The organism is Bifidobacterium vespertilionis (assembly GCF_008698145.1).
GTDB lineage: Bacteria > Actinomycetota > Actinomycetes > Actinomycetales > Bifidobacteriaceae > Bifidobacterium > Bifidobacterium vespertilionis.
In genome coordinates this window covers 1-57,671 of the sequence record NZ_RZNZ01000002.1, presented here as the reverse complement: position 1 = coordinate 57,671, position 57,671 = coordinate 1, and the positions used below count along the sequence as shown (strand labels likewise).

Annotated in this window: 43 protein-coding genes and 1 other RNA gene (1 of these 44 running past the window's edge); 13 read left to right on the top strand and 31 right to left on the bottom strand. The window is 65.6% G+C overall.

The features are described from left to right. A protein-coding gene (locus tag EMO90_RS01630) for a M13 family metallopeptidase (protein ID WP_150354061.1) crosses the window boundary here: on the top strand, positions 1–1,228 show its 3' portion. The gene continues 845 nt to the left of window position 1, outside the view; the window shows 1,228 of its 2,073 coding nt (coding positions 846–2,073); its start codon lies off the left edge, out of view; it ends in the stop codon at positions 1,226–1,228. Between the two features lie 278 nt (positions 1,229–1,506). Here EMO90_RS01630 and EMO90_RS01625 read toward each other — a convergent pair whose 3' ends face one another. Beyond that, positions 1,507–2,538: a single-stranded DNA-binding protein gene (locus EMO90_RS01625; RefSeq protein WP_150354062.1), complete on the bottom strand. Its 1,032-nt coding sequence runs from the start codon at positions 2,536–2,538 to the stop codon at positions 1,507–1,509. 408 nt (positions 2,539–2,946) lie between these two features. Here EMO90_RS01625 and EMO90_RS01620 point away from each other — a divergent pair, with 408 nt between their 5' ends. After that, the gene (locus EMO90_RS01620) at positions 2,947–3,894 is read left to right on the top strand and encodes a hypothetical protein (RefSeq protein WP_150354063.1); all 948 of its coding nucleotides are present in this window, start codon (positions 2,947–2,949) and stop codon (positions 3,892–3,894) included. 338 nt (positions 3,895–4,232) lie between these two features. On the opposite strand, the gene EMO90_RS01615 is transcribed toward EMO90_RS01620, so the two are convergent. Then, positions 4,233–6,053 carry a proline--tRNA ligase gene (locus tag EMO90_RS01615; protein WP_190972004.1) on the bottom strand — a complete coding sequence of 607 codons (1,821 nt, stop codon included), beginning with the start codon at positions 6,051–6,053 and terminating at the stop codon, positions 4,233–4,235. 143 nt (positions 6,054–6,196) lie between these two features. Here EMO90_RS01615 and ssrA point away from each other — a divergent pair. Continuing rightward, positions 6,197–6,593: a transfer-messenger RNA gene (gene ssrA, locus EMO90_RS01610) on the top strand. Between the two features lie 170 nt (positions 6,594–6,763). Here ssrA and EMO90_RS01605 read toward each other — a convergent pair. Next, entirely contained in the window at positions 6,764–7,105 is a 342-nt protein-coding gene (locus EMO90_RS01605; RefSeq protein ID WP_150354064.1) for a hypothetical protein, read from the bottom strand. Between the two features lie 798 nt (positions 7,106–7,903). On the opposite strand from EMO90_RS01605, the gene dtd reads away from it, so the two are divergent. Beyond that, the gene (gene dtd, locus EMO90_RS01600; RefSeq protein ID WP_150354065.1) at positions 7,904–8,389 is read left to right on the top strand and encodes a D-aminoacyl-tRNA deacylase; all 486 of its coding nucleotides are present in this window, start codon (positions 7,904–7,906) and stop codon (positions 8,387–8,389) included. A 17-nt stretch (positions 8,390–8,406) separates the two neighbouring features. Here the strand turns inward: dtd and EMO90_RS01595 are convergent, their stop codons facing one another. From EMO90_RS01595 to mraZ, 12 genes are all read right to left on the bottom strand, one after another. Then, complete coding sequence (locus EMO90_RS01595; protein WP_150354094.1) at positions 8,407–9,339, bottom strand: cell division protein FtsQ/DivIB; 933 nt, start codon at positions 9,337–9,339, stop codon at positions 8,407–8,409. A gap of 440 nt (positions 9,340–9,779) precedes the next feature. Continuing rightward, a complete protein-coding gene (gene murC / locus EMO90_RS01590) occupies positions 9,780–11,366 on the bottom strand; it encodes a UDP-N-acetylmuramate--L-alanine ligase (protein ID WP_190972008.1) in 1,587 nt (528 codons plus the stop codon). Between the two features lie 131 nt (positions 11,367–11,497). Continuing rightward, complete coding sequence (locus EMO90_RS01585) at positions 11,498–12,670, bottom strand: UDP-N-acetylglucosamine--N-acetylmuramyl-(pentapeptide) pyrophosphoryl-undecaprenol N-acetylglucosamine transferase (RefSeq protein WP_150354066.1); 1,173 nt, start codon at positions 12,668–12,670, stop codon at positions 11,498–11,500. A 46-nt stretch (positions 12,671–12,716) separates the two neighbouring features. Beyond that, positions 12,717–14,081: a peptidoglycan glycosyltransferase FtsW gene (locus tag EMO90_RS01580; protein ID WP_150354067.1), complete on the bottom strand. Its 1,365-nt coding sequence runs from the start codon at positions 14,079–14,081 to the stop codon at positions 12,717–12,719. After that, complete coding sequence (gene murD / locus EMO90_RS01575; protein ID WP_190972005.1) at positions 14,068–15,492, bottom strand: UDP-N-acetylmuramoyl-L-alanine--D-glutamate ligase; 1,425 nt, start codon at positions 15,490–15,492, stop codon at positions 14,068–14,070. The genes EMO90_RS01580 and murD overlap by 14 nt, the downstream gene beginning before the upstream one ends. Before the next feature lie 153 nt (positions 15,493–15,645). Next, entirely contained in the window at positions 15,646–16,746 is a 1,101-nt protein-coding gene (gene mraY / locus EMO90_RS01570) for a phospho-N-acetylmuramoyl-pentapeptide-transferase (RefSeq protein ID WP_150354097.1), read from the bottom strand. Between the two features lie 79 nt (positions 16,747–16,825). Further along, positions 16,826–18,310, bottom strand: coding sequence for a UDP-N-acetylmuramoyl-tripeptide--D-alanyl-D-alanine ligase (locus EMO90_RS01565; protein ID WP_150354098.1), 1,485 nt, complete (start codon positions 18,308–18,310; stop codon positions 16,826–16,828). A 122-nt stretch (positions 18,311–18,432) separates the two neighbouring features. Beyond that, positions 18,433–19,320 carry a UDP-N-acetylmuramyl peptide synthase gene (locus EMO90_RS01560; protein WP_150354068.1) on the bottom strand — a complete coding sequence of 296 codons (888 nt, stop codon included), beginning with the start codon at positions 19,318–19,320 and terminating at the stop codon, positions 18,433–18,435. A 58-nt stretch (positions 19,321–19,378) separates the two neighbouring features. Continuing rightward, positions 19,379–21,190, bottom strand: a complete 1,812-nt coding sequence (locus EMO90_RS01555; protein ID WP_395952603.1) for a peptidoglycan D,D-transpeptidase FtsI family protein — start codon at positions 21,188–21,190, stop codon at positions 19,379–19,381. Between the two features lie 5 nt (positions 21,191–21,195). Next, on the bottom strand, positions 21,196–21,882 hold the full coding sequence (locus tag EMO90_RS01550; protein ID WP_150354069.1) for a hypothetical protein: 687 nt from the start codon (positions 21,880–21,882) through the stop codon (positions 21,196–21,198). Continuing rightward, a complete protein-coding gene (gene rsmH / locus EMO90_RS01545) occupies positions 21,882–22,997 on the bottom strand; it encodes a 16S rRNA (cytosine(1402)-N(4))-methyltransferase RsmH (protein WP_223849749.1) in 1,116 nt (371 codons plus the stop codon). Before rsmH ends, EMO90_RS01550 begins: the two co-directional genes overlap by 1 nt. 14 nt (positions 22,998–23,011) lie before the next feature. Next, a complete protein-coding gene (gene mraZ, locus EMO90_RS01540; protein WP_223849750.1) occupies positions 23,012–23,488 on the bottom strand; it encodes a division/cell wall cluster transcriptional repressor MraZ in 477 nt (158 codons plus the stop codon). A gap of 747 nt (positions 23,489–24,235) precedes the next feature. Here mraZ and EMO90_RS01535 point away from each other — a divergent pair. Together EMO90_RS01535 and serA are read left to right on the top strand one after the other, a co-directional pair. Beyond that, positions 24,236–26,515: a HelD family protein gene (locus EMO90_RS01535; RefSeq protein ID WP_150354070.1), complete on the top strand. Its 2,280-nt coding sequence runs from the start codon at positions 24,236–24,238 to the stop codon at positions 26,513–26,515. A 10-nt stretch (positions 26,516–26,525) separates the two neighbouring features. Beyond that, a complete protein-coding gene (serA, locus tag EMO90_RS01530; RefSeq protein ID WP_150354071.1) occupies positions 26,526–27,725 on the top strand; it encodes a phosphoglycerate dehydrogenase in 1,200 nt (399 codons plus the stop codon). Positions 27,726–27,861: 136 nt separating this feature from the next. On the opposite strand, the gene nrdR is transcribed toward serA, so the two are convergent. Beyond that, a complete protein-coding gene (gene nrdR, locus EMO90_RS01525) occupies positions 27,862–28,305 on the bottom strand; it encodes a transcriptional regulator NrdR (protein WP_150354102.1) in 444 nt (147 codons plus the stop codon). Between the two features lie 67 nt (positions 28,306–28,372). Continuing rightward, on the bottom strand, positions 28,373–28,714 hold the full coding sequence (locus EMO90_RS01520) for a LysM peptidoglycan-binding domain-containing protein (RefSeq protein WP_223849751.1): 342 nt from the start codon (positions 28,712–28,714) through the stop codon (positions 28,373–28,375). A gap of 154 nt (positions 28,715–28,868) precedes the next feature. Here EMO90_RS01520 and lexA point away from each other — a divergent pair, with 154 nt between their 5' ends. Then, complete coding sequence (lexA, locus tag EMO90_RS01515) at positions 28,869–29,597, top strand: transcriptional repressor LexA (RefSeq protein WP_150354072.1); 729 nt, start codon at positions 28,869–28,871, stop codon at positions 29,595–29,597. Positions 29,598–29,902: 305 nt separating this feature from the next. Here the strand turns inward: lexA and EMO90_RS01510 are convergent, their stop codons facing one another. The 3 genes from EMO90_RS01510 to hflX form a co-directional block, all read right to left on the bottom strand. Further along, complete coding sequence (locus EMO90_RS01510; RefSeq protein WP_150354073.1) at positions 29,903–30,859, bottom strand: cation diffusion facilitator family transporter; 957 nt, start codon at positions 30,857–30,859, stop codon at positions 29,903–29,905. Between the two features lie 274 nt (positions 30,860–31,133). Then, on the bottom strand, positions 31,134–32,096 hold the full coding sequence (locus EMO90_RS01505; protein ID WP_150354074.1) for an L-lactate dehydrogenase: 963 nt from the start codon (positions 32,094–32,096) through the stop codon (positions 31,134–31,136). 243 nt (positions 32,097–32,339) lie between these two features. After that, a complete protein-coding gene (gene hflX, locus EMO90_RS01500; RefSeq protein ID WP_150354075.1) occupies positions 32,340–33,833 on the bottom strand; it encodes a GTPase HflX in 1,494 nt (497 codons plus the stop codon). A gap of 433 nt (positions 33,834–34,266) precedes the next feature. Here hflX and EMO90_RS01495 point away from each other — a divergent pair, with 433 nt between their 5' ends. From EMO90_RS01495 to EMO90_RS01485, 3 genes are all read left to right on the top strand, one after another. Beyond that, positions 34,267–34,830 (top strand): class I SAM-dependent methyltransferase, encoded by a 564-nt coding sequence (locus EMO90_RS01495; protein WP_223849754.1) that lies wholly within the window; start codon positions 34,267–34,269, stop codon positions 34,828–34,830. Between the two features lie 28 nt (positions 34,831–34,858). Beyond that, a complete protein-coding gene (locus EMO90_RS01490; RefSeq protein ID WP_150354077.1) occupies positions 34,859–38,968 on the top strand; it encodes a DUF3418 domain-containing protein in 4,110 nt (1,369 codons plus the stop codon). A 212-nt stretch (positions 38,969–39,180) separates the two neighbouring features. Next, a complete protein-coding gene (locus tag EMO90_RS01485; RefSeq protein ID WP_150354078.1) occupies positions 39,181–39,414 on the top strand; it encodes a DUF6199 family natural product biosynthesis protein in 234 nt (77 codons plus the stop codon). A 24-nt stretch (positions 39,415–39,438) separates the two neighbouring features. On the opposite strand, the gene EMO90_RS01480 is transcribed toward EMO90_RS01485, so the two are convergent. Then, positions 39,439–39,795, bottom strand: coding sequence for a DMT family transporter (locus EMO90_RS01480; protein WP_214383225.1), 357 nt, complete (start codon positions 39,793–39,795; stop codon positions 39,439–39,441). Positions 39,796–39,857: 62 nt separating this feature from the next. On the opposite strand from EMO90_RS01480, the gene EMO90_RS01475 reads away from it, so the two are divergent. Beyond that, positions 39,858–40,814 carry a hemagglutinin gene (locus tag EMO90_RS01475; protein ID WP_223849752.1) on the top strand — a complete coding sequence of 319 codons (957 nt, stop codon included), beginning with the start codon at positions 39,858–39,860 and terminating at the stop codon, positions 40,812–40,814. A 410-nt stretch (positions 40,815–41,224) separates the two neighbouring features. On the opposite strand, the gene EMO90_RS01470 is transcribed toward EMO90_RS01475, so the two are convergent. Beyond that, complete coding sequence (locus tag EMO90_RS01470) at positions 41,225–41,965, bottom strand: hypothetical protein (protein WP_150354079.1); 741 nt, start codon at positions 41,963–41,965, stop codon at positions 41,225–41,227. Positions 41,966–42,615: 650 nt separating this feature from the next. Between EMO90_RS01470 and EMO90_RS12075 the strand changes: the two genes are divergently transcribed. Further along, positions 42,616–43,881, top strand: a complete 1,266-nt coding sequence (locus EMO90_RS12075; protein ID WP_190973676.1) for a DUF5067 domain-containing protein — start codon at positions 42,616–42,618, stop codon at positions 43,879–43,881. A gap of 117 nt (positions 43,882–43,998) precedes the next feature. On the opposite strand, the gene glnA is transcribed toward EMO90_RS12075, so the two are convergent. Further along, positions 43,999–45,336 carry a type I glutamate--ammonia ligase gene (gene glnA / locus EMO90_RS01460; protein WP_150354081.1) on the bottom strand — a complete coding sequence of 446 codons (1,338 nt, stop codon included), beginning with the start codon at positions 45,334–45,336 and terminating at the stop codon, positions 43,999–44,001. A gap of 340 nt (positions 45,337–45,676) precedes the next feature. On the opposite strand from glnA, the gene EMO90_RS01455 reads away from it, so the two are divergent. Continuing rightward, on the top strand, positions 45,677–47,137 hold the full coding sequence (locus EMO90_RS01455; RefSeq protein ID WP_150354106.1) for a DUF2252 domain-containing protein: 1,461 nt from the start codon (positions 45,677–45,679) through the stop codon (positions 47,135–47,137). A gap of 630 nt (positions 47,138–47,767) precedes the next feature. Here the strand turns inward: EMO90_RS01455 and priA are convergent. From priA to dnaE, 8 genes are all read right to left on the bottom strand, one after another. Next, positions 47,768–48,493: a bifunctional 1-(5-phosphoribosyl)-5-((5-phosphoribosylamino)methylideneamino)imidazole-4-carboxamide isomerase/phosphoribosylanthranilate isomerase PriA gene (priA, locus tag EMO90_RS01450; RefSeq protein WP_150354082.1), complete on the bottom strand. Its 726-nt coding sequence runs from the start codon at positions 48,491–48,493 to the stop codon at positions 47,768–47,770. Positions 48,494–48,573: 80 nt separating this feature from the next. Further along, positions 48,574–49,221, bottom strand: a complete 648-nt coding sequence (gene hisH, locus EMO90_RS01445; RefSeq protein ID WP_150354083.1) for an imidazole glycerol phosphate synthase subunit HisH — start codon at positions 49,219–49,221, stop codon at positions 48,574–48,576. A gap of 55 nt (positions 49,222–49,276) precedes the next feature. Continuing rightward, entirely contained in the window at positions 49,277–50,005 is a 729-nt protein-coding gene (locus EMO90_RS01440; protein WP_150354084.1) for a hypothetical protein, read from the bottom strand. Then, entirely contained in the window at positions 50,005–50,607 is a 603-nt protein-coding gene (hisB, locus tag EMO90_RS01435; protein ID WP_150354085.1) for an imidazoleglycerol-phosphate dehydratase HisB, read from the bottom strand. Before hisB ends, EMO90_RS01440 begins: the two co-directional genes overlap by 1 nt. 66 nt (positions 50,608–50,673) lie before the next feature. After that, complete coding sequence (locus EMO90_RS01430) at positions 50,674–51,834, bottom strand: histidinol-phosphate transaminase (RefSeq protein WP_150354086.1); 1,161 nt, start codon at positions 51,832–51,834, stop codon at positions 50,674–50,676. Next, positions 51,831–53,228, bottom strand: coding sequence for a histidinol dehydrogenase (gene hisD / locus EMO90_RS01425; protein WP_190972007.1), 1,398 nt, complete (start codon positions 53,226–53,228; stop codon positions 51,831–51,833). The genes EMO90_RS01430 and hisD overlap by 4 nt, the downstream gene beginning before the upstream one ends. 151 nt (positions 53,229–53,379) lie before the next feature. Then, a complete protein-coding gene (locus EMO90_RS01420) occupies positions 53,380–53,778 on the bottom strand; it encodes a DUF4186 domain-containing protein (protein ID WP_190972009.1) in 399 nt (132 codons plus the stop codon). Between the two features lie 209 nt (positions 53,779–53,987). Beyond that, positions 53,988–57,542, bottom strand: a complete 3,555-nt coding sequence (dnaE, locus tag EMO90_RS01415) for a DNA polymerase III subunit alpha (protein WP_150354088.1) — start codon at positions 57,540–57,542, stop codon at positions 53,988–53,990. Positions 57,543–57,671: the final 129 nt, after the last annotated feature.

Below are 57,671 nucleotides of genomic sequence, written 5' to 3'. Positions count from 1 at the left end.
GAAGTCCGCCGATCTGGAGGATCTGAAGCTGTGGGCGCGCGTGCACGCGATCATCGGCGCCGCCTCCGGCCTGTCGAAGCAGTTCGACGAGACCAACTTCGATTTCTACGGCAAGGTGCTCTCCGGCGCCAAGGCCCAGCGCGACCGCTGGAAGCGCGCCGTGAGCCTGGTCAACGCCACCTGCGGCGAGGACGTGGGCCGCGAGTACGTGAAGCGTCACTTCCCGGAGAGCTCCAAGGAGCGCATGGAGCAGCTCGTCGCCAACCTGATCGACGCCTACCGCGTCTCCATCTCGAACTCCGACTGGCTGGGCGAGGCCACCAAGGCCAAGGCGCTGGAGAAGCTCTCCAAGTTCTCCCCGAAGATCGGCTACACCAACCACTGGCGCGACTACTCCGCCCTCGACGTGAGCGCCGATGCCCCCTACGCGGCCAACGCCAAGGCCTCCGCCCTGTACGAGACCGGCTACCAGCTCGCCAAGGTGGGCAAGCCGGTGGACAAGGACGAGTGGCTCATGAACCCGCAGACCGTGAACGCCTACTACGAGCCGACCATGAACGTGATCGTGTTCCCGGCGGCCATCCTGCAGCCCCCGTTCTTCAACCCGGAGGCGGACGACGCCGCGAACTACGGCGGCATCGGCGCGGTGATCGGCCACGAGATCGGCCACGGCTTCGACGACCAGGGCTCGCAGTACGACGGCGACGGCAAGCTCAACAACTGGTGGACCGACGAGGATCGCAAGAACTTCGAGGCCCGCACCCACGCGCTGATCGAGCAGTACAACGCCTTCGTGCCCGAGCAGCTCAAGGCCAAGTACGCGGACGATCCGAGCAAGGCCCCGCACGTCAACGGCGCGCTGACGATCGGCGAGAACATCGGCGATTTGGGCGGCGTGAACATCGCGCTCAAGGCCTACGCCTTCGCGATCGACCCGGCCAGCGCCGAATCCGGCAGCCCCGAGGCGATCCGCGCCGCGCTCGCCGAGGCGCCCGAGATGGACGGCTTCACCGGCCTGCAGCGCTTCTTCCTGAGCTACGCCTCGATCTGGCGCACAAAGAACCGCGACGAGCTGGCCGAGCAGTACCTGCAGATCGACCCGCACTCCCCCGCCGAGTGCCGCACCAACGGCATCGTGCGCAACGTGGACCTGTTCGCCGAGGCGTTCGATGTGAAGCCCGGCGACGGCATGTGGCTCGACCCGGCCGATCGCGTGCGCATCTGGTAGTCGCGCCGACGCATCGCTTGATGCAGTGCTGATGCATCGTTGACTCAGCACTGACGCGAGAAAGCCCCTCCGGGGCGCCGATCCCTTCTCATTTCGGCGTTTCGGAGGGGCTTTCGCGATGGTACACAATTCAGAGCGAAAGCGGGCGGGCGCCCGCGGGGCTTCCGGCGAGGGGCGGCGACCTCGGCGATCGACCGCCGCGGGGTTGATCGCCGGATCTGGTCCGCGGTCTGGTCTTGGTTTCGTTCCGCAGCCGACCTCGAGCCCGCCGCCCGCGCTCAGAATTCCTCATTCCCATTCTCCGTTTCGGTGCCGAAGCTGTCGGTCTGAACCGCCGGTGCGGGGGCGGACTGCTGAGACAAGGCGGACTGCTGAACCGTGGTGGACTGCGAGGACTCCCCCGACTGCGCAGCATCCCCCGGCTGCGAGCCCGGAGCGGCGCCGGACTGAAGCGACGACGTCTGCGTGGTCTGAATGCCGGTCTGCGACGATTGCTCCTGAGCGCGGACGGGCGGCTGCTGCGAGGACTGCTGATTGCGCTGGGACCATGCCGACGGGCCGGCATCGGCAACGCCCCGATCGAAGGCACCCGGCGCGGATTGCCCGGACGGCCCCGGCATCCCGTTCATCGGACCGGACGCGCCGCCCCCATCGCCGACGCCATATCCTCGCTGGTTGGCATACCCCTGATTGCCGTACCCCGGGCCGCCACTGGCCTGCTGGTTGCTGCCCTGCTGATTGTTCCACTGTTGATTGCCGCCGTAACCCTGATCGCCCTGATTACCAAATCCCTGGTTGCCGCCGTAGCCCTGGTTGCCGCCGTATCCTTGGTTGGCACCGTACCCCTGCGACTCATTGAAGGGATCCCGGCCCTCGCCGTTCTGCTGAGGATCTCCAGGGGCATTCTGGCCATTCTGCTGGTCGCCCTGCCCGTTCTGGTTATTGCGCGGCATTTTGGTGAACACCGACCGGCCGGTGTTCAGATCGTGCCCGATGTTCGTGGCGTTGATCACGATGGTGGTCTGCTGCCGGCCGTCGCGATCGGTCCACTCCTCCATGCCGATCTGGCCGGTCACGATCACTGGCTCCCCCTTGTGGACCGAATCCAGCACGTTGAGGGCCAGCGAACGGAACGCCTTCACCTTGACCCAGAGCGTGGGCAGATCCACCCACTGTCCGCTGGCCTGACTGAAGAAGCTGCGCGTGGTGCCCATGTTGAACACGCTGATGGGCGTGCCTCCCTCCTGCCCCAGGCGGCGGGGTTTGCCTCCCACATATCCGTTGATGGTGACGATGCCTTGCTGTGCCATGTTGGTTCCTTTCCTTGTGGCTGTTTGCGGTTATAGGGTCCCGGTCTTGGCCGGGATGACATTGGCCCGCTTCGGGCCGCGGCGTCTCAGCAGGGACACGCATGGGGAAGAGTGAGGGATGACTGAGATGGTCCTTTCCCCGCCGTGCCGTCCGGCGCCGCGTCCTGAGCGGTGATGCCCACTGTGCCCCATCGGTGCCGCCGCCCTCAAGCCGCGCGGGCCGATGTGCGCGAATGTGTCCCCCCAAGCCATGGTTTCGCGCGTGTCGTAGCGCGTTGTGTGGATAAGCCCCTGCATAACCCCGCCATTTCGGGCCACATTCATCCACAGCGACACGAGATATCCACTTGTGCACCGCGGGACGGTTCGGGCTTTCGCCGGATGGAAGAACCGGATAGCGTCGAAGGCATGAGCACCGAATCATACTCACTGGAAGCACTCACCGATCTGAAGCGCCGTCGTTTCGAGGCATGCGACGCCCTGCAGCGCCGCACCAAGCATCCGCTGGTCTTCGCAAGGTCCGACGCCTTGGAGCTGCTCGCCGTGGAGAAGCCCATCGAGCCCGAGGCCGAACGTCGCCGCACCGACATGGATGTGGTGGTGGCGGATCAGAACGGCAAGGGCCGGATCAAAGGCGTGCGTTTCCTGTCATGGACGGGTCCAATAGAAGCGGCACCCATCGGAAGGACCGTGCTGTGCACCACGCCCGTGTGCACATGGGCGCACTATGCCGGCATACTGACTCTCAAGGAACTCATCGTGCTGGGAGAATCCCTGATGCGTCGGGACAGGCGGCTGACCCGCGCCTCCTTGGAGGACTTTCATGCCTATCTTGGGCGAGCCGATCATTTCCACGGCATTCGCAATTGCCACCGGGCGCTCGCGCTGATGCAGGAAGGCACCGACTCCTCCCAGGAGACGCGCACGCGATTGGTCCCGATGATGTACGGCCTGCCCGAACCGGTGGTGAATCATCCGGTTCGGCTGCCCAATGGCCGAATTATCTTTCTGGACAATGCTTATCCGGAGCTCCGCATAGCCATTGAATATGACGGGAACTACCATCGATTCAGTGGGGATCAGGTATTGCGCGACGACCAACGGCGGGAGGAGTTGGAAGATCTGGGATGGATTTACATCAAAGTCACGGTGGTGGATCTGCGCAGCGAGGAGGGTGAGGAACGACTGGCACAACGCATCGCGACGAAATGCGAGGCCGTGCTCGGCGTCCCGGTACCCCTGCGCCCGAGAATGACCGTTCGTCAGATCTGCGACGGACGAAGAAGAACCCGCAAACCTCTTTGGGATGTCGTGCCCCGTCACCTGTGGAGGGCACCATGGGCCACAACTGCATAATCAGGGGTACATTTCGATTTTTGCAGACACCTATCTGCATAATCAGGGACGGTCATCCTCATCCCCGATGCCGAACAAACTAATTCAAACGTTTCAATTCGGCGCTCATCGGCCGAAGCGGCCGCGTCGATCACCCCGATTATGCAGATAGGTGTCTGCAAAAGGGCAAAAGTACCCCTGATTATGCAGATACCACGCAGAAACCGCCCGATACCCAGCCGCACCCATCAACCGCACCTCGTTCCATAGACCGTGCGAACATGAAAAAGGACATGAAACAGGCCCGCCCGGTTTTTCCGGGCGGGCCTGTTGCGCTATCGACGCTTTCAGCTCTTCGTTCAGCGCTGCAGCAGGGCCGCGAGGCGGTCCGCCAGCGTGGCGGCGGCGTCAGCCGCCGCCACAGCGACCTTGTCCGAACCGTCGCGGTTGCGGATCTCGATGGTGCCGTTGTTCACGGTGTCGCGGCCGGCGACGGCGATCAGCGGCACGCCGATCAGCTCGGCATCCTTGAACTTCACGCCCGGGGAGACCTTCGGACGGTCGTCGTAGATGACCTCGATGCCGCGCTCCTCCAGCTCGTCCACCAGCTTCTCGGCGGCGTCGAAGGCGGCCTGATCCTTGCCGGTGGCCACCACATGCACCTGGGCCGGGGCGATGACCGCGGGCCACGCCAGACCGGCGTCGTCATGATGGGTCTCGGCGATGCAGGCGAGCACGCGGGAGACGCCGATGCCATAGCAGCCCATCCACACCGGGACGGTCTTGCCGTTCTGGTCGAGCACCTTGAGGTCCAGCGCGTTGGAGTACTTGAGACCCAGCTGGAAGACCTGGCCGATCTCCACGCCGCGCTCGAAGCTGAGCGGGCCGGAGCCGTCCGGGCTCATGTCGCCGTGACGGACCTCGACGGCCTCCACGCGGCCATCCGCCTCAAAATCGCGGCCGTAGACCAGATCGTAGTAGTCGACCTCGTTCTCGTCGGCGCCGGTGAACCATGCGGAGCCCTTGACCACATGCGCGTCCACGAAGTAGCGCACGGGCTCCTCCACGCCGGCGGCCTTGGCCTGCGGTCCGAGGACCATCGGACCGATGTAGCCGGGGACCAGCTCGGGATGCTTCTTGAGGTCCTCCTCGGTGGCCTCCTCAAGCTCGGCCGGCGCGAACTGAGCCTCCAGACGCTTCATGTCCACCGTGCGGTCGCCGGGCACGCCCACCACGATGACCTCGCGCCACGGCTCGTCGTGGTCCGCGTCCTCGGGGTGCTTGACGGTGATGACCACGTTCTTGAGGATGTCCGAAGCCTGCCACTCGCGGCCGTCCGCACGCGGGTTGTCCGCATTGGCGCGCGCGATCATGTTCTCGATGCTCTTGGCGTCCGGGGTGGGGCGCTTGGAGGCGGCGGGGGTGTTCGAGCTGTCGATCTCGGGCAGTTCCGGAGTGGTCAGGGCCTCGACGTTCCACGCCTTGCCGGAAGGGGCCAGTGCGAAGGTGTCCTCACCGATGGCCATGGGGGCCAGGAACTCCTCGGAGGCGGAGCCGCCCATGGGGCCGGACATGGCGAACACCGGCACGTACTTGAGGTCGAGGCGCTGGAAGATGCGCTCGTAGGCGCCGCGCTCGTCGTGGTACGCCTTGCGCATGCCCTCCTCGTCGATGGTGAAGGAGTAGGCGTCCTTCATGATGAACTCGCGGCCGCGGATCAGGCCGGCGCGCGGGCGGAACTCGTCGCGGTACTTGGTCTGGATCTGGTACAGGGTGACGGGCAGGTCCTTGTAGGACGAGTACATGTCCTTGACCAGCAGGGTGAACATCTCCTCATGGGTGGGCGCGAGCAGGTAGTCGGCCTGGTGGCGGTCCTTGAGACGGAAGATGTTGTCGCCATACTCCTCCCAGCGGTGGGTGGCCTCGTAGGGCTCGCGCGGCAGCAGGGCCGGGAAGTGGACCTCCTGGGCGCCGATGCCGTTGATCTCCTCGCGGATGATCGCCTCGATCTTGTTGAGGACGCTCAGGCCCAGCGGCAGCCAGGTCCAGATGCCGGGCGCGGCCTTGCGGATGTAGCCGGCGCGCTGGAGCAGCTTGGCCGAATCGACGTCCGCGTCCGCGGGGTCCTCGCGCAGAGTGCGCAGGAACATGGTGGACATTCGTAATGCTTTGGAACTCATGGGTTCCAACCTACCCGCCCGAGGGGACGATGGGAAGGCCTTGGGAATAATCGTCCGATTTGATTTGTTGTATCAACTGTGGTAAATTGAAATGTCCGTCCGGATCCATACGGAAATGGTCGGAAGCTTGATAATTCAAGATTGGGGCTGATCGGTTTCGACGGTGACCTGTTCGTCGCAGGGAAGCGTGCCGAGAACGCAGGGTCCGCTCGTGGATGTCCCCTGCAAAAGAATAAGTGCTAAATCTAACCGCACTGAGTTCGCTCTCGCTGCCTGAGCTTCGCGCCAGGATTAACCAGTGAGCAGCCGCTCCGTTCACTCTCTCATGTCTTCGGGGAGAAGCTGAGCGTCGTTTAGAAGACTTGCTGATGTCGCCGGGCCGCAGGGCGACGTCGGGACTTTAACTGTGGATATGCCCGCCATCGGTTGTCTGCGACACAGATGGGGGCAGAAAAAATGCCATACGGCCAGCAGACTACGCACGTAGAAGACTGAGGGTTCGGTCATCGGACCGGGGTTCAATTCCCCGCAGCTCCACAAAGCCAGAGGGCTTGGAAACGTTGAAAAACCAACGATTCCAAGCCCTCTTTCATATTCCGCGCATATTGCGCGCTATTGAGCGTCATATTGCGCACACCTTGGGCATCGCGCGGCGGGCCGCCGTACTATCGCCACCGGCCCGCCAAATGCCCGCCGTCACCGACTCCGCATCACTGCGCCTCGCCGCTGCCGGTCACGGTCGTGTCGCCGGTCACGCTGCCGCACACCACGGTCACCAGATAGGTGGTGCCGGGCTTCAGCGTCACCGGGCTCAGCAGCTCGCATCCCTCCGGGGTCTTCGTCGCGCCGTCGCTGTACTGGCCGGTCACCTCCATGTTGCTCAGATCGCTGATCGTGGTGTCCGGATCGGTGGAGCCGGTGTAGTTGACGGTGATGGAGGAGAGCGTGGGCTGCGCCGCCTCGCTCTTCTGCTCCGCAGGCTCGCCGGCGCCGCAGGATCCCAGGGCAATGAGCATGGCCGCGCCCAGCATCGCGCTGATGGTTTTCTTCATCGGATTCCTTTCCTTGGCAATAGCATCGTAGATTCAATCTTGACTACGTACTTGTTCAATTGGCCCGGTCAAGCATACGGATGAGGACGCCACGGGGCGAATGCGGCCCGGCTTTTGGATCCCCCGTTTCCACATCGTGGGGGGATGGTTTCGGGTTCTGTCCGGTTGTAATGTTTGTGCCCCCTGTTGTGTCGCAGACTGGGCAGATCGGGACTGTTGTTTTGTGAACTGGGCAGATCTGGTCGTCTGGACGCCAAAATCGGCCTCCAGATGTTCCGTTCTGCCCAGTTTGCAAATCGAACGTCCTGGTTTGCCCAGTTTGCGTTGCGATGATCCCGATTTGCCCAGTTTGCGGCCGGACGTGGCCGGGAGTGGGCAGGCGGGGCCGGGCGCGATCGGGTGTGGGCAGTCGGGAGTGGGCAGGCGGGGCCGGGCGCGATCGGGGGCGTGACATGGCGTGCGTTGTGACGCGGGGTGTGACCGGGTGTGCCCATTCCCGGTCACAGGGGTTTTAAAATGGCTTTATTTCAACGTTTTTGATGCCCCGTGACCGGGTGCGTCCACACCATGTCACACGCCGGGTCACAACGCACGCCGGGTCACACCCCGCGTCACACGCCCAGTCACACCCCGCGTCACGGCACAGGCGGACCGGCCAATGCCTCCGCCCCACGCCTCCGACCCACGCCTCCGACCAATGCCTCCGGTTAGGCAGCCCGATCGCCCGCCCCGTCCGATCGCCCGGCCCGGTTGAGCAGCCCAGCCGCCCCGCCCGTCCGATCGGCTACAGTGGAACGCATGAGAATCGTATTGCAGCGTGTGAGTCAGGCGAGCGTCGATGTGGTCGACGAGGCCAGCGGCGAGATCGACCCCACCTTCGAACCCCAGCAGATCGGCCTGGGATATGTGCTGCTGGTGGGCGTGCAGGATTCGGACGGCGACGACGAGATCGCATGGCTGGCGCACAAGATCCTGAACCTGCGGGTGTTCGAGGACGCGCAGGGCAAGATGAACCAGTCGATCCAGGACGTGGGCGGGGAAATCCTGTCCATCTCGCAGTTCACGCTGTTCGCCGACGTGCGCAAGGGCAACCGGCCGAGCTTCGTGAAGGCCGGCAAGCCCGATCACGCGGACATCGTGTGGATCAAGTTCAACGAGGCGCTGCGGTCGGGCGGCATACCGGTGCGCGAGGGGCGTTTCGGCGCGCATATGCGCGTGGGGCTGGTCAACGACGGGCCCGTGACGATCGTGATGGACACCGACGAGCTGATGCGCAAAGCGTAGGCGCACCCCACGCCCGGCTACTTGATGATCGGCTTCTTGGGCGAACTGACGTTGACCTGGTGCTTGTCGCCGATCACGGCCGGATCGTTGATGATCTTGTCCACCTCGGCCTTCTTGAGCTCCAACTGCGAGGCGTCGCCCCACACGATCGTGTAGTTGCCGCCATCCAGCACGGTGGTGACCGAGTCCTGCGTCTTGGCGGTCACCGACGTGGTGCGCTGGCGCATCGATTCGGGCAGGGAGGCCAGGATCTGCAGCGCCTGCTGCACGGCACGGTTCTGCAGACCGCTGTCCACATCATCCACGTCGATCACCGGGATGCCGGCCACGGAGGCGCCCACGGCGTTGAGCACGCGCGCCTGGCTGTCCACGGCCGTCATCGACCCGTCGGCCGATTTGAGCACGGCGGCGGGCTTCTGGGCGGCCACGGTGATGGACAGGCCGTGCGGCCACTGCTTGGCCACATCGGCGGTGGTGACGCCGGGCATGGCCTTGAGCTCCGAGGCAATCGACCCGGTGGAGACGACGAGCAACGACTTGTCCGCCTGTTTGGCGGCGATCTGGGAGACCTGCTCCTCGGTGACCCATTCGTTCGCACCCTCGACGCGGATCTGACCGGCCTGCAGCTTGAGCACCGGGGAGAAGAACAGCAGCCACGTCAGGCCGGAAACCACGGCCACAACGGCCAGAGCCAGCCCTACGCGGATGAGGATGGACAGGGTTCGGGCCTTGCGTTCCTCCTTGGCGCGGGCGGTGAAGCCGATCACCTTGGGCCGGCGGAATGGGCCGGATCCCTCGTCGCGCAGACGTTCGCCCACCGTGCGGTCGGTGCCCAGATGACGCGCATCCACGAATCCGCCCGGCTGGGATCGCGTGGGACGCGCCGCGGGGGTCTGCGCCCCTGCCGATCCGACGGCCCTGCCGACGCGGGCGGGTTGGCCGGATTGCATGGAACGTCCGGTTTGCACGGAACGGCCGGATTGCGGGGTGTTTCCGGTGCTATGCGGCTCCTCCACGGCCCCGGGGAATTTGGGGAATCGCGGGAACGGGCGCTTGGTCTGCGAGACCTTGCCCTGGGCGGCCGGCTTGCCGGGCTTCACGCGCGATGCGGAAGCGCTGCGGCCCGCAGTGGCGGCGGCGTTGCGCGCGGCCATCGCGGAACGCTTGCGCGCGGCCTTGAACGTGCCGGAGGGGGCGCCGGATCCCGAAGCGCCGAAAACCCCCGCGCCGGAGGATGACCGCGGAGTTCCGGAAGCCCCGGAAGCCTTGGAAACACCTGAAACCTTGGGAGCTCTGGAAGTTCCGGCAGCCCCGGAGGAGGAAGAAGCTCGCCCCGACGATTTGGCCGTGCGCGGTTCCCCGGAGGAGCCGGAGGAGACGACGCGACCGGTCATTGCCGCTCCGCCGAGGACGCGGAATCGTGGATCTGATGCATTTCGCGGTGCGCCTCGAGCACGCGCAGCATCACGGTGGCCATCTGGGTCACGTCGCCGGCGCCCACGGTGAACAGCACATCGCCTCGATGCGCGCGCATGCACAGCATCTTGGCGGCCTGGCACATGTCCGGCACGGCGTGGATCCAGTCGTCCTGAGGATCGTGCGCCACGCCCGCGGCGGCATCCACCACGGTCTGGCCGCCCACGCCGGGGAAATCCTCGGCCTTCTCGCGGGCGGGGAAGATGCAGGTGACGATCACATCGTCGGCCTTGGACAGGGCCTCGGCGAACTCGCGCGCGAAGAACTTGGTGCGGGAGAACAGGTGCGGCTGGAACAGCACGCGCAGCGTGGCGCCGGGGTAGCGGCGGCGGGCGGCGTCGAGCAGCGCGGCGATCTCGGTGGGGTGGTGCGCATAATCGTCCACCACGGTCACGCCCTCCACCACGCCGCGGATCTGGAAGCGGCGGGCGGCGCCACGGAAGTCCGCGGCGGCCTTGGCGGCCACGTCCGGATCCATGCCGAGCAACGCGGCCGCAAGAATGGCGGCGGTGGCGTTGCGGGCGTTGTGGATGCCGGAGATGACCAGCGACACGGGCACAATGCGCGCCGGGGCGCTGGCCGGGGCCTCCCGGTCCAGCAAACCGGCGGGGATGGCGATGGAGAATCGTTCGGCGCCGGATTCGGCCGCCTCGCGCTCGTGGTCGATCGCCACGACGGCCTCCACGCGGCCGGAAACCGCCGCGGGCAGATCGGCGGGCGCGGTGGTGTAGACGATCGTGCGCGCGGCCACGTCGTCGGGCAGCTGCGCGATCACGTCCAGCGCGCCGGCGTCGTCGCCGCAGATCACCACATGCCCGCGTGCGTGCCCGGCATGCTCCACGAATGCGGCGTGATAGTGCGCGGCATCGCCGTAATGGTCCAGATGATCGGGCTCGGCGTTGGTGATGATGGCGATTTCGGGCGTGTACTTTTCGAAGCTGCCGTCCGATTCGTCGGCCTCGGCCACGAGCACGCCGCCGCGGCCCGCGTGGCCGCCGTCCTTGACGCCGCCGTCCGGGGTCTGGATGGAGCCGCCGATCGCATAGCTCGGATCGGCGAGGTCGCCAGTGCCGGCGTTGACGAGAATATGGGAAAGCAGGGCGCTGGTGGTGGTCTTGCCGTGCGCGCCGGCCACGGTCACGCCGCGCTTGGCGTTGAGCAGCAGGGCGAGGATGTCGCTGCGATGCACGATCCTCTCCCCCGCGGCGGCCGCGGCCACGATCTCCGGATTGTCCGGCTTGATGGCGCTGGAGAAGACCACGGTGCGCGCGCCGGCGACGTTCTCCGCCTTCTGCCCGATGCGCACGCCGATGCCGAGCTCCTTGAGACGATCGGTCTTGGCGCTTTCCTCGCGGTCCGATCCGGCGACGGCCACGCCCTCCTCGTGCAGCATTTCGGCGAGCACGCTCATGCCGGCCCCGCCGATGCCGATGAAATGGGTGACGCCCAGATCCGACACGGTTTCGCCGGGGGCGAAGGATGCATGGGTGGGGTCAAGCACAACGGTGGATTCGGTCACGGGGACACTCCTTGAAACGATGACAGGGCTGTACACATTATGGTCATGCGCCCAGACCGGCGTCCGCCCGGCCAGTCGTGCGCCGGGCGGACAAGTCGCCACGCGGAACGCGGCTACCGGATCAGCGACAGCACGCGGTCCGCCATGACGTCGGCTGCGTCGCGGATGCCGTAGCCCCACGCCGCCTTGCCCATCGCGGACAAACGATCGTGGTCGGCCAGCAGAGACGGCACGTTGGCAAGCACCCACTGCGTGGTGAAATCGGCGTCGGACACCATGATGCCGCCGCCGGCCTCGACCACCGGCTGGGCGTTGAAGCGCTGCTCGCCGTTGCCGATGGGCAGCGGCACGTAGACGGCGGGCAGGCCGAGCGCCGCGATCTCGCTGACGGAACCGGCGCCGGAGCGGCAGATCACCAGATCGGCGCACGCGAACGCGAGGTCGATGCGCTCCAGGTATTCGACGGCGTGGTAGTCGCCCTGACCCACATGGTCGATGCCGAGGTCGTTGAGCACGTCCTTGCCGGCGGACTTGGCGACCAGCTCACGCACCTCCTTGAGCTTGCCGCGGCCCGTCAGATGCACCACCTGGGCGTGGGCGAGCAGCTGCCTGGCGCTGGAGGCCACGGCCTCGTTGAGGCTCTGGGCGCCCAGCGAGCCGCCGGTGACGAGCACGAGCGGGCGCGTGGGATCCACGCCCAGCTGGGAGGCGGCCTCCACACGGGCGAGCTGCGGATTGGCCTCGAGACGGGCCGCGAGGGATGCGATGGCCGGGCGCAGGGGCAGGCCCACACGCTCCACGCGGGTCCTCTCCCCCGGCTTCAGACCGGTGTTCTCATACGCGGTGCCGATGTAGTCGGCCCAGCGTGCGCCCAGCTTGTTGGCCATGCCGGCGCGGGCGTTCTGCTCGTGGATGGCCATGGGCAGGCCCATCTTCTTGGCGGCGCGGTACACGGGCGCGGAGATGTAGCCGCCGAAGCCGCACACCACATCCGCCTGGCGGGCCGTGAGGATGGCCTTGACCTTGCGCACCTCGCGCGTCCAGCGGAACGGGAATCGGAAGGCGGCTGCGTTGATGGAACGCGGGAAGGGCACCTTTTCGATGGTGTCCATCTCGAATCCCGCCGCGGGCACCAGCTGGTTCTCCAGTCCGGTGGTGCCTCCCAGCACGGTGACGACGGCGTCCGGCCTCTTGGCCTTGATGGCGTTGGCGACGCTCAGCAGCGGATTGACGTGCCCGGCCGTGCCACCGCCGGCCAGCACAACATGAACCTTCTTTTCACTCATGAGTGTCAGCTTAGCCCCCAAGGGACCCTCGCGGAAACCCGGGGCGTCACGCCTTGGCCAGGGCGGCCTTGATGTCCGGCTGCGCGCGCATCATCCGCACGGCCACGCCGGAGGCCGCCAGACACATGACCAGCGCCGAGCCTCCGGAGGATACGAACGGCATCGGCAGGCCCATGACCGGCAGCATGCCCAGCACGACGGCGATGTTGATGAGCGCCTGTCCCACGATCCACCCGGCGATGCACACCATCACCATGCGCGCGTAGGCGTCCCTGCACTGCAGGGCCACGCTCACCAGACACCAGCCCATGGTCACGAAGCCGAGCACGAGCAGCGTGGCGCCCACGAAGCCGAGCTCCTCGCCGATGATCGCGAAGATGAAGTCGTTGTGCGCCTCCGGCAGGTAGTTCCACTTCTCGCGCGAATTGCCCAGCCCCACGCCGAACAGGCCGCCGGAGCCCATGGCGAAGGTGCCGTGGATGGACTGGAAGCACACGCCCTGCGCCTGCTCGGCCGTGCAGCTGCCGTAGGTGGCCAGGATGCGCTGCATGCGGTTGCTGCTGCCGAGCACGAACATGGCCACGATCCCCACGACGCCCGCGCCGCAGGCCGCCAGCAGCACCTTGATGGGGAATCCGCCGATCAGGAACGCGAACGCGCACAGGAGCACGATGATCATGGCGGTGCCCAGGTCCTTGCCCGCCATCACCAGACCGAAACTGATCAGGGATACGACGAGGGCGGGGGCGTACGCCTTGAGGAGCTTGTGGCTCCTGAGCCTGCGCTGGCACAGGATCATGCCGGCGGGCAGCCAGATGCACAGCGCGAGCTTGAGGAATTCGGCCGGTTGGAAGGACAGCTGTCCCAGATGGATCCAGCCGTTGTTGCCGTTGACGGACTTGCCGAGCGGCGTGAAGGTGAGGGCCTGCAGGAGCCATGCGAAGACGATGATGCCGCCGCCCAGCCGCTGGTAGAACTTTTGGGGCATGCGCATGGCCAGTCCCGCGGCCACAAAGCCCACCGCGCAGAAGATGCCCTGGTCGATGAGCTCGGACCACGGGGACTGGTTGTTGGACACCGCGTCCACCGAGGAACTGGAGAACACCATGAGCAGGCCGAAGATCGTGACCACGATCACGGAGGCCATGAATCCCCAGTAGCACCACAGCGGGTTGAGCAGCGTGCGCCAGCCGGTGTAGCGGCTCTCGCCCCGCGCGGAGCGCGAAGCCCCGGCGGACGGCGAGGACCCGGACCTGCCTCTGCCCCGCGACGCGTCCGATCCGGAGACGCGCGCCGCCCATGAGGCGTTCGCGGACCCGGCGGCGTTCGCGGACGACGACGCGGTCCGGCGCCCATCGCGTTCCGTGCGTCCGTCGCGTTCCGTGCGTTCGGCCCGATCAGCGCGCGCCATGCTCGCCAACCCAACGCGCGGCCGCGGCGGCGAAGCGGTCACCTCGATCCGCGTACGACTTGAACTGGTCCATCGATGCGCAGGCGGGGGCCATGAGCACCACATTGCCCGGCTTGGCGAAGCGGCCCGCAGCCTCCACCGCGCGCTCCATGACCGTGTCGTTCGGCTCCGGGTCGATCACGGTCAGCGGGATATCCGGCGCGCTGGCCGCGAAGGCATCCAGCATGGGCTGCTGGTCCTTGCCGATGATCACGGCGGCGGCGATGGTGTGCGCCTGATCGGCCACCAGCTGCTCGAATCGACTGCCCTTGGCCAGCCCGCCGGCGATCCACACCACGGACTTGGGGCCGAAGCTGGACAGGGAGGCATGGGCGGCGTGCGCGTTGGTGGCCTTGGAATCGTCCACGAAGCGGATGCCGTCGGCGGACGTGGCGACGGTGACGATGCGGTGGCCGCCGGGCGCGAAGCCCTGCAGGGCCCTGACGGCCGGCTCAGCGTCGATGCCGTAACCCAGCGCCAGCGCCAACGCGGTCAGGCCGTCGGCCAGCAGATGCGGGTAGACCGTGCCGTCCGGCTCGGTCAGATGCGTGAACGATGCGACGGGGGCCAGACGGACGGGCTCGCCGACGGGCTGTCCGGCCACGCCGCTCATGTCCACCACCCAGCCGTCCTTCACGCCGATCTGGCCGGCATCGGGCTCGCCCAGCGTGAACCCGACCATGCGGCATCCGGGCGCAGGCTGGGCCTTGCGCGCGATCGCGGAGACCCGCTCGTCGTCCGCGTTGTAGACCAGCGCGCGCTTGACGCCCCGGTAGACCTTGGACTTGTCGTGCGCGTAGTTCTCGAAGCCGCCGTGCCAGTCGAGGTGGTCGTCGGCGAGGTTGGTGATGACCGCGCAGTCAAGCTCCAGGGAGTCCGTGAAGTGCAGCTGGAAGGAGCTCAGCTCCACGCACAGCGCGTCGTTGGCGGGATCCACGGCCGCGTGGGAGACCGCCTTGCCGATGTTGCCCACGGCCGGCGCGGTCAGGCCCGCGGCGGTGAGCATGGCGGAGGTCATCTCCGTGGTGGAGGTCTTGCCGTTGGTGCCGGTGATGCCGATCCATCCGGCCGGCCGGCCGGTCCTCGCGTTGTCCGCGCGCAGCATCCAGGCGAGCTCCACCTCGCTGACCACCGGGATGCCGCGGCGCTGGGCCTCCAGGATGAACGGGGTGCGCGGGTTGAACACCGGGGAGGTCATGACCATGTCGATCTCCTCCCACGGCAGGTTCTCGAAGGACTTGAGATCGGCGTCGTCGCGCCGCTCGTCCACGCCGATCACGCGCTTGGCCCTGCCGGCCAGCACCTCCCGCACACTGCGTCCGGACACGCCCAGGCCGGCCACCATCACGGTCTTGTCACTCAGATCGATCATCGCTTGTCACTCCCATCCGGGTCGCGCGACCCGTTCATCCCACCGGCATATTCGTCAGTCCACCGGCATTCTTGCGCGGTCTTGTTACAGTCACGGTCTACCACAGGTCCGGCGCGGCCCGCCACCGGCCGGACCATCAACCCGCGGGACCCGCTACAGCAGGCCGGATCGCGCGGCCCAATCGGAGTAGAAGATCACCAGGGCGACGAGCACGAAGATCAGCTCGATCATCCAGAAGCGCACCACCACGCGCGTCTCCGGCCATCCGCACAGCTCGAAGTGGTGGTGGATCGGGGCCATCTTGAACACACGCTTGTGGGTGAGGTGGAACGAGGTGATCTGGATCACGTCGGAGCACACCTCGATCACGAACAGGCCGCCCAGGATGATGGCCAGGAACTCGGTGTGCGTGGCGATCGACAGGGCTGCGAACAGGCCGCCCAGGGCCAGCGAGCCGGTGTCGCCCATGAAGATCTCGGCCGGGTTGGCGTTGTACCACAGGAAGCCGAAGCAGGCCACGGCCGCGCACACGGCGATGATCGTCAGGTCCAGCGGATCGGACACCGCGTAGGAGAAGCCCTCGTGGGTGCCGCCCTTGATGTGGTAGCTCTCCCAGAACGCGATGATCGCGAAGCCCACGAACGCGATCATGGAGCTGCCGGCGGCCAGTCCGTCCAGGCCGTCGGTGAGGTTGACGGCGTTCGTCCATGCGGTGAGCAGCAGGTTCACCCAGATGACGAACAGCACGATCGCCACCGCGCGCCCGGCGAAGTCGAAGCTGACGAACGGCGTCTCGATGAAGCTCATGCCGGCCTGGGCGCTCGGCATGCCCGACTTGGTGGGCACCATGAGCGCGAGCACCGCGTAGGCCGTGGCGAAGATGAACTGGCCGATGAACTTGCCGTGGATGGTCAGGCCCTCATTCTGTTTCTTGCGCACCTTGGCGAAGTCGTCGATGAAGCCCAGAAGGCCCATGGAGAGCATCGCGAACAGCACGAGCACGGCCGACCACGAGGGCAGGTCGCCGGTCCGGAAGTAGCGGAACAGCGCCGAGGACCCCCATCCCAGCAGGACGGCGAGGTTGATGACCACGCCGCCCAGGGTGGGCGTGCCGCGTTTGACCTGATGCGACTTCGGGCCGTCCTGGCGAATGTACTGGCCGTAATGCAGCCTGTGCACCAGCCTGATCAGCAGCGGCGTGCCCACCAGGGTCACGATGAGCGACACCAGCATTCCGACGATGAGCGCTATCACAGCCACACCCCACAGTTCATTGTCTTGTTCCTTTGCTTCTTCCTTGGATTGAAATCCTTCGGGTCCTCTGCCTTGGATCCTACGCCCAGCGTTCGGCCAAAGCGCTCAGACCGGAGGCGTGCGAGCCCTTGAGCAGCACGACCGGATCCTGCGCGTCCGCCGCGTCCGCGATCACGGCCTTGTCCGCCTCGTCGGCGCTGTGCACCAGCAGGACCTTCGCGGCCGTTTTGCCCGCCTTGGCACGGGCTTCGGCGGCCTCGCGGGCACCGTCGGCGATCCGCCCGGCCAGCTCGTCCAGCGACGCGTCCGAGGACGATCCGACCGCGATCACCACGTCCAGTCCCAGATCCGCCGCGTAGGCGCCGATGTCATGGTGCAGCCGGTCGCCGTCGGCGCCGAGCTCGAGCATCGCGCCCAGCACCGCCACGCGATGGGGCTGGGCGGCGCGGGAGGCGCCCCACGCGGCCAGGCCGTCCAAGCCGGCACGCATGGAATCGGGGTTCGCGTTGAAGGAGTCGTCGATCAGCGTGAAGTCGGCGCCCTCGCGGCTCACGCGGCTGACGGCCATGCGATGGGGGCTGATGTGCTTCTGGTCCTCGAGCACGCGGGCGATCGCGTCCAACGGCAGGCCGAGCATGCCGGCCACGGTGGAGGCCGCAAGCGCGTTCATCACGTTGTGGTCGCCGCAGATAGCCAGATGGACCGGCACGGTGTCCTTGCCATCCGTCAGCTCGAAGAACGGGTGGTCGAGCTCGTCGTGGAGCACGTCCAGGGCCCTCAGGGCCAGCGCGCGGCCGTCGTGGTCGTTCTCACGGCCGAACCAGACCACGTCGCCCGGGGCGATGTCCTTCATGGCCGCCACGTGGACGTCATCGGCGTTGAGCACGGTCACGCCGTGGGGCAGCTCGCCGCGCACGATCTCGCTCTTGGCCTGGGCGATGCGCTCCACCGAGCCGAACTCGCCCAGATGCGCGCAGCCCACCTTGAGCACCACGGCGATGTCCGGCGGTGCGATGGTGGTCAGGTACGCGATCTCGCCCAGATGGTTCGCGCCCATCTCGGCCACGAAGTAGCGGGTGGCCGGGCCCACCTTGAGGGCGGTGAGCGGCAGGCCGATCTCGTTGTTGAACGATCCGACGGGGGCCACGGTGGGGCCCAGCTCGGCCAGCATGGCCTTGAGCAGGTCCTTGGTGGTGGTCTTGCCCACGGAACCGGTGATGCCGACGATCCGGAACGGCTCGCCGGATGCACGGCGGCGTTCGATGTTGTGCCGGGCCAGCGCGCCCAAGGCCTTCACGCTGTTGTCCACCACGATCTGCGGCACGGCCGCGCCTGGCACCTCATGCTCCACGATCGCCGCCGCGGCGCCCTTGTCCCCCACGGACGCCACGAAGTCGTGGCCGTCCACGCGCTCGCCCTTGATGGCCACGAAGACCGAGCCGGCGCGCACCTGGCGGGAATCGCTCACCGCGCTGGTGGCGACGGCCTCGCCGACGTCCCCCGGGACTCCTGCCAGCCTGCCGCCGACCGCCTCGGCAATCTCGGCAAGGGACATGGGCATCATATTCGGTTCGCACACAGTCGCAACCAACCTTTCAGCAATCTGTTCGTTCTCGTTCGTTTCACTTGTTCGTTCAGGCCCGTGAGCCGGGTCCGCGCCCGCCCGCGAGCCGGGCCGCAAGCCCGTCAGGACAGCTCTCGCGAGACGCGCAGCGCGTTCCTGATGTTCCCCTTGCGCACACCGGCCGCCATCACCATGGCGATGCTGGTGGACAGCCGGTTCACGCTCAGCGGATCGTCCGTGGAGCTCGCCTGGATGGCCATCGCGTCGGACTCGCTGGTCCGCCACGTCACATGGGTGTCCTCGCCGATCGCGAAGCCGTATTCGGCGGCCGCCGCGGCCAGCAGGTGCCGCTGGGTGTCCACGCTCAGCCTGTCGTCGTCCGCAACGGCCAACACGTCCATGTTCACTGCGCTCAGCGACCCGCGGTGCAGCGTGCGCTCGTCGATCGCCACCACCACCGCGGCCGCGCCGTCCTCCGCGCACACGGACAGGACGTGCTGGACCTCGAAGGTGTTGAGCGGGTATTCGATGTTCAGCTCGCGGTCGAGCGCGAACGACCCCTGCGCCGAGATGCGCCCCACCGGATTGCCCAGCACGTGCAGGAACTCGGCGAGCACGCGGATCGTCTCGTCGGCCTTGGGGCCGCACACGCCGAACATGGCGAGCGCGTCCGACGGACCTCCGGCGATCCCCGACGCCAGCGCGCCCAGCTGGGCCGCATCCAGATCGCCGTAGAGCACGGGCAGATCCGCGTTCACCAGCATCCCGCGCACGGCCATGGGGGCCAGCACCGCGTAGGCGCCGCGCTCCAGGGCCTGATGCAGCAGCTCGGGCGTCGGATCGGTGCCCGTGGGCACGTACAGCGACCCCGGACGGACCGAATCGAGATCATCGGCCAGAGACGTGACCGTGACCGGGGAGGCGAACGGAGGCTGGAGCACCAGCCCGTACCTGCTGCACAGCGCGCCGAGCGTCATGTGCTGCATCAGCGACTCACTGACCGAACCCATCGGCATTCCCTTCCTTGTATCCGCCGTTGGAGCGGATTCCACCGTCCATCATGCCATGTCACCATTCCGTCGGTATGGCGTCCGTGCGCGGCGACGACGGATCGACCTCGTACTTCTGCATGAGGAACTGGGCGATCTTGGCGAACACCGGGCCGGCCGTCACGCCGCCGTAGGTGCCCGTGGGGTCCTTCATGACCACGGTGACCACGAACTGCGGGTTGTCGGCGGGCAGGATGCCCACCCAGTCGGCCACGATCGAGGTCAGGGCCCCGGAATCGCCGGCCACCTCGGCGGTGCCCGTCTTGGCGGCCACGCGGTATCCCGGAACGGAAACGGTCTTGGAATAGTTCTCGGCCACGGATTCCATGGCGTTGAGCATCTCATTGGCCACGCCCTCGTCCACCACGCGCGTGGCGCCGTCGGACGGGGTGGCGATCTCCTTGCCGTTCGCGTCGATCGTGGACTTGATGAGCTTCTGCTGCGGGCGAACGCCCTTGTTGGCGATCGTGGCACCGATGTTCGTCAGCTGCAGGGCCGTGACCGAATAGCCCTGGCCGAACAGGACGGTGTTGCGCGTGCGGCGGTCCCACTTGTCGGCGGGGCTGAGCCATCCGGCCGATTCGCCCGGCAGCCCGAGCCCGGAGGTGTGGCCCACGCCGAACTTGGTGAGGTACTCGTAGCGCTTGGCGTCGGAGAGGTTTTTGGAGGCCATGATCATGCCCACGTTCGAGGAGTTCTGCAGGATGCCGGCGAGCGTCCACTTGCTGGTGCCGTGCTCGTGCGAGTCCTTGTAGGTCTGTCCGTCCTCGGTGATCGTGGAGGGCACGGTGAACTGGTCGGATGCCTTGTGCAGGCCCTCCTGCAACAGGCCGGACATGGCGATGACCTTGCCGGTGGATCCGGGCTCGAACAGATAGGTGCCCACGCGCGAGGTGTTGAGTTTGGCCTCGGTGCTGCCGGCCTCGTACTGGTCGGAATCCGCCAGGGCGAGGATGTTGCCGTTGACGTCCGAGACCACGGCCATGGCCCATTTGGCGTTGTACTGCTTCTTGGCCTCCACCATGGTGTTCTCCACGAACCACTGCACGTCGCGGTCCACGGTGAGCTTGACCGTGGAGCCGTTGACCGGGTCGACGGACTGCGTCTGTGTGCCCGGGATCTTCTGCCCCAGATTGCCCTGCTGGTAGATCTGGTAGCCGTCGGTGCCGGTGAGCGTGTCATTCTCCATCTGCTCCAGGCCGGAGACGCCGGTGCCGCTGTCGTCCACGCCGCCCAGCAGCGCGCCGAGCAGCGTGCCGTTGGGATATGTGCGCTGGCTGGTGTTCTTGGCGCTCACCACGCTGCTGATGTGCAGTTGGTCGATCTGGCGCTTGACGGCGGGCTCCACGTCCTTGGCGAGGATCACATACCGGTTGGTGCCGGTCAGTTTGGCGCCGAGCTCCATGGCGTTGAGACCGAGCACGGGCGCGAGCAGGCGGGCCACGGCGGCCGGGCCGGTCTCCCCCACGTTCTGCCCGTCGATGCTGTGGCAGTAGCCGTAATTCTTGGCTTTCGTGGTACCGCAGTCCACCGGTTCGAAGGTGCTGGCCACCAGCGGGTCGCCGATGATCATGTAGCGCTCCACGCTCTGGGCCAGCACGTTGCCGTTGGTGTCCACGATCGATCCGCGCTGCGCCGTGAGCACCGCCTTGGCCGTGCGGCTGTTGGTCGCGGCCTGGGCCGTGGAGGATCCATCCAGCAGCTGGATGCGCGCGAGCTGCGCCACGGAGATGGAGGCGATGACGGCGAACACGATCACCACGGCCATCACGCGGTTGTAGAACGGCGTGTGCTTGGCGAGACGTCGCTTGAACCAGTTGACGATGGGCATTGGCGTCACCGTCCTTCCGCGGTGGTGTTGGAGGCGTCGGTGGTTCCATTAGCCGAGCCGGCTGAAGCGGCGGCGTCCGATCCGGCACCGTCCGACGCCGCTGCGCCCGACGACGCAGCATCCGATGCCGCGTCGGATGGCTGGTAGCCTTGCAGGTCGATGGAGATGGAACCGGACTGCGGGACCATTCCCATCTCCTGAGCCTTCTGCGGCAGCTGGGCCTCCAGACGGTTGAGCTCGCTCTCATAGGTCTGTGAGTCCTGCGTGAGCATGGCGATCGACCTGTTGAGCCTGGTCGCCTCGAACGAGTTCTCGATCATCTGCGTGCGCAGGGCCAGCGTGCCCAGCAGCGTGCCCATGAGGAACAGGGCCGCCACCACGGTGGTGATGAACGGCGAACGGCGGTTGAGGACCCAGGAGAGCAGCCGCTGGAAGCCGTCGGTGACGGCCTGCGCATCCAGGGACTTCTTGCGACCCTGGATCACATGCAGTTCCGGGCGCGCGCTGGCGGCGGACTCGGTGCGCGGGCGGCTTTTGGCCGGATTGGCCGCGCTGCGGGCCGAAGCGGCCGCCCTGGCCGTTCCCGCGGTGCGTTGCGAGGATGAGGTGCGCTGCGATGCGGCGGTGCGGGCGGAGCCTGCGGTGCGAGCCGATCCGGACGCCGACCGCGTGCTGCGAAGTGCTGCGGGCATCAGCCCCTCCCTTCCTGAACGAAACGCTTCATCCAACGTGCGGGCAGTTCCCGCGTGAGCTCCACGGCCCTGAGCCTGACGGACGCGGAACGGGGGTTGCGCTCGATCTCCGCGCGATCGGCCTTGACCGCGCCGCGCGTGAGCTCCTTGAAGAACGGCTGGGCATCCGGCGGGATGACCGGCAGGCCCGCCGGCACGTCCGCCGTCAGTCCCCTGGCCATGAAGCGCTTGACCGTGCGGTCCTCCAGCGAGTGGTACGACTCCACCACGATGCGTCCGCCCACATTGAGATGGGAGGCGGCCTGCGGCAGGGTGCGCGCGAGCTTGTCCAGCTCGCCGTTGACCTCGATGCGCAGCGCCTGAAACACGCGCTTGGCAGGGTTGCCGGCCGGACGATGGGCCTGGGGCACCACGGCGTCCACCAGACGATTGAGCTGGCCGGAGGTGGTGAGCGGTTCCGTCTCGCGATCGCGCACGATCCGGTTCGCGATCTGGCGGGCGAACCGCTCCTCACCGTATTCGCGGAAGATGCGGGTCAGATCCTGCGCCGAATAATCGGCCAGTATCGCGGCGGCGGTGACGGCCTGCGTGGCGTCCATGCGCATGTCCAGCGGAGCGTCGTGCGAATAGGAGAAGCCGCGATCGGTCTCGTCGATCTGCAGACTGGACAGGCCCAGATCCATGAACACCGCGTCCGCCTTGGTGTGATGGGCGTCCAGCACATCGGCCAATTCATCGAAGGCCGCGTGGACCGGCGTGAACCGGTCTGCGAATCCGGCCTCGGTGATGCGGCGGGTGGCCAGCGCCAGCGCCTCCGCATCGCGATCGATGCCGATGAGCCGTGCCTCGGGGGCGGCCTTGAGGAAGGCCGTGGAATGGCCCGCCAGCCCCAGGGTGCAGTCGACCACGACCGCGCCGGGATGCATGAGGGCGGGGGTCACCAGATCCACGCAGTCCTCCAGCAGGACGGGAAGATGGATCGCGCTCAGATCGGGCTCGGGGCCGCCGGCCGTCTGGTTATCCGCCTGATCGTTCAGCTGGCTGTTACTGTTCACCTGGCTGTTCGCCTGATCGTTCAAGGTCATGTTCGTTTCGGTCACATTCTGTTCGTTCATCCGCAATCCACCCATCAGAAGTCCATCGCCGGCAATACGTCATCGGCGATGTCGGAATACGCCTCTTCCTTCTCCTTGAGGTATTCCTCCCACGCCGCACGGTTCCACACCTCGGCGCGCGTGCCCACGCCGATCACCACAATGTCGTCCCCCAGATCGGCGTAATCGCGCAGCATCTGCGGCACCAGCACGCGCCCCTGCTTGTCCGGGACCTCGTCGGTGGCGCCGGACAGGAACACACGCAGGTACTCGCGGGCGGCCTTGTTGCCCAGCGACGTGCGCTGGATCTGCGCCGCCACGCGACGGAATTCGCTGATCGGCAGCAGATACACGCAGCGTTCCTGGCCGCGCGCCATGACCAGTCCGGCGCCCAGCTGGGAGCGGAACTTCGCGGGCAGCGCCATGCGGCCCTTGACATCGATCTTCGGCGTGTAGGTGCCCAGCAGGAGCGGGGGCAGCGCGTCGAATGCGTCGTCGAGTTCGTCCGTCACGCCCCACCTCCTTAGGATTTCGATCGATTTGGCGGTTATTCACACCGAAATGGGTACACTGCTCACAACGTTCCCCACTCTACCCCACAGTTCACCAGTTATCCCCACTTTGGGGAGAAAACTACCCTTTTCCTGCACAAGAGCGCGGGCAGCGGGACGGGTTATGCACTGCGTTGCGCACGGAGGCGGCGAGTTGGGGCGGGGAAGACCCAGAGGCGACCTAGGAACGGCATAGGAACGACCTAGGGACGGCCCAGGAACGACGAGGAGCGTTTACTAGGGCGGTTCTAGGGCGTTTCGAGGCCATGTCCTTCCGCCACACCTTCCACCGCCAAACCTTCCGCCCCACGCACGTTTCCGTGTCGCCTCCTCGCGCGAGTTTCCGCCGTTGCCTTCCACAGACCCACAGACCGAAGCCGTCCAAAAACTCTCACGTACGTTTTGGTACGGGCCGATACAATTTGCGCCATCTGCGACCGTCTTAACGTCGTTTCTGTATACGCATATACAGAAACGACCATTTGGTGCCTCTAAACCGTACTTTCTGTATACGCGTATACGGAATATGCGGTTTGCGGCCTGCGTCATCGATGCATCATGTCTTCCAAAGGCCTTCCAAAGGCCCCATGTGTGCAAGTTCACTCAAAATTCAATCTGGGCCGCACGGCAACCGATCGATCCGTAGGGAGGTCGGAGTAGGCTTGTTTTCCTAGTTTTTTGCATTCGTTAGGGAGAGGGAACCCGTTTATGTCCGGTTACGCGGCTCAGTTGAGCGAGGAACAGCAGTCGGTCGATCGCGCCTATGGGCGTCTGGACTCGTTGCGCTCCCAGGCGCGCGAACGTTTGAGCGAGGTGCGCGCGGCCGGCTCCCACGGCTCGCCCACCCAGCGCACCGAGCGCGATTCCTTCGCCACCATGTATGAGGATCGTCTCTCGCAGCTCAGGGCCGTTGAGGATCGTCTGGTCTTCGGACGGCTCGACACGTCCGCCGGCGAGCGCCGGTACATCGGCCGCATCGGCCTGTCCAGCGAGCAGCACGAGCCGATTCTGACCGACTGGCGCGCCGAGGCCGCCCGTCCGTTCTACGAGGCCACCCCCTCGAGTCATGGCGACATTGTGATGCGACGTCATATCACGCTGAGCTTCCGCAAGGTGGTGGGCGTGGAGGACGAGGTGCTCGACGTGCACTCCGATCAGGTGGGCGAGGCGTCCTCGGCCGGAACACTGACCGGCGAAGGCGCGCTGCTGGCGTCGCTGAGCTCCCGCCGCACCGGCAAGATGACCGATATCGTCGCCACCATCCAGGCGGAGCAGGATCGCATCATCCGCACCGATCTGAAGCGCGCCGTGGTGGTGCAGGGCGGTCCCGGCACCGGCAAAACCGCCGTCGCGCTCCACCGCGCCGCCTATCTGCTGTACACCCACCGACGCGCACTCGAGCACTCGGGCGTGCTGGTGGTGGGACCGTCGTCCGCGTTCCTGCACTACATCGACCAGGTGCTGCCGTCTCTGGGCGAGACCGGCGTGGTGAGCCGCACCATCGCCGATCTGATCCCGGATATCGAGGCGAAGTCGACCGACACCCCGCGGGCAGCCCAGCTCAAGGGAGACAAGCGCATGGCCTCCGCCGTCGCCAATGCCGTGGCGTCCCGCGTCCGCATTCCGAAGGATCTGCCGACCGTGCCGGTCAACGGCTTTCAGGTGCCCATGCGCGCCGTGGACATCGAGCAGGCGCAGATGGATGCCAAGCGCACCCGCCAGCCCCACAACAAGGCCCGCGAGACGTTCGTCAAGAGCATGCTGCGCGCGATGACCGCACGCTATGCCGAACAGCTCGACTACACGCCCGAGCAGTCGGAGCTGAGCCGCGTGACCTCGCTGCTGCGCATGAACGACAAGGTGCGCACCACGCTGAACCTCTGCTGGCTGCCGATGAACGCCGAGTGGCTGATCGACAACATGTTCTCCAAGCCCAAGCGGCTCAAGCGCTTCGCCCCGTGGCTCACGGATGACGATGTGGCGGAGCTCACCCGCGAAAAGGGCGCTCCCCTGACCCGTTCGGACATTCCGCTGCTCGACGAGGCCTTCGAACTGCTGGGCCCCGATCCGAAGCTCGCGAACCGCAACGCCGCCGCCGACGCCCAGCGCGCCGCCGAGGAACAGTACGCGCGCGATACGCTGGCGCAGGCCGGCATCGGCTCGGGCATCGTGACCTCGCAGATGCTGATCGATCAGATCAACGGCGTGGACGATGAGACGGCCGCCCAGCGCGCGGCCTCGGACCGCGAGTGGACGTATGGGCACATCGTGGTGGACGAGGCGCAGGAGCTCACGGCCATGGATTGGCGCATGCTGATCCGCCGCTGCCCCTCGCGTTCCTTCACGATCGTTGGCGATGTGGCGCAGACCTCGGCGCTGGGCGGCACACGCCGCTGGGAGAAGACGCTCAACCCCCTGTTCGGCGCGGGCAATTGGGATCTCAACGAGCTGACCATCAACTACCGCAACCCCAAGGAGGTTTCGGAGATGGCGTCCTCGTTCGCCACCGCGGAGGGCCTGTACATCTCCACGGTCAACGCGGTCCGTCAGGTGCCCGGCTCGGTCCAGCGACTGCTTGCCGAGGACGACGACGATCTGATCCGTCGCACGGCCAAGACCACAGCCCGACTGGCCCAGGAGTTCGTCTCCGCCGACGGCACTGGCCGTGTGGCGGTAATCGCCCCGGTTGACCGGCTCCCCGCGCTGCGCCGTGCCGTGTCCAAAGCCATCGTCAGGACTTTGGGCGACAAGAACGCCAAACGTCTCGAAGCACAGGGCACATGGGACCGCCAGGTGGTGGTGTGCGATACCGAAGAGGTCAAGGGACTCGAATACGACGCCGTGGTGGTGGTGCAGCCCGGCGAGATCGAAAACGAGGCCGCATCCCGTCTGGTGGCCGCATCCGACCTGTATGTGGCGATGACCCGACCGACGCAGCGCCTGACCATAGTGCGGACCGAACGCGACGCGGACGACCTTCCCCTCTAAAGTAGGTGCCATGCCTAAAGCTCTACTATTGGAGAATATCCACCCCTTCGCCGCCGAGAGCCTGCGCAATCATGGTTTTGAAGTCGAGACCATGAAGGGCGCCCTCGGCGAGGACGAACTCATCGAAGCTCTTGATGGCGTTGATCTGCTGGGCGTGCGCTCGAAGACCAACGTCACCGCCAAGGTGGTTCAGGCCCGTCCGAGCCTGACCGCCGTGGGCTGCTTCTGCATCGGCACCAACCAGGTTGACCTGACCGCCGCCGGCAAGCAGGGCATTGCCGTCTTCAACGCCCCGTACTCCAACACCCGCTCCGTGGTTGAGCTGGTGATCTGCGACATCATCTGCCTGATGCGTCGCATCCCCGCCCACACCCACCACATCAAGCACGGCACGTGGGACAAGTCCGCCTCCGGCTCGCACGAGGTGCGTGGCAAGACTCTGGGCATCATTGGTTACGGCAACATCGGCTCCCAGCTCTCGGTGCTTGCCGAGGCTCTGGGCATGCGCGTGGTGTTCTACGACCTTGAGGAGAAGCTGGCCCTCGGCAACGCGGTGCGCTGCGAGACCCTTAACGACCTGCTTGAGCAGTCCGATGCCGTGACCCTGCATGTTGACGGCCGCAAGTCCAACACCGGTTTCTTCGGCGAGGACCAGTTCGCACATATGAAGCAGGGTGCCATCTTCATCAACCTCTCCCGTGGCTTTGTGGCCGATCTGGATGCCCTGAAGCGTCACCTCGACTCCGGTCACATCGCCGGCGCAGCCGTGGACGTGTTCCCGGTCGAGCCGAAGAAGAGCGGCGATCCGTTCCAGACGCCTCTGGCTGAAGAGGACAACATGATCCTCACCCCGCACATCGGCGGTTCCACGCTCGAAGCCCAGGAGGCGATCGGCCACTTCGTGTCCCAGCGCCTTGAGGACTATGTCGAAAAGGGTTCCACTTCCCTGTCCGTCAACGTGCCGCAGCTCAATCTGGGTCCGCACACCGGCGTCGCGCGCATCGCGCACCTGCACGAGAACTTGCCCGGCGTGCTCGCCCGCGTGAACCACGTGCTCGGCGATGAGAACATCAACATCTCCGCCCAGTCCCTGGCCACCGAAGGCGAGCTTGGCTATGTGGTCACCGATGTGGCCACCATGCCGAGCGAGGCCACGCTGGATCGTCTGGCCCATCTCGATGGCACGATTCGCATGCGCATTGTGAAGTGACAAGATAACCTACGCACACAGCGTCGGTTTTTCTCCGCTGGCTCTGTCTCCGATTCGATACCGGAGACAGAGCCTCTTGCTATACAAGCCCGTAAACGGCCTTCCAGCTTCCAGCCTTGCGGCTTCCGGCGTTGCTTCAGCGAACCTTGAGTTCTCTTATCGCATTCTCGAAATCAGCAAGGTTGCTGAAGTTCTGGTATACGCTGGCAAATCGCAGATACGCCACCTCATCGAGATCGCGCAACGGCTTCAGTATCGCCCGCCCGACTTCCTCGGAAGGAATCTGGGCAAGACCCCGAGACCGAAGATCCTCTTCAACGCGCTGCCCCAGCAGTTTCAGGTCCTCCTCGCGAATGGGACGACCTTGACATGCCTTTCGCACGCCGGAGATAACCTTGTCGCGGCTGAAGGGCTCCACATTACCGGAGCGCTTGACTACCAGCAACGTGGACGTTTCCATGGTAGTGAAACGTTTGCCGCATTTGGGGCACTCACGACGCCTGCGGATGGCGTGGCCGTCTTCGCTGATACGTGTATCCACGACTTTGGTGTCGGGGTTCTGACAAAAGGGACAATGCATATCCCTACAGTAACCCGTCAACCCTTTCACACGCCACCGGCGGGTTGCGTCCTGACCGAAAAACATGCTAATCATCCCCGGAAGGCACCATAATGCGCTGTCCCACGGAAAGCTGCACCGAATCCAAATGATTCAGCCGCATGAGCTCATCCAAGGTGTCATTGACGTCACCTCCCTCCGGCGTGGCTTGAGCTGCATATTCCCACAATGTGTCCCCTGGGCGAACGGTATAGCTGACCATATCCTCCGTGCCAGCCGCGGAAACCCGCCATGCGGTGGAATTCGCGGCCATCAGCATTCCAGCCAACAGCATCGCAGACATCAGCAGTGCAGCCAACCACTTACGGAGAGGCAATGCCGCAGCCTCCGAGCCAACCATGTTCATAGCAGTCTTGTGTCCCCATACCATCGGACCACTCCTTTCGAACTGATGTGCTATCGAACGTCTGTTTGATTATCGCACATCTGTTCTACGACACGCCCGACACGCTTCGAACAGATGTTTGTTTTTTTTCACCGATCACGCTACACTGGACGAAAGCACAGCACGAAAGGAGATTCCAGTGAGCACGAATCCGTTCGATCCCTCACGCAGTCGCACCCGCAAGACCGAGCGGACACTCACCGACCGTCAGCGAAAGGTGCTGGATGCCATCCGCACCCACATGGACCGATTTGGGTTCGTACCGTCATTCAGGGAAATCGGTGAAGCTGCGGGGCTGAAAAGCCCGTCGTCGGTCAAACATCAGTTGGAGGCCCTGGAAGACAAGGGCTATATCCGCATGAACGCCAATAAGGGCAGGGCCATTGAAATCATCGAGCAACCGGAAGATATGGCGGAAGCACCACGTCTCGCCGCGATCCTGCCTTTTGCCGCCGGCGAGCAGCCCACAGATGGAGAGCCTGCCTCCATTGCACAGTCGCGGGATGTGCCGCTTGTCGGTCGCATCGCCGCCGGCGTGCCGATCACCGCGGAACAGCACGTGGAGGATGTTATGAGGCTGCCCGAGCGACTCACCGGTACAGGCAACCTGTTCATGCTGGAGGTCCACGGCGACTCCATGATCGATGCAGCCATCTGCGACGGCGACTTCGTGGTGGTGCGCGAGCAGCACAATGCAGCCAACGGCGATATCGTTGCCGCATTGCTTGGTGACGAGGCCACTGTAAAGACCTTCCGCAAGGAAAACGGCCACATCTGGCTCATGCCACACAACCCCGCATATTCCCCCATTGACGGCACCCATGCCGAAATCATGGGAAAGGTGGTGACCGTACTGCGCAAAATCTGAGTGCCTAACTACCAACGCCTGTAGCGGCAGACTGTAGCGACTGACCGCCAAAACGGGAAACCGCTACAGCGATCGCTCAGAATCGGCCATCACAACAGCCGTCATGGCAGGCAGCCAGCCGTCACGGCAGGCAGAGATAGCCAGCCATCATGGCGAGCAACCAACCGCCATGGCAGACAGGCAGAAAGCCAGACGTCATGGCGCGCAACCAACCGCCATGGCAAACAGCCTCGCTCCGCGGCAAGCAGCCAACTACCATGGCAGGCTGACCACAAGAATGACGACCGCCACCGTCAATCGAACCGTCAGGAATGTATGGCCTCCTCGGGATTCTTCGCCTCATATCCATCAGGCTCGAGCTGGAACGTGGTGTGCTCGATCGCCACCGGGAAATGCTCGCGCAGGCAATCCTGCAGCTGATGGAGCACCTCGGCAGCCTGCTCCATGGTCAGGCCGCGCTCCACAACCACATGGGCTGTCAACCGCGGCATTCCGGTCGCCACCGTGCTCGCATGGAGATCATGCACGGCCACCACATGCGGCACGCCCTCCAGATGCACACGCACGGCATCGAGATCAAGCCCCTGGGGCGTCTCCTCAAGCAGCACGCGGACGGCGGTGTGCAGCAGTTTGACGGCACGCGGGATCATCAGGATCGCGATCAGGCCACCGGCCACCGCATCGAAGCCACCCCATCCTGTGGACATCATGACCAGCGCGGAGATCACTACCGCCACCGAGCCGAGGGCATCGTTCATCACCTCAAGGAACGCCGCGCGCATATTCATATTGTCCGCATGCTGCGAGGCAAGAATCCCGATCGATCCAAGATTCGCGGCGAGACCGAGGATGCCGAAGAACAGCAGCAGATTCACATCGTGCACGCCATCGGATCGACCGCCAAACAACCGCATGCCGGCTTCCACGAGCGCATATACGCCCACAATGAACAGCACGATCGCCCCTCCGGCCGCCGTGAGCACCTCAAGGCGCGCCCATCCCCATGTACGACTGCTGCTGGGCTTGCGGCGCATCAGAACCGCGGTGATCGTGGATGCGATGAGCACGGACATGTCCGTGAGCATGTGACCGGCATCAACCAGCAGGGCCAGGGATCCGGTGATGGCAGCACCCACAACCTCGGCCACAAACACCGTGCCCGTAAGCCCCAGCGTCATCATCAGCCTGCGCTGATGCCCCGCACCGCCATCTTCCACATTTTTCGCATCCCCCGACATCATCCCGGAATGATCGTGCGCCATGCGCCACCTCGGTTCATCATACCTAATTTCTCAATAACAAAACGTTATTGAGAATAGACCCGATCGACGCAACACGCAAGCACCATTCATCAGACTCCAACAGCTCCACCGAGACAGCCCCGCCGAGACAGCCCTCAAGACAGGCCCCACCCCGGACAGTCCGATACATCCCCACCTAAGCACCCCACCGCAGCGACTCCAGCAACTCCAACCCCAAGTACGAAAAAAGGGTCCCCAAAAGGGGACCCTTCATATGCCAGCGAAACGGAGAGGATCAGAAGCCGAACTTGGCGGCGGTTTCCTTCAGGGTCTCGGCGGAGCGCTTCAGGGCGGCCAGCTCGTGGTCGGACACCGGGGTGTTGATGTGGGTGTTGACGCCCTTGCGGTTCAGCACGGACGGCACGGACATGCACACGTCGGAGATGCCGTGGAAGTCATCCAGCAGCGAGGACACCGGCAGAATGCGGTTGGTGTCGTGCAGGATGGACTCGATGATGTCCACGCCGGACATGGCGATGGCATAGTTGGTCGCGCCCTTGCCCTCGATGATCTTGTAGGCGGCGTTCTTGACCTCCTGGTGGATCTCCTCGCGCTTGGCGGCGTCCAGCGGCTCGCGGCCGGGCAGCGGGGTCCAATCGCACATCGGCACGCCGCCGATGGTGGCGGACGCCCACAGCGGGACCTCGGAATCGCCGTGCTCGCCGGCGATGTAGGCGTGAACGTTCTTAACGTTGACGCCGGTCTGCTGGGCGATCAGGAAGCGCAGACGAGCGGAGTCCAAGTTGGTGCCGGAGCCGAAGATCTGGTTGGCCGGCAGGCCGGAAAGCTTCATGGAGACGTGGGTCACGACGTCAACCGGATTGGTGACGAGCATGTAGATGGCGTTCGGGGCGACCTTCACGAGGTTCGGGATGATGGACTTCATGATGTTGATGGTCGCGCCGGCGAGATCCAGGCGGGACTGGCCGGGCTTCTGGCGGGCGCCGGCGGTGATGACGACCATATCGGCGTCGCGGCAGATCTCAGGATCGTCCGAGCCGTCGATGGAGACGGTCGGATAGAAGCTGGAACCATGCTGCATGTCGAGCACCTCGGCCTCCACGCGCTCCTTGGCGATATCCTCGAGCACGATCTCGCGAGCGACGCCGCGCTGGGCGGCCGCGAAAGCCATGGTGGAACCGACCGCACCCGCACCGATGATGGCGAGCTTCGTGGGCTTGATGGTCGAATTGGACATAGTTAACCTCTCCTTGAAACGACCCGCAAGAGGGCGGGATTGCATTTCACTCGATACACACAATAACCGAGACGGGTGACGAAAAAGCAACTGAGGGCAACACGCACAACACGCATGTTCGCTTGGCTGTTACCGCTCACAATTCTATCGATTACATCGCCCTGCAGGGCACGGGGCCGCCAGACCGCGGCCGCACGCGCAGCCAAGGCGCCGCCGCGCGTCCCCCGCCATCGCGCCACATCCCTATCCGACCGACTGCTCCACCACCTTGGCGGCCATGCGATCGTTCACATCGGCCTCCACGCGCACGCCCTCGGGCAGGTATTCCACGGCGCCCACCTTGCCGTACTCGCGGATCTGGGACAGCAGCGACCCGGCCGTGTACGGCAGGATCGCCTCCACATGCACGTTGGGCGTGGGCAGCAGGGCCTCGATCGCATCGCGCAGCGCGTCGATCCCCTCCCCCGAATACGCGGAGACGATCCGCGCGTCCGGCTCCAGCTGTTCGAGCCGCGAGCGCGTCGCCCCGTCGATCCGGTCCGACTTGTTGAACGCCACGATGCGCGGGATCGATTCCGTGCCGGGGATGTCCGCGAGCACGGCGTTGACCGCGTCGATCTGAGAGAACGGGTCCGGGTGGGATCCGTCCACCACGTGCAGGATGATGTCCGCCTCGGCGACCTCCTCCAGCGTGGACTTGAACGCCTCCACGAGCTGCGTGGGCAGCCGGCGCACGAACCCGACCGTATCCACGTAGGCGTAATAGCGGCCGTCGCGGGCGGTGGCGCGGCGCACGGCCGTATCCAGTGTGGCGAACAGGGCGTTCTCCACCAACTCGGCGGAACCGGTCAGCCGGTTGGTGAGCGACGATTTGCCCGCGTTGGTGTAGCCCACCACGGCCACGGTGGGCAGACCGTAGCGGCGGCGTGACCCGCGCTTGACCTCGCGGGCCGGCGCCATCTCGCGGATCTGCCGCTTGAGACGCGCGATGCGATTGCGGATCACGCGGCGGTCCATCTCGATCTTGGTCTCGCCGGGGCCTCGCGAGCCGATGCCCGCGTCTGCACCGGCAGCGCGACCGCCGGCCTGGCGGGACAGCGAACCACCCCAGCCTCGAAGCCTGGGCAGCATGTACTCGAGCTGCGCGAGCTCCACCTGCGCCTTGCCCTCGCGGCTGGTGGCGTGCTGCGCGAAGATGTCCAGGATCACGGCGGTGCGGTCCACCACCTTGACCTTGGCCACGTCCTCGAGCGCGCGTCGCTGGGAGGGGGCCAGATCGTCGTCCACGATGATCGTGTCAGCCTCGTCCTGCGCCACGATGTCCGCGATCTCGCGCGCCTTGCCGGAGCCCACGTACGTGGCCGCATCCGGCTTGAAGCGGTGCTGCAGCAGACCGTCGCACACCACGGCGCCGGCCGTCTCCGCCAGCGCGGCCAGCTCGCGCAGGGACTCCTCCGCCTTGGCCGACGTGGTGACGGCGCTGGACCACACGCCCACCAGCACCACGCGCTCAAGCCTCACCTTGCGGTATTCGACCTCGGTGACGTCCTTGAGCTCGCCCAGACCGGCCACACGCTTGAGCTCGTTGCGCTGCTGACGCTCCTGCCAGGCCAGATCATGGGTTTCTGCGCCCGAATCCAGCGGCTGGTCGAGCAGGACGTCCGACTGGCTCGCCAGCACGTTGTCGTCCGGTGCAGCATGCTCCTGCGGAAGTGTTGTTTCGATGTCCCCCGACATCGTCCGGTCGTTCAATGCGTCGTCGTTGCTAATCGACTGGTCTTGGCTCAATGGCACCCCTGATACACGATTGGATTGTTGCTTTCCCCATTATTCGCAATTTGCCAGACATTGCGCCGCAGAACGTCCGCGCCGTGGACCGTCCCTGTCACTATCATGGATCCGTACATGTGAACGGGACCCGCAAGGCATGGCGGGCGGAACGACAAGAAAAAACGGAAATAGGTTGGATTCGATGAGCAGGCAGAATGGCGGCGCGCCGCAGAACGTACCGCAGCGACAGAACAAACCCGGACGGCAGAGCGGGGCAAAGCGGAGTCTCCGGAATCAGAAGGACCGGCAGGACCAGAAGGACCAGAGGCAGCCCCGCCCGCCCCGCCAGAAGGCCGCGGACGGCGAGCAGTACTTCAACGCCGCCCCCTCCTCCGAGGACGTGCGCCGCACGCTCAACGTGACGCTGCGCGGCGAGGAGTGCGCGGTGGAGGTATCGAACGGCGTCTTCTCCGGCAATCGCGTGGATCTGGGCACGTCGGTGCTGCTCAAGCAGGCGCCTCAGCCGCCGGCCGAGGGCACGTTCCTGGACGTCGGCTGCGGCTGGGGGCCGATCGCGATCGCCCTCGCCAAGGCGAGCCCGGAAGCCCGGGTGGTGGCGATCGACGTGAACGAGCGCGCGATTGAGCTGACGGCGAAGAACGCAAAGGCCAACGGCTGCGCCAATGTGGAGACGATGGCCGCCGACGCCGTGCCCGCGGACCTCACGTTCGACGTGATCTGGTCCAATCCGCCGATCCGCATCGGCAAGGACGCGCTGCACGATCTGCTCATGGCCTGGCTGCCCCGTCTCAACCCGGGCGGCGAAGCGTATCTGGTGGTGCAGAAGAATCTGGGCGCGGACTCCCTGATCCCCTGGCTGGCGAACGCGCTGGGCGAGGGCTACGCGGTGTCCAAATACCATTCCGCCAAGGGCTACCGCGTGATCGAAGTGGCGAAGGAATAAAGGGAACACAAAGGAACACGACGAAGGAATGAAGTTCGAATACCCCGGCGAACTGCCGGTTTCCGCCGCGCGCGACGACATCGCCAGGGCCGTGCGCGACTCGCAGGTGGTGATCGTCTCCGGCCAGACCGGATCCGGCAAGACCACCCAGATCCCGAAGATCCTCCTGGAGATGGGACGCGGCACGCATGGCCGGCAGATCGTGCACACCCAGCCGAGGCGCATCGCGGCCCGCACGGTGGCCGAACGCATCGCGGCCGAACTGGGCGTGCGTCTGGGCGACGAGGTGGGCTTCCAGGTGCGATTCACCGATGAAAGCTCGCCGAAGACCCGTCTGCGCGTGGTGACGGACGGCATCCTGCTCGCGCAGATCCAGCGCGACCCGAAGCTCAGCCAGTACGACACGATCGTGATCGACGAGGCGCACGAGCGCAGCCTCAACATCGACTTCCTGCTCGGCTATTTCACGGCCCTGCTGCCCAAGCGGCGCGATCTGAAGCTCATCATCACCTCCGCGACCATCGATTCGGTGAAGTTCCAGGAGCACTTCGAGCATGCGCTGAAGTCCAAGGTGCCGGTGATCGAGGTGTCCGGCCGCACGTACCCGGTGCAGGTGGTGTACGAGCCGCTGGGCACCGCGCCGGCTCTGATGCGCGAGGTGCCGGGATTCGCCGTGGGAGCCAGGCCCGGCGACGCCGACTACGAGGAGCTGGCCAGCGCGATCGCCGGCGAGGACGACGCCCGGCCCGGACGCGGCAACCGGTCGCACGCGGATGAGGACGGCATCACCGACATGCCCACCGCCGTGGCCCGCGCCTGCGCCGAGCTGGTCATCCATTCGAGCCACGAGCGCGGCGCCCGGGACATCCTGGTCTTCGCCTCCGGCGAGCGCGACATCCACGACTTCGAGAACGCGCTGCGCCGCCACTACGGCCCGCGAGCCGAGGACATGCGCCGGCCGGATGCGATCGAGATCATGCCGCTGTTCGCGCGCCTGTCCGCCAAGGACCAGCATCGCGTGTTCGAGTCGCACACCCACCAGCGCATCGTGATCGCCACCAACGTGGCGGAGACGTCCCTGACAGTGCCCGGCATCCGCTACGTGGTGGATCCCGGCACCGCGCGCATCTCGCGCTATTCCAAGACCGCGAAGGTGCAGCGCCTGCCGATCGAGCCGATCAGCCAGGCGAGCGCCGACCAGAGGGCCGGCCGATGCGGCCGTATCGCCGACGGCATCGCGATCCGCCTGTACTCGCGCGAGGACTACGAGACCCGCCCACGATTCACCGAGCCGGAGATCCTGCGCACGTCGCTGGGCGCGGTGGTGCTGCACATGCTTTCCGTGGGCGTGGCGCGCACGGCCGAGGACGTGACGCGGTTCGGCTTCATCGACCCGCCGGACATGAAGGCCGTGTCGGACGGCTTCAACGAGCTGACGGAGCTCAAGGCGATCGGACGCAAGCGCGGCGAGGTCACGCTCACGCACATCGGCCGCCAGCTGGCGCGCATCCCGATCGACGTGCGTCTGGGGCGCATGGTGATCGAGGCGGCCAAGTCCACGCCGGACACGCTGGCCGCGGTGCTGGTGATCGTGGCGTTCCTGAGCCTGCAGGACCCGCGCGAGCGCCCGGACGAGAACCGCGACGAGGCCGACCGCATCCACAACCGCTACGCGGACGCGTCGAGCGACTTCCTGACCGCCCTGAACCTGTGGGACCGCGTGTTCCAGGCGGACGGCGAGCCCAGCAATTCCGCGCTGCGCCGCATCTGCAAGACCGAGTACCTGAGCTGGCTGCGCATGCGCCAGTGGCGCGATCTGGTCCATCAGCTCACGGAAATGTGCCACGAGCTGAAGTTCAACGTGGGCGAGCCGCAGCCGGCGTCCCGTCCGGATCTTGCGGCCCGTCAGCTGCCCCTGAACCAGCAGCCGGCGCACAGCATGGTCTGCTCCTGGGACGACCGGGGCATCCACACCGCCATGCTCGCTGGCCTGCTGTCCAATCTGGGCATGCAGGTGGTGCGCGAACCGAAGGCGTCCGATTTCGCCGGGCTCACGGGCGCGGCACGCGCGAGGGCCATCAAGCGCGCCCAGAAGCAGTCGAAGAACGAGTATCAGGGCGCACGCGGCACGCATTTCGCCCTGTTCCCCGCCTCCGCGGTGGCCAAGGCCACCCCGCCGTGGGTGATGAGCACCGAGCTGGTGGAGACCAGCCGTCTGTGGGCCCGCTATTCGGCGGCGATCGACCCGGCGTGGGCCGAGCCGCTGGCCGGCTCCCTCACGCGCACCACGTACGCCGAGCCGCACTGGTCGGGCTCGCGCGGGTCCGCGGTGGCGAGCGCGCGCGTGCTGCTGTATGGTCTGCCGATCGTGCAGGACCGCACGGTGCAGTGGGGCCGCATCAACCCGGCCGAGGCGCGCGATTTCCTGCTGCGCCAGGGCCTGGTGGAGGGCGACATCCAGCAGCGGTTCAGCTACGACGAGTTCGTGGCCCGCAACCGCGACATCCTGGAGGATGCGGCCGAGGACGCGAACCGCACGCGCCAGATGGCCGAGATCGTCAGTGACGAGGACCTGTTCGACTTCTACAACGCCGTGATCCCGGCGGACGTGACGTGCGTGGCGGATCTGGCCAAGTGGTGGAAGACCGAGCATGACGAGCATCCCGACCTGCTCAACTTCGATCCGGACAAGGTGGAGCGTCTGGCTGACGCCGATTCAGTGAGCCTGTCCGACTACCCGGACCACTGGCACACCACCGGCACGGACGGCACGCCGATCGATCTGCGATTAAGCTACGTGTACGATCCTCACGATCCCGCCGACGGCGTGACCGTGCACATCCCCCTCAAGGTGCTCTCGAGGCTCACGCCGGACCAGTTCACATGGAATGTGCCGGGCCTGCTGGACGAGCTGATCGTGGGGCTCATCAAGGCCCTACCCAAGCAACTGCGCGTGCAGTTCGTGCCCGCGCCGGACGCGGCGAGGAAGATCCGCGAGTGGATCGACGGGCGGTACCCGTCCCTGCCCGGCTCCGGGGACATGCGCAAGCCGGCGCTGGCCGGCGCCTCCCCCGTGCCGGATTTCTCACATCTGTTCACGCAGGCGGCCATCGCCACGGTGGGCGCGCAGATCCATCCGGAGGTGCTCAACGCCGAACTGTGGGGCAAGCTCACGCCGTACCTGCGCATGACATTCGCCGTGGAGCAGCAGCTGCCGCAGCCCAAGAACCGCCGGGGCCGCGGCCGTGCGCCGGTGAAGGTGATGGGCCAGGGCAAGGACCTCAAGGCCCTGCAGCGCGAGTTCGCCGCGCAGGCCGAGGCGTCCGCCCGCAGGATGGTGGAGCGCAAGGCCGCCGCCGCGGGCGATCAGGGCAAGCTGGTGGAGCAGGCGAACCTGCTGCACAAGGCCGGCGCCACCACCCTTTCGCGCGCCGAGATGCTGTGGAAGGGCGCGCTGGACGCGCTGCGCCTGCCCTCCGAGCGCGTGTCCTCCCGCTGGCTGGGCGGCGAGGCGCTGATGCTCGCATCGGCCCCGTACAAGTCCACGAAGGCGCTGGTGGAGGACATCCAGCTGGCCGCCGTGAAGCGGCTGCTGCCGGATGTGGACAAGCTGCCGGACGACGACGCGTTGGGCGACGCGGTGCTGGGCGTCACCGAAGTGTTCGAGGACACGGTGTACGCGGTGGCGCGCGATGTGGTCGAGATCCTCAAGCGGTATGCCGAAGTGGACAAGGCGGTCTCCGGACCGGCCGATCTGCCCATGCTTTCGGTGCTGCAGTCGATCCGCGAGCACATCACCACGTTGGTCTACCCCGGGTTCGTGGGGGCCACTCCCCCGTACTCGCTGTGCTACGTGGAGCGATACCTGCGCGCCGATCTGACCCGCCTCACCAAGGCCAAGGCGGACAAGAACCGCGACGTGCGCTGGGCGTGGGAGGCCGACGAGGCCAAGCAGCTGGTGGACAAGGCCATGTCCCGCGCGAAGGCCGAACCGGCCGGACCGCGGCACGAAACGCTGATGAAAACCGCCACCGAGGCCCGCTGGCTGCTCGAGGAATTCTACGTCTCCCTGTGGGCGCAGGAGCTCGGCACCGCCAAGCCCGTGAGCATGCAACGGCTGAGGAAGCTGCTGGGCTAGGCGGCGGACCGGCATTGCGACCGGTGATTTTGCGCGGCAATCCGCTTGGAATCACCGGTTTTCCCAGTCTGCTTGTTCGTGAGTCACGGGCGGATCACCCGTATACTGGATGCACCTGCGCTGTGCCGCGCCCATTCCCCGCATCCGCAACGAACGAAAGCGAACGGCAGCGAAAGACAGCGTACGGCCGCGAACGACCAAGGAGGGTCGCCATGAGCATCGTCGCATTCATCGCCATCGAGGTGTTGCTCCTCGCGTCCGGCCTGCTCTGCCTGTTCAAGACCGAAGCCCTCTGGACAATCGAGCATTTCCTTGACGTCCGCGGCGGCGAGCCGACCGACTTCTACCTGTTCGGGACAAAGGTCGCCGGCGCGCTGCTGCTGGTGGGCGTGCTGGTGTTCCCGCTCACGCCTCCCGGTCTCGCATTGCTGGGCATGAGCATGTAGGGCGATCCATTGTGCTCCTCGCCGTCACCCGGCCGAATGCGTGCCCCACTGCATGATCGCGATGCCGATGATCATCACCGCCATGCCCGCGGCCATCCTCCAGTTGAGCGGGTCGTGGAAGATCACGCGCGCGGCGATCGCCGTGAGAATAATTCCCACGCACGACCACACGCCATAGGCGAGCGCCGTGGGCATGCCCCGCTCCAGCACCACGGACAGTAGATAGAAGCAGACCACGTAGCCGGCGACGACCGGAATCGCCCAGATCGGCTTGGAAAAGCCCGCCGACGCGCGCAACGACAGCGTCGCCACCACCTCGCACATGATCGTCACGAACAGCAGCAGCCAGGTAACGGCCATCGATCCTCCCTTGTTTCTCATGCGGGACATTCTAGCCGACCGCCCAGCCGCTCCCAGACGGAGCCGCTACAATGTCGCCCGGTATGAACAACGGCAAGAACATCGGCAATCGCAATCGGCGTGCAACGGCACGGAGGGGGTCCGTCCGTCGCCCCGATCTGACGGACCCTGCCAGCTGGGCGCGCTGGCGGAGCACATGGCACAACGCCGGCGTGGCGCAGAAGACGATCATGGCGGGCACGGCCATGGTCTCCGCGGTGCTTGTGGTGGCGCTGGTCCTGGCCCTGATCCGCGTGGTGGAGTACCAGCGGCTTGTGGCCACCGCGCGCGAGCAACAGCGCGAGTTCACGGTGGAATACGACTTTAATCCCGGCGATATCATCTCCGACCGGCAGTTCTTCGACGCGGAATCGATGGGCGTGGACCAGATCCAGGACTTCATCAACGTCAAGGGTGCCAAATGCAGCGGCGACCAGTGCCTGAAATCCAAGACCTTCGACGTGGAGGCGCAGGATGCGGACGGGCTGTGCGGTGCGGTCGAGGGCGCGACCGGGCAAAGCGCCGCGCAGGTGGTGTCCACGGCCGCCAAGGCGTGCGGCGTGAGCCCGAAAGTGCTGCTCACGCTCATGCAGAAGGAACAGCATCTGGTCACGGCCGCCCCTCCCAGCGATTGGAACTATCAGGCGGCGATGGGCCTGAGCTGCCCGGACGACGCAAGTTGTGACCCGCAGTACGCCGGGTTCGTGAATCAGGTGATCGGCTCGGCCAGACGATTCCGGTATTACCTCGCCAACGGCGAGCGCTACAAATTCCGCACGGGCAGGGTGAATGCCATCCAATACCATCCTAATGTGGTGTGCGGCACCGGCAACGTGTTCATCGAGAACGACGCGACCCGACTGCTGTACATCTACACGCCGTACCAGCCCAATGCGGCGGCGCTGGCGGCGGGCACGGGCACCGGCGACGGCTGTTCGAGCTATGGGAACCGGAATTTCTCGATCATCTACGCGTCATGGTTCGGCGATCCGCGGGAGTGACGCGATCCAATTATTTCCCCTCCGAGACCCCTCCTGCCCATTCTTTCCAACCTGCAGCCCTAGAATCTCAGGCTGGAAGAAATCCGCAGCGCAGAGGTCATTTGGGAACGCTTAGACGCGGATTCGTTCCAATCCATGATTTTGGCGATGCAGGTTGGAACAATTCAGCAGCCGGAATCAACACTACGTTGTTCTGAGCCAAACTATGCGCTGCAATGCGACTTGATAAGAGCGGGGCAAACGTATTTCCGAGTTGTGCATGCCATTTCCGCCCTACCGCGAATAGCAGCCGCGGAAAATAGCCGAATATCGGCGATGATATATGGCTTCTGCTGAAAGTCGCATGCACAACTCGGAAATACCGATGTAGTTTGGCGATTCGGAGTCTCACCGACGGCTTTTCGCGCCCCTCAGCGGTCCGTCCAGTCGGCCAGATCGTCGATGACCGGGGTCTGGGCCCGCTTGCCGGTGGCCGCGGCGGTCGATTCCGCCACCACGGACTTGCGCTGGGCCTCGATACGACGGGCCACGTCGGTCTGGAACAACTCGGGATCACCGATCGCGCGGATGGGCACCACCACCGTGCCGTTGATGAGCCCCGTGGGGAAATGCAACACCGGATTCAGCGCGCGCCAGATGCGCAGCCCTTCCTTATCCGCGGCCACGCGGTAGCACAGTGCCCCGTCGATCGTCTCGGCGTGGGGATCCAGCACGGCGAAGGGCACCCGCAGCGGGTACCCATCGGCCATGGTCTCCTCCACGCCCAGATCGGTCACATTTCCGCGCACGGTCACGCTCCACTGTCTATAGTCCGGTTCGATCAGCTTGAGGGCCTCCACATTCACGCCGCGCGAGGCATACCAGCGCTCCACAAGCCGGCGGTTGCTGATCATCACCAGCCGCGGCCGGGCGAGGCCGATCAGCGAGACGATCCACTGCGCCATGGTGACGCCGAACACGATCCACACACCCAGACCCATGCCATTGGTGATCTTCCCGGCCAGCAGTAGCGCCAGACACGCCACGCCCACGAGCATGAACACCGTGGAGTACGCGGCGAAAATGCGGAAGCCCCGCCTGATCTCCTTCGCGTCGCGCGAGGCGTACCAGCGCCGGTATGCCTCCCAATTCACCTCGAACGTGTACTCCATGGCCGCTCCCCTATCCGATTCGCTCGCAGATCCGATTCACTCACAGGTCCGAATCGCTCACGCGTCCTGGCCCGTGCCCGATTCGTCCCGTCCACTATACCCGCCGCAAGTCCTCCCGCACCGACTTCACGACTGACCCCACTGGTGTCCCAACGCCCCGGGCCGTACACTGGACGTATGGAGGGCGCAGCAGCGCGAAAGACGGCAAGGGGGCTCATATGGGATTGTTTTCAGACGATGGCAGGGACCTCAACCACGACGGATACGTCTCCCCATTCGACGCCGATGAGACGCAGGCGTACGTCGATCCATCAAAGTCGTTGGATCGGGAGCACACGGATCAGGAGCGGGAGTCGCCGAAACCGTCCACGCCCCAATCCGCGCAACCGCAGCGGCCCAGTCAAACAAGGCAAACAGAGCAATCCGGACAATCGAGACAGTCCGGACAATCGGGCAACCACCCATATGCCCCGAACCCAGCGACGCGCGTCGATCGCTCGTCCACAAACCAGACATCCGGCCAAACGTCCGATCAGGCATCCAGCCAGGCATCCGGCCAACCTTCCGGCCGGCATGCGCAACCCCAGCAGCAAACCGGCCGAAAATCCAATTTGTTCGCCACCATAGCGCTGCTGAGCGCGATCGCGGCAATGGTGATTCCCGCCGTCGGGTCCGTCGACCAGACCGATTTCGATCGAACCCAGTTCATGGAGATAGCCCCCGTCGCCACGGCGGTGATCGCCCTGATCGCCATCGCCATTTACGTTCGCGATCGCAGGCGCGGCGGGCTGGTCCGCGCCATCCTCGCGCTGCTGTGCGCGGCGGGCCTGATGAGCGGATATATCGAGACGGAACCGGGGACGATCAACGTCCGCAACCCGCTCAGTGGCAAGCACCTGTCCATCCCCGGTATCGGCTCCATGACGTGGGACGGGGACTCACAGTCCTCCGCCCGCCAGACCCGCGACACCGTGATCCACGATGATCAGGTCGAGCTGAACGGGGATGACGGCGTATCTGGCACGTTCCGCATCGTATCGGCCACGCGCGGACCGATCGACACATTCGACCGGAAGCCCACGGTCATCGTCACCTACGCATGGACCAATACCGGATCGGCGTCCGCCTTCTTCCAGAACCTGTGCTCGGCGGGGGCGTTCCAGCACGGTGTCGCCCTCGATCAAACCTACCTTTACCCCGAACACGGCGATGCGGGCGTACCGGAATCGTATGATCGCGAGTCCTGGATGGTCGCCGTGGAGCCTGGTGCCACGAAGAATGTGACGCTGGTGTATTCGCTTGCCGACGAGCAGACGCCGGTGGAGGTGTGGATCGGCGATTACCGCTTCGACGACGCTGTGGTCCGCCGCTTCCCCGTCGCCGGGACCGTGTCCAGCAGCGCGAACGTTCCCCCGACCGAGCTGGCGGCCGAGCGCGCCGACGATCCGATCCGCTCCGATGCGACGGCGACCGACGAGGACAGGGCCGGCATGACCACGTTCGAAACGGTGTGGGGCGATCTGCACGCGACGATTCTCGACGCCCATCGCGGTGCCCCATCCGTTGGCGGGGCGATCCGCCCGATGGTGGTGGTCCGCGTGGCGTGGATCAACGATCTGGGCCGGCCCACCACATTCTTCTATCATTTCGATTTGAAGGCCAGCATCCGGGATGTCGAGCTCACCGAAGGCTATGCGGACACGTCCAAGGAGCCAGATCCGCAGTACGACATGTATTCGACGTTGCGCGGCATCAAACCCGGCATTCTTCACACGGCGACGATCGCGTTCGAAGCGCCCGACGGCATGGATGCCGACAGCATTCAGGACGTGCAGGTGACGCTGACCGGCAGCAGCTCGACCGATGAAAAAACGATCAGCGCGACGCTGCCGATCGCACAGAAGGTTCAAAGCTGAGCACATCACATGTCGGGCCGTGTGGAGCCGAATGACCCACACGGCCCGGATGAACCCGCACGGCCCGGATGAACCAATGAACCCGCACGGCCCGACCGGCACTTGAAGCCGCAGCCCCTACAGCCTGCGCAGATACTTGCTCAGCTCGTACGGCGTGACCTGGGAATTGTATTCCGCCCACTCCTGGCGCTTGTTACGCAGGAAGTACTCGAAGGCGTGCTCGCCGAGCACATCGGCCACGAAGTCGGAGCGCTCCATGATCTTCAGTGCCTCGTCGAGCGAGCTCGGCAGCGGCTGGATGCCCATGGCCTGACGCTCCGGATCGGTGAGCTCCCACACGTCGTCGCTCGTCGGCTCGTCCAGCGTCATCTGCTTGTCGATGCCGTCCAGACCGGCGGCGAGCAGCAGCGAGTAGGCCAGATACGGGTTGGCGACCGGGTCGAGCGCGCGGAACTCGATGCGCGCCGAGTTGCCCTTGCCGGGCTTGTACTGCGGGATGCGCAGCAGGGCGGAGCGGTTGTTGTGGCCCCAGCAGATGTAGCTCGGCGCCTCGTTGCCGCCCCACAGGCGCTTGTACGAGTTGACGTACTGGCAGCACACGGCCGTGATCTCCGCCGCATGGTACAGGATGCCGGCTGCGAACTGGCGGGCCGTGAGCGACATGTTGAACTCCTGGCCGGCCTCGTAGAAGGCGTTGGTGTCGCCCTCGAACAGGCTCAGATGCGTGTGCATGCCGGAACCGGGCTTGTCCGCCAAGGGCTTGGGCATGAAGCTGGCGTGGATGCCGCGCTCCAGCGAGATCTCCTTGACCACGGTGCGGAAGGTCATGATGTTGTCCGCGGTGGTCAGGGCGTCGGCGTAGCGCAGGTCGATCTCGTTCTGGCCCGGGCCGGCTTCATGATGCGAGTACTCCACCGAGATGCCCATCTGCTCGAGCAAGTTCACGGTGGCGCGGCGGAAGTCCATGCCGGGGCTGCGCGGCACGTGGTCGAAGTAGCCGCCATCATCAATAGCCTTGGGCGCCTGGGACCAGTCGTCCTGATTCTCGAACAGGTAGAACTCGATCTCCGGATGCACGTAGAACGTGAAGCCCTTGTCCTTCGCCTTGGCGAGCGCGCGCTTGAGCACGTGGCGCGGGTCCCCCAGACTCGGCTCCCCCTCCGGCGTGAGAATGTCGCAGAACATGCGGGCGGTGCCCTGGGGGCCGCCGCGCCACGGCAGGATCTGGAACGTGGACGGGTCCGGCTGCACGATCATGTCGTCCTCGGAAACACGCGTCATACCCTCGATGGCGGAGCCGTCGAAGCCCAGTCCCTCCTCGAACGCGGCCTCCAGCTCCGCAGGTGCGATCGCCACGGACTTCAACGTGCCCAACACATCGGTGAACCACAGACGAATGAAGCGCACGTCGCGTTCCTCGACCGTGCGCAGCGCAAACTCTTGCTGTTTATCCATGCGGACCATGGTGGCATGACATTATTTCATCCGCCGTTAACATGTCGTGGAGTGGGTAAAGGCGGCGTCATCCTGAGCGAGCGGCTTTCCCCGCCGTCATCCTGAGCGAGCGGCTTTCCCCGCCGTCATCCTGAGCGGAGCGCAGCGGAGTCGAAGGATCCTTAACTGTACTCATGGAATTAAGGATCCTTCGACTGCGCTCAGGATTGCGCTCAGGATGACGGAGGACGACTTCGCTCAGGATGACGGGAAAGCCAACATGCGCTCAGGATGAAGGGAAAGTGAACCATCGCCGTACAGCGGACGGGTATGCTTGGGGCCTATGAGCAGCGAGAAGAGCATGAAGCATTGGGATCCGGCCGTGCTGGCGGCCGAGGCGCCGCACGAGTATCCGCAAATCGACGTGACCTCGTGGGTCGAGGCGCCGGATCCGCGCGAGCGGGCCAGGGCCGGCATCGCCGCCCGCGCCAAGGCCCCGCTGGAGAGCCACGCGCTGTGGCAGGTGCGCGAAGGCCGCCGCGAGGTGATCGGCCTGCTGGAGGAGCAGTCGGCCCGGCGCGTGCGCGATCTCATTCCCCTGCGATACGCGCGCATGAGCGTGAGCCCGTTCACGTTCTACCGCGGCACCGCGCTGATCCAGGCGTACGATCTGGCGCACACTCCGGTCACCGGCATCCCGGTGCAGGCCGTGGGCGACGCGCACATCGGCAACTTCGGTATCTTCCGCTCCCCTTCGGCCCATCTGGTGTTCGACGTCAACGATTTCGACGAGACGGCCACGGGTCCCTGGGAGTGGGATGTCAAGCGTCTGGCGGTGAGCGTGGAGGTTTGCGGACGCGCGAACGGCATCAAGCCCAAGGCGCGCAGGGCCGCCGTGGCCCGATGCGTGCACACGTACCGCAACCGCATCGACCAGTTCTCCAAGATGGACTATCTGGAAGCCTGGTACGACCATCTGGATGTGGAGCACACGCTCGACCGCTACGAAAGCACGCAGGACGGCCGGCGCAACCGCACGCTGCGGACCGCGGCGATGAAGGCCAAGACCAAGGACTCCGATGCGGCCGCCGCCAAGCTGGCCCATTATGATGGCGATCGCCTGCGCTTCAACGAGAATCCGCCCGAGCTTGTGCCGATCGACCGACTGTCTTCCTACGCCGATCCAGACGCGCTGCGGGAGCGCATCTTCACGTTGTTGGAGAACTACAAGGACAGCCTGTACGACGATCGCCGCCACGTGCTGGAGCACTACCGCTACCATGATGCCGCCCGCAAGGTGGTGGGCGTGGGCTCGGTGGGCCAGCGCGCGTGGATCGCCATGCTCACCGGACGCGACATCGACGACCCACTGATCCTGCAGATGAAGGAGGCCACCGATTCGGTGCTGGAACGGTTCTGCGGCAAGAGCCCGTACGCCACGCATGGCGAGCGCGTGGTGCAGGGCCAGAAGCTGATCCAGTCCACGGCCGACGTACTGCTTGGATGGTCGTCGTTCACCGCGGAGGACGGCCAGCCGCGCGACTACTACGTGCGCCAGCTGTGGAACGGCAAGGGGTCGATCGACATCGACCATCTCAACGATCTGGCGCTGTCCGATCTGGGCCGCATGTGCGCGTGGAGTCTGGCGCACGCGCATGCGCGCACCGGCGACTCCACGGCGATCGCAAACTATCTGGGAGGCTCGGACGAATTCGATCAGGCCATCGCTTCGTTCGCGGTGAGCTACGCCGACCAGAACGAGGCCGACTACGAGGTGTTCAAGTCGCTGATCGCGAACGGCGACCTGCCCTGCGCCAGCTGACCGGAAAAGGCGTCATCGTCATCCTGAGCGCTGAGCCGTTAAGCGGAGTTGTTCCGTCATCCTGAGCGAGGCGCGGCTATGGTCACCCTCGTCATCCTGAGCGAAGCCGGACTCCGGCCTTCGGCCTTTGCTCGGGATGACACGGTTCCGACTCGATATCTCGCAAAGTGGGGGCGGATTTCGGCCTTTTCCGAGCGATATACGTCAAAGTGGGGGCGTCCCCGCCATGCCATGACGGGCGCACGGGAACGACGGCCATTGAAAAACCGCGGAAAAACGCCAAGCTGATGCGACAAATATGGCGGATGCTCGGGATTTCACGCCCCCACTTTGATGTATAGCATTCTGCAAAGGCCGAAATCCGCCCCCACTATGCAACATAGCCCCGAAATTGCCGCGGAACAGCTGCCACGCGCATCGAAAACACGTTGCCGACGGCCAATTGACAGGGTTCAAGGATCCTTCGACGCCGCTATGTACGGCTCAGCGCTCAGGATAACGGGAGAACACCTCAAGTCAGCGGAGGAGCCGGCTGACGCGCGCGGCTTCAAGGCGCACCGAGGGAAGGCGTGCCGAGGCACGTCGACCGAGGAGCAACGCCGAAGACGCGCCGTCAGCCGGCGACGACCGTCAGCCGGCGACGACCAGGGCCTCTTCCAGGGTGAACGCCCTAGCGTACAGGGACTTGCCCAGGATGGCGGAGTCCACGCCAAGATCGGACAGTTCGCGGATGGCGCGCAGATCGTCGAGCTTGGCGATGCCGCCGGATGCGGTGACCTTCGCGTCCGTGCGCTCGGCCACCTCCCTGAGGAGTGTGAGGTTCGGGCCGCTCATCATGCCGTCGCGGGCCACGTCGGTGACCACGTAGCGGGAGCATCCCACGGAGTCGAGGAACTTCATGGTCTCGAACAGGTCGCCGCCCTCCTTGACCCAGCCGCGGGCCGCGAGGGTGTGGCCGCGCACATCGAGGCCCACGGCCACGCGATCGCCGTACTTGCGGATCACGGAGGCGGTCCAGTCGGGGTTTTCAAGCGCCGCGGTGCCGATGTTCACGCGGGCGGCGCCGGCATCCAGAGCCGCGTCGAGCGAAGCGTCGTCGCGCACGCCGCCGCTCATCTCGATCTTCACCTTGTCCCCCAGCTCGTGGACGATCTCGCGCAGCTGGGCGCGGTTGTCGCCGGTGCCGAACGCGGCGTCCAGATCCACCAGATGGATCCATTCGGCACCCGATTCGACCCACGTACGCGCGGCCTCGAGCGGCGAGCCGTAGTCGGTTTCGGAACCGGATTCGCCCTGGCGAAGGCGCACGGCCTTGCCGTCGCGCACGTCGACAGCGGGAAGCAAAGTCAACGACATGTTGTGATCCTTTCTATGGTCTTTCCCAGAGGGTCTTCCGGGAGGGCTCCCGGTCCAGCCCCGGAAAACGCGCGAAGTCCCTACAGCGCGGCGATCCAATTGCGAAGCAGCTGGGCGCCGGCCTCGGCGGACTTTTCGGGATGGAACTGGGAGGCGTACACCGGACCGCGCTCGTAGGCGGCCACGAACCGGCTATTGCCGTATTCGCACCACGTGACGCGCTGTTCGGCATCGCCGAAATCGATCTGCTCGCGGCTCAGGTCCGCCGGGCGCGCGTCCATGGCCGCGTAGGAGTGCACGAAGTAGAAGCGCTCGTCCTCCACGCCCTTGAGCAGCACGCTGTCCGCCGGAGCCTGAACGGTGTCCCAGCCCATGTGCGGCACCACGGGGGCGTCCAGCGGCCCGACCGTGCCGCCGATCAGACCCAGTCCCCTGGCGTTTTCGCCATGCTCCAAACCGAGCTCGAACATCACCTGCTGTCCCACACACACGCCGAGCACCGGACGGTCGGAACGGACGCGATCGTAGATCACACGATCGCCGCTGACATGCCTCAGCCCCTCCATGCACGCGCCGAACGCGCCCACGCCGGGCACCACAAGGCCGTCCGCCTCAAGCGATTGGCGGTAGTCGGAGGTGAGGGTCACGTCCACGCCAAGGTTGGCGAGGGCGCGGACCATCGAACGGACGTTGCCGAATCCATAATCGAATACGACGATCTTGACCATGACGACTTACTCCTTCTGCTTCGCGATTGCTGCCGTGGATTGCTGCGTGGGCGCGCTACTCCGTGCGCGCCCCGCGGCCGAACTTGGTGTGCTGGGCGATAACCTGGAAGGCGGCGTCGCGATCGAATTTGGACGTGGGCGTGACGGCGAAGCCCTGCGACTGCAGCGCGTCGAGGTTCGTGATGCCAAGCATCAGATCCTCCACGAACGGCGCCGTGGAGCTGAACAGCACGGGAGGCACGAAGCTCTCCCCCGGCTTGCCGTGCAGGTAGAGGTTGGCCTCGAGCTTGTCCGCGCGGTTGACGGCGAGCACCACGGCCATGCCGGAGACCACGGTGGTCAGGTCCTTGGCCGCGGCCTCGGGTCCGTCACCGTTGAGGTTGTCCAGCACGGCGACCGCGCCCTCCTTGGAGGCGACGCACTTGGCGGAGATGTCCGAAAGCTGGCAGAACGCGGCGAGCAGGTCGGCCGAGGCGAGCTGGGTGATGATCACCGCCACCTTGGCCTTGTTGCCGATCAGGCCCTGCAGCTCATCGTCGAATCCGGCCTCCACGTCCGGAACCTCCGGAGCATCCGAGTCATGGGAGCTGATTGAATCATCATTTGCGGATGAATTCTCATTTGCGCCGGCATCCTCGGACGCATCCGCATCGGCGAACTCCTTCTCGAAGCCGGCCAGCGCCGCCTCGAGCTCCTCGTCGCTGAAATGCGCGTCGTCCGGGTTGAAGTCGTCGGACTTGAAGTCGTCGGACGAACCGCCGCGGCCCTTGAAATCGTCCGCCATCACAGGCTCCCCTTGGTGCTGGGGATCAGGCCCTCGATGCGCGGATCGGGCTCGATGGCAAAGCGCAGCGCGCGGGCCAGCGCCTTGAATTCGGCCTCGGCGATGTGGTGCGGGTCGCGGCCGGCGAGCACCTGCATGTGCAGGCAGATGCCGGCGTGCAGGGCGATCGACTCCATCACGTGGCGCACGAGCGAACCGGTGAAGTGGCCGCCCATCATGCAGTACTCGTAGCCGGCGGGCTCGCCGCTGCACACACAGTACGGCCGGCCGGAGATGTCGACCACGACCTTGGCCAGCGCCTCGTCCAGCGGCACGGTGGCGTCGGCGAACCGGCGGATGCCTCGCTTGTCGCCGAGGGCCTGCTTCAGGGCTTCGCCGAACACGATCGCGATGTCCTCAACGGTGTGGTGCACGTCGATGTCCGTGTCGCCATGCGCCTTGATGGTCAGGTCGATCAGCGAGTGCTTGCCGAGGGCGGTCATCATGTGGTTATAGAACGGCACGGACGTGTCGATGTCCGTCTTGCCGGTGCCGTCCAGATTCAGGCTCAGTTCGACCGAGGATTCGCTGGTCTTGCGAACGATCGTCGCTGTTCTTGCCATGATTCGAAAACTCCTTGTATGTGTTTGCCGCGCGATGCCGTGGGGCCGCGCGATCGGGTCTGCGGGCTACGCCTGCTCGACCAGCCGCAGCACCTGAGCGAACGCCTCGCGGAAGCGGGCCATCTCCTCGTCGGTGCCCATGCACACGCGCAGCCAGCCTTCGGGGCCGACCACGCGGATGAGGATGCCGCGCTTGAGCAGCTCCTCGAAGATGCGGTCGCGGTCGTCGAAATGCCCGCCGAACAGCAGGAAGTTCGACTCGGATTCGGCCACCTCGAGCGGCTGGCCCTTGTACGTCTGGGCGCGCAGCCATTCGGCGGTGGCCTCGCGGGTCTCGCGCAGATGGGCCACGCGGCTCAGCTGCTCGTCCGTGTGCTCGAACGCGGCGAGGGCGGCGGCCTGCGTGACGGCGGACAGGTGGTACGGCATGCGCACAATGCGCACGCAGTCGATGATGCCCTTGTTCGCCGCGAGGTAGCCCACGCGAGCGCCGGCGAAGGCGAAGGCCTTGCTCATGGTGCGGCTGACGGCCAGGTTCGGGTGGTCCTTGATGAGCGTGACGGCGCTGGGCGTGCCGGGGTTGCGGAACTCCACGTACGCCTCGTCCACCACGAGCACCGAGTGGACGCCTTCGGGCGCCCCGGTGACCGATGCGGTCTCGCAGGCGGCGAGCAGGCGCCTGAGATCGTCCATGGCCAGCGGCGTGCCGGTGGGGTTGTTCGGGGACGTGATGAGGACCATCGCGGGCTTGACCTCGTGGATCGCCTCGATGGTGCGCTCCACGTTCAGCGTGAAGTCGGGGTTGCGATGGGCCAGCTTCCAGGTGGTGAAGGTATCGCGCGCGTACTCCGGGTACATGGAGTACGTGGGATCGCAGCCCAGCGCGATGCGCCCGGGTCCGCCGAACGCCTGAAAGAGCTGGAGCATGATCTCGTTGGAGCCGTTCGCGCCCCACAGCTCGTCCACGTCCAGCTTCACGCCGGATTCGCGCTCCAGATACGTGGAGAATGCGCGGCGCAGCTCGATGTGCTCGCGGTCCGGATAGCGGTTGAGCGTGGGCGCGATCTCTCGCACGCGGCGCGCGATCGTGTCGCACACGGCCGGTTCCGGCGCGTACGGGTTCTCATTGACGTTGAGGCAGACGGGCACATCCAGCTGCGGTGCGCCGTATGGCTCCTCGCCGATCAGGTCGTTCCTCAGCGGCAGACTTGCGGGGATCGTGCTCATCGAAGGCCCGCTTCCTTCTCCTGCTCGCGCAGCGTCTCCTTGTTGTACGGGTCCTCCACGAAGCGGGAGAGCACGCACTCGCCGTGGGCGGGCAGATCCTCGGAGACGGCGAAGGCGTTGATGCGCGCGGCCAGGGCCTTCAGACCCTCCTCGTCGTATTCGATGACCTCGACGGGCTTCATGAACGTGTGCACGCCCAGGCCAGCCGCGAATCGCGCGGTGCCGCCGGTGGGCAGCACGTGGTTGGAGCCGGACATGTAGTCGCCCAGCGGCACCGGGGAGAACGGGCCGCGGAAGATCGCGCCGGCGTTCTTGATGCGCTTGACCACGGCGTCCGCGTCGGTGGTCTGGATCTCCAGATGCTCGGCCGCGTAGGCGTTGGCGGCGTCGATGGAGTGGTCCAGATCGTCGGTGAGCACGATGGCCGACTGCTTGCCGGACAGGGACGTGGCGACGCGCTCGGCGTGCTCGGTCCTGGGCACACGGTACTTGAGGTTCTCCTGGACCGCGTCTGCGATTTCGGTGGAGTCGGTGAACAGCACGGAGCCGGCCAGCTCGTCGTGCTCGGCCTGACCGATCAAGTCGGCGGCCACCAGGCTCGGGTTGGCGGTCTTGTCCGCGATGATGCCGATCTCGGTGGGGCCGGCGACCGCGTCGATGCCCACGAAGCCGGAGACCAGCGACTTGGCGGTGGCCACGAAGATGTTGCCCGGGCCGGTGATCTTGTCCACCGGATCGCACAGCACCTCGCCGTCCTGCGGCTCGGAGCCCTTGGCGCCGTAAGCGAACATGGCGATGGCCTGGGCGCCGCCGACCGCGTACACCTCGGTGACGCCCAGAATGGCGCAGGTGGCGAGGATGGTCTTGTTGGGCAGACCCTCGGCGTCGTCACGCGCCGGCGGGGTGGCGATGGCCAACGATTCGACGCCGGCGGCCTGGGCGGGCACGGCGTTCATGATCACGCTGGAGGGGTAGACGGCCTTGCCGCCGGGCACGTACAGGCCCACGCGCTGGATGGGGATCCAGCGCTCGGCCACGCGGGCGCCGGGGGCCAGATCGGTGTGGAAATCCTTGGGCACCTGGTTGGCGGCCACGGCGCGGGCGCGACGCACCGACTCCTCGATGGCGGCGCGGACCTCCGGATCAAGTGTCTCGAGCGCGGCGGTCATCGCCTCGGCGGGCACGCGCAGGTGCTTGGGGCGCACATGGTCGAACTTCTCCTCGAAGTCGCGCAGGGCCGCGGCGCCGCGCTCCTTGACGTCGTTGAGGATGGGGCGCACCAGATCAGACGCCTCGGAGGTTCCCATGTCGGCTCGCGGCATGGCCGCCAGCAGCTCGGCGCGGGTGAGGGACTTGCCCCTCAGGTCGATGATTCGCATGTAATTGTCGCTCATGGGTCCAAGTGTAGGGTCGCAATGTGACGAACGGCGTACAATCCCCGCATTTCGGACTTCCCCGCCCGGTTACCACTCGATTTACGCGCCGAAACGGACGCAAACCGCCCTCCCAGCGGGGGTTTCGCGCTTGGATTGCCCCATATGGCCTTCAGAACAGCCGCAGCTCATCGTCCGGATGCGCCGCCAGATCGCGATCGATCCACGCCATGACCAGATCCGCGAGCCGCGCCACCTCATCGTCCGTGAGCGGACGCCCCTTGGGGATCCCGTGCCATTTGGCGATGCACCCGCGGCAGCAGGTGGCGGTGGCGTGCTGGGCCGTGAACACCGGATGCCCGCGCCACGGGGTCTGCCGGCCGTCGTTGCGCGGTTCGGCGTCCCCCACGCGCTTGCGCAGCAGATCGCGAGCATGATCGGCGATCGCATCGCGACCCTTGTCCCGCGCGTAGGCACGATCCCGCTCGCTCAGCGTGAATTTGGCCCGGAACGCGGAATGCGAGAGACGTTCCAGCGCGTCCGCGATCCAGCGTTGCTCGGTCTCGTCCATGGTCACAGCCCTCTCCCTTTCTTTCGTCATCATGAGTGCAAGACAGCCTTTTCCGTCATCCTGAGCGGAGGCCGTCAGGCCGAAGTCGAAGGATCCTTGGCCACTGTGCACCAAGTCATGGAAGCTAAGGATCCTTCGACTCCGCTGCGCTTCGCTCAGGATGACGTTGGAAAGGCCAGCTTGCACTATGGATGAAGAAGCGAAATCCCCTACGCCGCCGGCAGGCAGCTCGGGCCGAAGATGATCTTGATCTCCGCGAACAGCGAGGTGTCGCGCTTGACGCGGAACCGGTCGCCGAACGTGAGCACCTGCGCGTTGCCCCGCTCGTCCATGATCGCGAGCTTGACCTCGCAGGTGCCGGGATGGCTGTGGAGCACCTGCCCGAGCTGCATCATGTTGCCGCGGTCCAGGGCCACCTGCGGCAGCGTGATCGTCAACGGCCGCTCGTCCGCCGCCTCCAGCGTGGGGATCTGCATCTCCGTGGCCCTCAGGCTCACGGTCTCGTCGCGCTTCTCCACCTGGCCGCGGATCTGCACCACGGTGTCCACGGCCATTTCGGTTGCCGCGGCCTCGTACACCTTGCCGAAGAACATGCACTGGATGGAGCTTTCCATGTCCTCGATCGTCACGATCGCCCACGGGTTGCCCTTCTTGGACACGCGCCGCTCCACGCCGGTGATGAGTCCGGCGAGCGTGACCTGCTGGCCGTCCGACATGGTCTTGGCACGGTCGATCAGATGCGCGATCGACATCTCGCGCAGGCTCGCCAGCACCGACTGCATGCCCGAAAGCGGATGGTCGGACACGTACAGGCCCAGCATCTCGCGCTCGAAGTTGAGCTTGGTCTTCTTGTCCCACTCCTCGATGTCCGGCACGGTGATCTCCATGTCGCCCATCGCCGCGGCGTCCGCGCCCGCATCCTCGTCGGCGAACAGGTCGAACTGGCCCTCCGCCTGCTTGCGCTTGATGCTCACCACCGACTCGATCGCCGACTCGTGGATCGTGAACAGGGCACGGCGGTTGGGGTCGATCGAATCGAACGCGCCGGCCTTGATGAGTGATTCCACCAGGCGCCTGTTGAGCGCGGTGATCGGCACGCGGCGCACGAAGTCCATGAAGTTCACGTACTTGCCGCGCGGGCCCTCGCGCTCGGCGATGATGTCCGCCACCGCGCGCTCACCCACGTTGCGGATCGCGCCCAGACCGAAGCGGACCACATCGCCCACGGCCGAGTACTCGAACCGGGACTCGTTGACGTCCGGGGAGAGCACCTGGATGCCCATGCGCCTCGCCTCGCCCAGATACAGGGCGGTCTTGTCCTTGTTGTCGCGCGTGCCCTGAAGCAGGGCGGCCATGAACTCGACCGGGTAATGGGTCTTGAGGTACGCGGTCCAGTAGGAGATCAGGCCGTACGCGGCCGAATGGGCCTTGTTGAACGCATAGCCGGAGAACGGGACCAGCACGTCCCACACGGCCTGCGCGGCCTCCTCGGAATAGCCGTGCTCCTTCATGCCCGCGAAGAACGGGACCTTCTCCTTGGCCAGCACCTCCGGCTTCTTCTTGCCCATCGCTCGGCGCAGCACGTCGGCCTTGCCCAGCGAGTAGCCGGCCAGGATTCGGGCCGCGGACTGCACCTGCTCCTGGTAGACGATCAGACCGTACGTCTCGTCGAGCACCTGCTTGAGCGGTTCCTCCAGCTCGGGGTGGATCGGCTCGATCTTCTGCAGCCCGTTCTTGCGCTTGGCGTAGTTGTTGTGCGAGTCCATATCCATCGGGCCCGGGCGGTACAGGGCGATCAGTGCCGAGATGTCGTTGAAGTTATCCGGCTTGAGGCTCTTGAGCAGGCTTCGCATGCCGTCGGAATCGAGCTGGAACACGCCCAAGGTGTCGCCGCGCGAAAGCAGCTTGTACGTCTCGCGGTCGTCCAGCGGGATCTTCGTATAGTCGATCGGCTCCTTGCCGTTCGCCTCGATGTTCTTCAGGGTGTCGTGGATGACCGTGAGGTTGGAAAGCCCCAGAAAGTCCATCTTGACCAGCCCCAGGGTCTCGCACGTGTGGTACTCGAACGTGGTGGTGATCGTGCCGTCGGTGCGCTCCAGCAGGGGCGAGGTGTCCGTGATCGGCTCGCTACCCATGATCGTGGCGCACGCGTGCACGCCGGTCTGGCGGATCAGACCCTCGATCGTCTTGGCCTTGTCGATGATCATGTGCGCATCATGGTCCGAATCGTACAGCTCGCGGAACTCGCGCGCCTCGGCGTACCGCTTCGAGTTCGGGTCGAAGATCTCGCTCAGGGACGCATCCTTGCCGTTCTTGCTCGGCGGCAGGGCCTTGGTGACCCGATCGCCCATCGAGAACTCGTAGCCCATGATGCGCGCCGAGTCCTTCAGGGCCTGCTTGGTCTTGATCACGCCGTAGATCACGCACTGCGCGACCTTGTCCGTGCCGTACTTCTCGCCGCAGTACTTGATCACGTCGAGGCGGCCCTCCGGGTCGAAGTCCACGTCGATATCCGGCAGGGAGACGCGCTCGGGGTTCAGGAACCTCTCGAAGATCAGGCCGTGCTCCAGCGGGTCCAGCTCGGTGATGCCCATCGCGTACGCCACCATCGATCCTGCAGCGGATCCACGGCCCGGGCCCACCATGATCCCGTGGTCCTTGGCCCACTGGATGTAGTCGGCCACCACCAGGAAGTAGCCGCAGAACTGCATCTGGCAGATCACGCCGCACTCGTAGTCGGCCTGCTTCAAAACCTTGGCGGGCGGGTTGCCGTCGTAGCGGCGCTCCAGGCCCTCCTCCACCTTCTTGAGGAACAGGGAGGTCTCGTCCCAGCCCTCGGGGCACGGGAACTTGGGCATGAACGCGCCGTCCTCGCCGTCGTCGAACATCACGTTGCACCGGTCGGCGATCTCGAGGGTGTTGTCGCACGCCTCGGGGAAGTCCTTGAACAGCTCGCGCATCTCCTCGGCGGATTTGAGGTAGTAGCCCGTGCCGTCGAACTTGAAGCGATCGGGGTTGTCCAGCCGCTCGCCGGAGTTGATGCACAGCATCGCGTCCTGGGCCTCCGCGTCCTGGGCCTCAACGTAGTGCGAATCGTTCGTGGCCAGCAGGGGCGCGTTGAGCCGCTTGGCGATCTCGAGCAGGCCGGGCACGTTGCGCCGCTCGATCTCGAGGTTGTGGTCCATGAGCTCGATGAAGAAGTTCTCCTTGCCGAAGATGTCCTGCAGCTCGCCCGCCGCGCGCAGGGCCTCGTCGAACTGGCCCAGCGCGAGCCTGGTCTGGATGATGCCCGAGGGGCAGCCCGATCCGCAGATCACGCCCTCGTGGTACGTGGACAGCACATCCTTGTCCATACGCGGATAGCGCATCACGCGGCCCTCGAGGTTGGCCACCGAACTCGCCTTGAGCAGGTTGACCAGGCCGCGATCGTTCTGCGCCCACAGCGTGAGGTGCGTGATGTAACCGCCGCCGGAGACGTCGTCGCGCCGCTGGGCCTCGGTGCCCCAGTGCACGCGCGACTTGTCCTGACGGGCGGTCTCCGGCGTCACGTACGCCTCGATGCCGATGATGGGCTTGACGCCGTTCTTCACACAGTTCGTGTACATCTCGTAGGCGCCGTGCATGTTGCCGTGGTCGGTGATGCCGACGGCCGGCATGCCAAGGCTCGCGGCCTTCTTCGCCAGATTGGGGATCTTCGAAGCACCGTCGAGCAGCGAGTAATGCGTGTGATTATGCAGATGCACGAAGTTCCCGGATTCAGTCATGGGTTCCACTGTACCGCGCGGTATTGTCCGGGGCTGGGCGAGCGGGCAGGGCATGCGGGGGCCGCGGCCAGGCGGGGCCGCCGGCTCTTTTACACATCTGACGCTGCCTACGACGGCCTCGTCGACAGT

What these genes read in the sequence shown, in the direction of transcription:
- EMO90_RS01520 (WP_223849751.1), bottom strand. Translation starts at nt 28,714, where the DNA reads ATGGTATGGGGACACAAGACTGCTATGAACATGGTTGGCTCGGAGGCT.
- EMO90_RS01560 (WP_150354068.1), bottom strand. Translation starts at nt 19,320, where the DNA reads ATGGGTTCGGTCAGTGAGTCGCTGATGCAGCACATGACGCTCGGCGCG.
- EMO90_RS12075 (WP_190973676.1), top strand. Translation starts at nt 42,616, where the DNA reads ATGGTGATTCCCGCCGTCGGGTCCGTCGACCAGACCGATTTCGATCGA.
- hflX (WP_150354075.1), bottom strand. Translation starts at nt 33,833, where the DNA reads ATGTCGGGGGACATCGAAACAACACTTCCGCAGGAGCATGCTGCACCG.
- EMO90_RS01550 (WP_150354069.1), bottom strand. Translation starts at nt 21,882, where the DNA reads ATGCCCGCAGCACTTCGCAGCACGCGGTCGGCGTCCGGATCGGCTCGC.
- hisH (WP_150354083.1), bottom strand. Translation starts at nt 49,221, where the DNA reads ATGGTCAAGATCGTCGTATTCGATTATGGATTCGGCAACGTCCGTTCG.
- EMO90_RS01565 (WP_150354098.1), bottom strand. Translation starts at nt 18,310, where the DNA reads ATGATGCCCATGTCCCTTGCCGAGATTGCCGAGGCGGTCGGCGGCAGG.
- dtd (WP_150354065.1), top strand. Translation starts at nt 7,904, where the DNA reads ATGAGAATCGTATTGCAGCGTGTGAGTCAGGCGAGCGTCGATGTGGTC.
- EMO90_RS01585 (WP_150354066.1), bottom strand. Translation starts at nt 12,670, where the DNA reads ATGAGTGAAAAGAAGGTTCATGTTGTGCTGGCCGGCGGTGGCACGGCC.
- hisD (WP_190972007.1), bottom strand. Translation starts at nt 53,228, where the DNA reads ATGAGCGACAATTACATGCGAATCATCGACCTGAGGGGCAAGTCCCTC.
- rsmH (WP_223849749.1), bottom strand. Translation starts at nt 22,997, where the DNA reads ATGAACGAACAGAATGTGACCGAAACGAACATGACCTTGAACGATCAG.
- EMO90_RS01475 (WP_223849752.1), top strand. Translation starts at nt 39,858, where the DNA reads ATGAACAACGGCAAGAACATCGGCAATCGCAATCGGCGTGCAACGGCA.
- EMO90_RS01580 (WP_150354067.1), bottom strand. Translation starts at nt 14,081, where the DNA reads ATGGCGCGCGCTGATCGGGCCGAACGCACGGAACGCGACGGACGCACG.
- EMO90_RS01535 (WP_150354070.1), top strand. Translation starts at nt 24,236, where the DNA reads ATGTCCGGTTACGCGGCTCAGTTGAGCGAGGAACAGCAGTCGGTCGAT.
- EMO90_RS01420 (WP_190972009.1), bottom strand. Translation starts at nt 53,778, where the DNA reads ATGGACGAGACCGAGCAACGCTGGATCGCGGACGCGCTGGAACGTCTC.
- EMO90_RS01505 (WP_150354074.1), bottom strand. Translation starts at nt 32,096, where the DNA reads ATGTCCAATTCGACCATCAAGCCCACGAAGCTCGCCATCATCGGTGCG.
- EMO90_RS01625 (WP_150354062.1), bottom strand. Translation starts at nt 2,538, where the DNA reads ATGGCACAGCAAGGCATCGTCACCATCAACGGATATGTGGGAGGCAAA.
- EMO90_RS01615 (WP_190972004.1), bottom strand. Translation starts at nt 6,053, where the DNA reads ATGAGTTCCAAAGCATTACGAATGTCCACCATGTTCCTGCGCACTCTG.
- EMO90_RS01440 (WP_150354084.1), bottom strand. Translation starts at nt 50,005, where the DNA reads ATGGCGGACGATTTCAAGGGCCGCGGCGGTTCGTCCGACGACTTCAAG.
- EMO90_RS01595 (WP_150354094.1), bottom strand. Translation starts at nt 9,339, where the DNA reads ATGCAATCCGGCCAACCCGCCCGCGTCGGCAGGGCCGTCGGATCGGCA.
- glnA (WP_150354081.1), bottom strand. Translation starts at nt 45,336, where the DNA reads ATGGATAAACAGCAAGAGTTTGCGCTGCGCACGGTCGAGGAACGCGAC.
- EMO90_RS01485 (WP_150354078.1), top strand. Translation starts at nt 39,181, where the DNA reads ATGAGCATCGTCGCATTCATCGCCATCGAGGTGTTGCTCCTCGCGTCC.
- hisB (WP_150354085.1), bottom strand. Translation starts at nt 50,607, where the DNA reads ATGGCAAGAACAGCGACGATCGTTCGCAAGACCAGCGAATCCTCGGTC.
- EMO90_RS01510 (WP_150354073.1), bottom strand. Translation starts at nt 30,859, where the DNA reads ATGGCGCACGATCATTCCGGGATGATGTCGGGGGATGCGAAAAATGTG.
- dnaE (WP_150354088.1), bottom strand. Translation starts at nt 57,542, where the DNA reads ATGACTGAATCCGGGAACTTCGTGCATCTGCATAATCACACGCATTAC.
- EMO90_RS01480 (WP_214383225.1), bottom strand. Translation starts at nt 39,795, where the DNA reads ATGAGAAACAAGGGAGGATCGATGGCCGTTACCTGGCTGCTGCTGTTC.
- serA (WP_150354071.1), top strand. Translation starts at nt 26,526, where the DNA reads ATGCCTAAAGCTCTACTATTGGAGAATATCCACCCCTTCGCCGCCGAG.
- EMO90_RS01455 (WP_150354106.1), top strand. Translation starts at nt 45,677, where the DNA reads ATGAAGCATTGGGATCCGGCCGTGCTGGCGGCCGAGGCGCCGCACGAG.
- EMO90_RS01490 (WP_150354077.1), top strand. Translation starts at nt 34,859, where the DNA reads ATGAAGTTCGAATACCCCGGCGAACTGCCGGTTTCCGCCGCGCGCGAC.
- priA (WP_150354082.1), bottom strand. Translation starts at nt 48,493, where the DNA reads ATGTCGTTGACTTTGCTTCCCGCTGTCGACGTGCGCGACGGCAAGGCC.
- EMO90_RS01605 (WP_150354064.1), bottom strand. Translation starts at nt 7,105, where the DNA reads ATGAAGAAAACCATCAGCGCGATGCTGGGCGCGGCCATGCTCATTGCC.
- EMO90_RS01555 (WP_395952603.1), bottom strand. Translation starts at nt 21,190, where the DNA reads ATGCCCATCGTCAACTGGTTCAAGCGACGTCTCGCCAAGCACACGCCG.
- EMO90_RS01430 (WP_150354086.1), bottom strand. Translation starts at nt 51,834, where the DNA reads ATGAGCACGATCCCCGCAAGTCTGCCGCTGAGGAACGACCTGATCGGC.
- EMO90_RS01620 (WP_150354063.1), top strand. Translation starts at nt 2,947, where the DNA reads ATGAGCACCGAATCATACTCACTGGAAGCACTCACCGATCTGAAGCGC.
- EMO90_RS01470 (WP_150354079.1), bottom strand. Translation starts at nt 41,965, where the DNA reads ATGGAGTACACGTTCGAGGTGAATTGGGAGGCATACCGGCGCTGGTAC.
- nrdR (WP_150354102.1), bottom strand. Translation starts at nt 28,305, where the DNA reads ATGCATTGTCCCTTTTGTCAGAACCCCGACACCAAAGTCGTGGATACA.
- murD (WP_190972005.1), bottom strand. Translation starts at nt 15,492, where the DNA reads ATGATCGATCTGAGTGACAAGACCGTGATGGTGGCCGGCCTGGGCGTG.